Origin of the sequence: Shewanella sp. SM87, from assembly GCF_025653705.1 — a bacterium.
GTDB classification, from domain to species: domain Bacteria; phylum Pseudomonadota; class Gammaproteobacteria; order Enterobacterales; family Shewanellaceae; genus Shewanella; species Shewanella oncorhynchi.
Map to the genome: position 1 here is coordinate 1 of NZ_JAKKSC010000017.1, position 57,671 is coordinate 57,671.

Annotated in this window: 55 protein-coding genes and 2 pseudogenes (1 of these 57 running past the window's edge); 15 read left to right on the forward strand and 42 right to left on the reverse strand. The window is 47.9% G+C overall.

Annotation, left to right across the window (positions count from 1 at the left end):
- From L5M11_RS14185 to L5M11_RS14200, 4 genes and pseudogenes are all read left to right on the forward strand, one after another.
- A pseudogene (locus L5M11_RS14185) lies at positions 1-300 on the forward strand (hypothetical protein); the annotation flags it as partial.
- A gap of 240 nt (positions 301-540) precedes the next feature.
- Positions 541-1,410, forward strand: a complete 870-nt coding sequence (locus tag L5M11_RS14190) for a hypothetical protein (protein WP_263140800.1) — start codon at positions 541-543, stop codon at positions 1,408-1,410.
- Positions 1,411-1,578: 168 nt separating this feature from the next.
- On the forward strand, positions 1,579-2,451 hold the full coding sequence (locus tag L5M11_RS14195) for a hypothetical protein (RefSeq protein ID WP_263140799.1): 873 nt from the start codon (positions 1,579-1,581) through the stop codon (positions 2,449-2,451).
- Between the two features lie 182 nt (positions 2,452-2,633).
- Positions 2,634-3,506 carry a hypothetical protein gene (locus tag L5M11_RS14200; protein ID WP_263140797.1) on the forward strand — a complete coding sequence of 291 codons (873 nt, stop codon included), beginning with the start codon at positions 2,634-2,636 and terminating at the stop codon, positions 3,504-3,506.
- Between the two features lie 326 nt (positions 3,507-3,832).
- On the opposite strand, the gene glnA is transcribed toward L5M11_RS14200, so the two are convergent.
- Positions 3,833-5,242, reverse strand: coding sequence for a glutamate--ammonia ligase (gene glnA, locus L5M11_RS14205; protein ID WP_113941334.1), 1,410 nt, complete (start codon positions 5,240-5,242; stop codon positions 3,833-3,835).
- A 1,009-nt stretch (positions 5,243-6,251) separates the two neighbouring features.
- Between glnA and typA the strand changes: the two genes are divergently transcribed.
- On the forward strand, positions 6,252-8,063 hold the full coding sequence (gene typA / locus L5M11_RS14210) for a translational GTPase TypA (protein ID WP_105251119.1): 1,812 nt from the start codon (positions 6,252-6,254) through the stop codon (positions 8,061-8,063).
- Between the two features lie 115 nt (positions 8,064-8,178).
- On the opposite strand, the gene L5M11_RS14215 is transcribed toward typA, so the two are convergent.
- From L5M11_RS14215 to L5M11_RS14230, 4 genes are all read right to left on the reverse strand, one after another.
- Positions 8,179-9,201 (reverse strand): GGDEF domain-containing protein, encoded by a 1,023-nt coding sequence (locus L5M11_RS14215; protein ID WP_263164366.1) that lies wholly within the window; start codon positions 9,199-9,201, stop codon positions 8,179-8,181.
- 172 nt (positions 9,202-9,373) lie between these two features.
- Positions 9,374-10,588: a 4Fe-4S binding protein gene (locus L5M11_RS14220; RefSeq protein WP_105251123.1), complete on the reverse strand. Its 1,215-nt coding sequence runs from the start codon at positions 10,586-10,588 to the stop codon at positions 9,374-9,376.
- Between the two features lie 266 nt (positions 10,589-10,854).
- Positions 10,855-11,508 carry a DUF2959 domain-containing protein gene (locus tag L5M11_RS14225; RefSeq protein ID WP_173497437.1) on the reverse strand — a complete coding sequence of 218 codons (654 nt, stop codon included), beginning with the start codon at positions 11,506-11,508 and terminating at the stop codon, positions 10,855-10,857.
- A 28-nt stretch (positions 11,509-11,536) separates the two neighbouring features.
- Positions 11,537-11,758, reverse strand: coding sequence for a hypothetical protein (locus L5M11_RS14230; protein ID WP_263192534.1), 222 nt, complete (start codon positions 11,756-11,758; stop codon positions 11,537-11,539).
- 81 nt (positions 11,759-11,839) lie between these two features.
- Here L5M11_RS14230 and L5M11_RS14235 point away from each other — a divergent pair, with 81 nt between their 5' ends.
- From L5M11_RS14235 to azoR, 6 genes are all read left to right on the forward strand, one after another.
- Complete coding sequence (locus L5M11_RS14235; RefSeq protein ID WP_212600263.1) at positions 11,840-12,811, forward strand: virulence factor BrkB family protein; 972 nt, start codon at positions 11,840-11,842, stop codon at positions 12,809-12,811.
- Positions 12,812-12,846: 35 nt separating this feature from the next.
- Positions 12,847-13,800, forward strand: coding sequence for an alpha/beta fold hydrolase (locus L5M11_RS14240; RefSeq protein ID WP_263192535.1), 954 nt, complete (start codon positions 12,847-12,849; stop codon positions 13,798-13,800).
- Complete coding sequence (locus L5M11_RS14245; RefSeq protein WP_263192538.1) at positions 13,797-14,402, forward strand: hypothetical protein; 606 nt, start codon at positions 13,797-13,799, stop codon at positions 14,400-14,402. The genes L5M11_RS14240 and L5M11_RS14245 overlap by 4 nt, the downstream gene beginning before the upstream one ends.
- 16 nt (positions 14,403-14,418) lie before the next feature.
- A complete protein-coding gene (dtd, locus tag L5M11_RS14250; RefSeq protein ID WP_131524019.1) occupies positions 14,419-14,856 on the forward strand; it encodes a D-aminoacyl-tRNA deacylase in 438 nt (145 codons plus the stop codon).
- A 92-nt stretch (positions 14,857-14,948) separates the two neighbouring features.
- Positions 14,949-15,386 carry a thioesterase domain-containing protein gene (locus L5M11_RS14255; protein WP_263192539.1) on the forward strand — a complete coding sequence of 146 codons (438 nt, stop codon included), beginning with the start codon at positions 14,949-14,951 and terminating at the stop codon, positions 15,384-15,386.
- A 181-nt stretch (positions 15,387-15,567) separates the two neighbouring features.
- Positions 15,568-16,164 carry an FMN-dependent NADH-azoreductase gene (gene azoR / locus L5M11_RS14260; RefSeq protein ID WP_105251130.1) on the forward strand — a complete coding sequence of 199 codons (597 nt, stop codon included), beginning with the start codon at positions 15,568-15,570 and terminating at the stop codon, positions 16,162-16,164.
- A gap of 167 nt (positions 16,165-16,331) precedes the next feature.
- Here the strand turns inward: azoR and L5M11_RS14265 are convergent, their stop codons facing one another.
- From L5M11_RS14265 to L5M11_RS14275, 3 genes are all read right to left on the reverse strand, one after another.
- A complete protein-coding gene (locus L5M11_RS14265) occupies positions 16,332-16,517 on the reverse strand; it encodes a hypothetical protein (protein WP_263147802.1) in 186 nt (61 codons plus the stop codon).
- Between the two features lie 75 nt (positions 16,518-16,592).
- On the reverse strand, positions 16,593-16,916 hold the full coding sequence (locus L5M11_RS14270; protein WP_131524018.1) for a rhodanese-like domain-containing protein: 324 nt from the start codon (positions 16,914-16,916) through the stop codon (positions 16,593-16,595).
- A 145-nt stretch (positions 16,917-17,061) separates the two neighbouring features.
- Positions 17,062-17,637: a helix-turn-helix domain-containing protein gene (locus tag L5M11_RS14275; protein WP_263192542.1), complete on the reverse strand. Its 576-nt coding sequence runs from the start codon at positions 17,635-17,637 to the stop codon at positions 17,062-17,064.
- A 163-nt stretch (positions 17,638-17,800) separates the two neighbouring features.
- Here L5M11_RS14275 and L5M11_RS14280 point away from each other — a divergent pair, with 163 nt between their 5' ends.
- Positions 17,801-18,988 (forward strand): benzoate/H(+) symporter BenE family transporter, encoded by a 1,188-nt coding sequence (locus L5M11_RS14280; protein ID WP_263192544.1) that lies wholly within the window; start codon positions 17,801-17,803, stop codon positions 18,986-18,988.
- A gap of 51 nt (positions 18,989-19,039) precedes the next feature.
- On the opposite strand, the gene L5M11_RS14285 is transcribed toward L5M11_RS14280, so the two are convergent.
- The 33 genes and pseudogenes from L5M11_RS14285 to gmk all read right to left on the reverse strand — a co-directional run bounded on the left by L5M11_RS14285 (position 19,040) and on the right by gmk (position 53,299).
- Positions 19,040-19,516, reverse strand: a complete 477-nt coding sequence (locus L5M11_RS14285; protein WP_263192547.1) for a GNAT family N-acetyltransferase — start codon at positions 19,514-19,516, stop codon at positions 19,040-19,042.
- Between the two features lie 531 nt (positions 19,517-20,047).
- Positions 20,048-20,716, reverse strand: coding sequence for a hypothetical protein (locus tag L5M11_RS14290; RefSeq protein ID WP_220777856.1), 669 nt, complete (start codon positions 20,714-20,716; stop codon positions 20,048-20,050).
- 80 nt (positions 20,717-20,796) lie between these two features.
- The gene (locus L5M11_RS14295) at positions 20,797-21,414 is read right to left on the reverse strand and encodes a hypothetical protein (protein WP_263192549.1); all 618 of its coding nucleotides are present in this window, start codon (positions 21,412-21,414) and stop codon (positions 20,797-20,799) included.
- A 671-nt stretch (positions 21,415-22,085) separates the two neighbouring features.
- A complete protein-coding gene (locus tag L5M11_RS14300; RefSeq protein WP_263192551.1) occupies positions 22,086-22,829 on the reverse strand; it encodes a hypothetical protein in 744 nt (247 codons plus the stop codon).
- Between the two features lie 31 nt (positions 22,830-22,860).
- The gene (locus L5M11_RS14305) at positions 22,861-24,120 is read right to left on the reverse strand and encodes a beta-ketoacyl-ACP synthase (RefSeq protein WP_263192552.1); all 1,260 of its coding nucleotides are present in this window, start codon (positions 24,118-24,120) and stop codon (positions 22,861-22,863) included.
- Positions 24,121-24,846 (reverse strand): 3-ketoacyl-ACP reductase FabG2, encoded by a 726-nt coding sequence (locus L5M11_RS14310; RefSeq protein WP_131524011.1) that lies wholly within the window; start codon positions 24,844-24,846, stop codon positions 24,121-24,123.
- A gap of 112 nt (positions 24,847-24,958) precedes the next feature.
- Entirely contained in the window at positions 24,959-25,492 is a 534-nt protein-coding gene (locus tag L5M11_RS14315; protein WP_131524010.1) for a hotdog family protein, read from the reverse strand.
- Between the two features lie 4 nt (positions 25,493-25,496).
- A pseudogene (locus tag L5M11_RS14320) lies at positions 25,497-26,694 on the reverse strand (beta-ketoacyl-[acyl-carrier-protein] synthase family protein).
- Between the two features lie 46 nt (positions 26,695-26,740).
- Positions 26,741-27,505, reverse strand: coding sequence for a DUF3261 domain-containing protein (locus L5M11_RS14325; protein ID WP_131524008.1), 765 nt, complete (start codon positions 27,503-27,505; stop codon positions 26,741-26,743).
- Between the two features lie 4 nt (positions 27,506-27,509).
- The gene (locus tag L5M11_RS14330; protein ID WP_131524007.1) at positions 27,510-28,799 is read right to left on the reverse strand and encodes an NAD(P)/FAD-dependent oxidoreductase; all 1,290 of its coding nucleotides are present in this window, start codon (positions 28,797-28,799) and stop codon (positions 27,510-27,512) included.
- Positions 28,800-28,822: 23 nt separating this feature from the next.
- Complete coding sequence (locus L5M11_RS14335; protein WP_263192561.1) at positions 28,823-31,264, reverse strand: MMPL family transporter; 2,442 nt, start codon at positions 31,262-31,264, stop codon at positions 28,823-28,825.
- A gap of 2 nt (positions 31,265-31,266) precedes the next feature.
- Positions 31,267-32,052 carry an outer membrane lipoprotein carrier protein LolA gene (locus L5M11_RS14340; protein ID WP_263192563.1) on the reverse strand — a complete coding sequence of 262 codons (786 nt, stop codon included), beginning with the start codon at positions 32,050-32,052 and terminating at the stop codon, positions 31,267-31,269.
- Complete coding sequence (locus tag L5M11_RS14345) at positions 32,052-32,483, reverse strand: acyl-CoA thioesterase (RefSeq protein WP_253989355.1); 432 nt, start codon at positions 32,481-32,483, stop codon at positions 32,052-32,054. Before L5M11_RS14345 ends, L5M11_RS14340 begins: the two co-directional genes overlap by 1 nt.
- A complete protein-coding gene (gene hutH / locus L5M11_RS14350; RefSeq protein WP_263192568.1) occupies positions 32,480-34,054 on the reverse strand; it encodes a histidine ammonia-lyase in 1,575 nt (524 codons plus the stop codon). Before hutH ends, L5M11_RS14345 begins: the two co-directional genes overlap by 4 nt.
- Entirely contained in the window at positions 34,051-35,928 is a 1,878-nt protein-coding gene (locus L5M11_RS14355; RefSeq protein WP_263192571.1) for a glycosyltransferase family 2 protein, read from the reverse strand. The genes hutH and L5M11_RS14355 overlap by 4 nt, the downstream gene beginning before the upstream one ends.
- Entirely contained in the window at positions 35,922-36,308 is a 387-nt protein-coding gene (locus L5M11_RS14360; RefSeq protein WP_131524001.1) for a thioester dehydrase, read from the reverse strand. Before L5M11_RS14360 ends, L5M11_RS14355 begins: the two co-directional genes overlap by 7 nt.
- Positions 36,301-37,665 carry an AMP-binding protein gene (locus L5M11_RS14365; protein WP_263192573.1) on the reverse strand — a complete coding sequence of 455 codons (1,365 nt, stop codon included), beginning with the start codon at positions 37,663-37,665 and terminating at the stop codon, positions 36,301-36,303. Before L5M11_RS14365 ends, L5M11_RS14360 begins: the two co-directional genes overlap by 8 nt.
- Positions 37,662-38,210, reverse strand: coding sequence for a hypothetical protein (locus L5M11_RS14370; protein WP_219251361.1), 549 nt, complete (start codon positions 38,208-38,210; stop codon positions 37,662-37,664). The genes L5M11_RS14365 and L5M11_RS14370 overlap by 4 nt, the downstream gene beginning before the upstream one ends.
- Positions 38,210-38,458 carry an acyl carrier protein gene (locus tag L5M11_RS14375; protein WP_011787696.1) on the reverse strand — a complete coding sequence of 83 codons (249 nt, stop codon included), beginning with the start codon at positions 38,456-38,458 and terminating at the stop codon, positions 38,210-38,212. Before L5M11_RS14375 ends, L5M11_RS14370 begins: the two co-directional genes overlap by 1 nt.
- 9 nt (positions 38,459-38,467) lie before the next feature.
- The gene (locus L5M11_RS14380) at positions 38,468-38,722 is read right to left on the reverse strand and encodes a phosphopantetheine-binding protein (protein ID WP_113941114.1); all 255 of its coding nucleotides are present in this window, start codon (positions 38,720-38,722) and stop codon (positions 38,468-38,470) included.
- Entirely contained in the window at positions 38,706-39,581 is an 876-nt protein-coding gene (locus tag L5M11_RS14385) for a lysophospholipid acyltransferase family protein (protein WP_263185222.1), read from the reverse strand. Before L5M11_RS14385 ends, L5M11_RS14380 begins: the two co-directional genes overlap by 17 nt.
- On the reverse strand, positions 39,574-40,311 hold the full coding sequence (locus L5M11_RS14390) for a beta-ketoacyl synthase chain length factor (RefSeq protein WP_263185221.1): 738 nt from the start codon (positions 40,309-40,311) through the stop codon (positions 39,574-39,576). The genes L5M11_RS14385 and L5M11_RS14390 overlap by 8 nt, the downstream gene beginning before the upstream one ends.
- A gap of 337 nt (positions 40,312-40,648) precedes the next feature.
- The gene (locus L5M11_RS14395; protein WP_219255063.1) at positions 40,649-41,545 is read right to left on the reverse strand and encodes a DUF3014 domain-containing protein; all 897 of its coding nucleotides are present in this window, start codon (positions 41,543-41,545) and stop codon (positions 40,649-40,651) included.
- Positions 41,546-41,748: 203 nt separating this feature from the next.
- Complete coding sequence (gene recG / locus L5M11_RS14400) at positions 41,749-43,824, reverse strand: ATP-dependent DNA helicase RecG (protein ID WP_263182101.1); 2,076 nt, start codon at positions 43,822-43,824, stop codon at positions 41,749-41,751.
- 191 nt (positions 43,825-44,015) lie between these two features.
- A complete protein-coding gene (locus L5M11_RS14405) occupies positions 44,016-44,612 on the reverse strand; it encodes a DNA-binding response regulator (RefSeq protein ID WP_113941110.1) in 597 nt (198 codons plus the stop codon).
- Positions 44,612-45,691 (reverse strand): sensor histidine kinase, encoded by a 1,080-nt coding sequence (locus tag L5M11_RS14410; protein WP_263185220.1) that lies wholly within the window; start codon positions 45,689-45,691, stop codon positions 44,612-44,614. The genes L5M11_RS14405 and L5M11_RS14410 overlap by 1 nt, the downstream gene beginning before the upstream one ends.
- 118 nt (positions 45,692-45,809) lie before the next feature.
- Positions 45,810-46,514, reverse strand: a complete 705-nt coding sequence (locus L5M11_RS14415; RefSeq protein ID WP_263185219.1) for a hypothetical protein — start codon at positions 46,512-46,514, stop codon at positions 45,810-45,812.
- Between the two features lie 249 nt (positions 46,515-46,763).
- The gene (locus L5M11_RS14420) at positions 46,764-47,708 is read right to left on the reverse strand and encodes a calcium/sodium antiporter (protein ID WP_105251158.1); all 945 of its coding nucleotides are present in this window, start codon (positions 47,706-47,708) and stop codon (positions 46,764-46,766) included.
- Between the two features lie 181 nt (positions 47,709-47,889).
- The gene (locus L5M11_RS14425; RefSeq protein ID WP_168826527.1) at positions 47,890-49,554 is read right to left on the reverse strand and encodes an AMP-binding protein; all 1,665 of its coding nucleotides are present in this window, start codon (positions 49,552-49,554) and stop codon (positions 47,890-47,892) included.
- A 227-nt stretch (positions 49,555-49,781) separates the two neighbouring features.
- A complete protein-coding gene (locus tag L5M11_RS14430; RefSeq protein ID WP_006079838.1) occupies positions 49,782-50,165 on the reverse strand; it encodes a RidA family protein in 384 nt (127 codons plus the stop codon).
- A 25-nt stretch (positions 50,166-50,190) separates the two neighbouring features.
- On the reverse strand, positions 50,191-52,296 hold the full coding sequence (gene spoT / locus L5M11_RS14435) for a bifunctional GTP diphosphokinase/guanosine-3',5'-bis pyrophosphate 3'-pyrophosphohydrolase (protein WP_105251161.1): 2,106 nt from the start codon (positions 52,294-52,296) through the stop codon (positions 50,191-50,193).
- 42 nt (positions 52,297-52,338) lie between these two features.
- Entirely contained in the window at positions 52,339-52,617 is a 279-nt protein-coding gene (gene rpoZ, locus L5M11_RS14440) for a DNA-directed RNA polymerase subunit omega (protein ID WP_007651394.1), read from the reverse strand.
- 58 nt (positions 52,618-52,675) lie between these two features.
- Positions 52,676-53,299, reverse strand: a complete 624-nt coding sequence (gmk, locus tag L5M11_RS14445; RefSeq protein ID WP_105251162.1) for a guanylate kinase — start codon at positions 53,297-53,299, stop codon at positions 52,676-52,678.
- 252 nt (positions 53,300-53,551) lie between these two features.
- Between gmk and L5M11_RS14450 the strand changes: the two genes are divergently transcribed.
- The 3 genes from L5M11_RS14450 (at position 53,552) to L5M11_RS14460 (ending at position 57,360) form a co-directional block, all read left to right on the forward strand.
- Positions 53,552-55,264: a hypothetical protein gene (locus tag L5M11_RS14450; protein WP_263185218.1), complete on the forward strand. Its 1,713-nt coding sequence runs from the start codon at positions 53,552-53,554 to the stop codon at positions 55,262-55,264.
- 166 nt (positions 55,265-55,430) lie between these two features.
- Positions 55,431-56,303: an NTP transferase domain-containing protein gene (locus L5M11_RS14455; RefSeq protein ID WP_263168710.1), complete on the forward strand. Its 873-nt coding sequence runs from the start codon at positions 55,431-55,433 to the stop codon at positions 56,301-56,303.
- Positions 56,296-57,360, forward strand: coding sequence for a phosphotransferase enzyme family protein (locus tag L5M11_RS14460; protein WP_212600297.1), 1,065 nt, complete (start codon positions 56,296-56,298; stop codon positions 57,358-57,360). The genes L5M11_RS14455 and L5M11_RS14460 overlap by 8 nt, the downstream gene beginning before the upstream one ends.
- A gap of 53 nt (positions 57,361-57,413) precedes the next feature.
- Here L5M11_RS14460 and L5M11_RS14465 read toward each other — a convergent pair whose 3' ends face one another.
- Positions 57,414-57,671, reverse strand: partial view of a sulfotransferase gene (locus L5M11_RS14465; protein WP_263192575.1) — the end only. Its footprint extends 576 nt past the window's final position; only the last 258 of its 834 coding nucleotides appear in the window; the start codon falls outside the window, past its right edge; it ends in the stop codon at positions 57,414-57,416.

The window sequence follows — 57,671 nt, forward strand, 5'->3', positions numbered from 1 at the left end:
ACCACCTCAATAAGTGCTATCAAGCGTGGACACCCCCATATGATAAAAGTGACCCACAAGAGGCCATATATATCGTGTGATACAGACAGGTTTTATTTCGGATATTATTCAAATCTCGACTGTTATTGCCATCCCGAAGATATGCATAAAGTGTTGTCGCTACTGATGAAGCAATTACCGGGGTCGGAACTCTTTTTATTGAAAAATGAACGAATAGTTGGCCTCTCTAAAGTTGGCACCCGTGACGGCAAACTAGCCCAACTATCAGATTTTACCCCTGACAATACCCTGCCCAGTTAACGTTTTTTCTCGCGCCTGTTATTGGCGCGAGATTCGGTGTCCATCAGTGGCAGTTTTACCACCAAGATGCTGACAGGTCTGTTTGTGCTAGGGTGACGCCAATTACGGCCATTATCTGGATATAGGCTAACAGACCTTTAGCGGCGAGGTCGTCAAGAGCGAGAAGACATTAAGTACGAGCCGTGTGGGTAGGTTAACGATGACCATGCAGTACCGTGGGCACAGCAAAGGAATAGCTATATGAATAAGAGATCAGCGCCGCAGCAGTCGGCGTCGACAGAGCATGACACACAACCGTTGAACGACAGCCGGTATGAAGATTTGCCACGCAGTGAGTTCCTGCAATTACCCCAAGAGGAGCAAGACCGGCTCAATAAGCTACGTCAGCAGCGGGTGCGTGAGGCGCCCACCCTCTATGAGTGGGATATTAAGGTAGCGACCGTGTATGCCATGGGGTGGCTCGTTGTCATTATTCCCTGCGGTATAATGGTGCTGATTGGCTTGGTGGCACACTGGTATGAGTCTGACCAATGGTATGGTTTTTTTTTCATGGCATTGATTTTTGCGCCATTTATCCGCTACCTCTGGTTGGCCGACAAACAGTACCATTATCGACTCACCACCGAGGGTTTAGTTACCACCTATCATGATGCGATTCCGGATGCCGCCTACGCGGTAGTGCGGGGGCTGGCTTGGTTTGGGGTAGTGGTTTGTATTGTCGGGGTGGCCTTTTTAGGCCCGGCAGCGCTGGTTGGTGCAGGTGGAATGGCTCTGGGGGCATTTTTCTTTACTGGTTTTAAAAATGTAGAAACCACCTCAATAAGTGCTATCAAGCGTGGACACCCCCATATGATAAAAGTGACCCACAAGAGGCCATATATATCGTGTGATACAGACAGGTTTTATTTCGGATATTATTCAAATCTCGACTGTTATTGTCATCCCGAAGATATGCATAAAGTGTTGTCGCTACTGATGAAGCAATTACCGGGGTCGGAACTCTTTTTATTGAAAAATGAACGAATAGTTGGCCTCTCTAAAGTTGGCACCCGTGACGGCGAACCAGTCCAATTGTCAGATTTTGCCCCTGAGAATCCCCTGCCCAGTTAACGTTTTTTCTCGCGCCTGTTACTGGCGCTAATTACGACCATTATCTGGATGCAGGCTAACAGACCTTTAGCGGCGAGGTCGTCAAGGGTGAGAAGACATTAAGTACGAGCTGTGTGGGTAGGTTAACGATGACCGTGCAGTCGGTGGGCACAGCAAAGGGATAACTAAATGAATAAGAAAGCAACGGTGCAGCCGTCGGCGTCAACAGAACAAGCGCCCCCCCCATTGGACGACAGCCGGTATGAAGACCTGCCGCGCAGTGAGTTCCTGCAATTACCCAAAGAGGAGCAAGACCGGCTCTATCAGTTGCGTCAGCAGCGGGTGCGGGAGGCGCCCACGCTTTATGAGTGGGATATTCAGGTGGCGACTGTGTATGGCATGGGGTGGATCATGGTCCTTATTCCGTGCGGGATTACGGCTCTAGTTGGGTTGGTGACACGCTGGTATGGATTTGAACAATGGTATTATTTTCTCATCATAGTGATGATTTTTGGGCCATTTATGCGCTATCTCTGGTTGGCCGACAAACAGTACCACTATCGGCTCACCACAGAGGGGCTGGTCACCACTTATCATGATGCGATTCCGGATGCAGCCTACGCGGTAGTGCGGGGGCTGGCTTGGTTTGGGGTGGTGGTTTGTATTGTCGGGGTGGCCTTTTTAGGCCCGGCCGTCTTAGTCGGCGCGGGTGGTTTTGCCGTGATGGCATTTTTCTTCACAGGTTTTAAAAATATAGAGACAACTTATGAGAGTCCTATAAAAAATGGGCATCGTCATTTGATTAAGGTAACGCGGAATCGTCCATTTATTGCCTGCCAATCGGATGTACGAACAATGGGCTTACGTGCAAGTATCCGTCTTCATTGCCCATTGGATAAGATGCACATTATCTTGTCATTGCTGATGACGCAGTTACCTGATTCTGAAATCCGTGTATTTAAAAATGAGCGCGTGTTAGATGGCGTACCATTTGCGTCATTTGAGTCAGGCGAACCTGCCCAGCTGGTAGATTTCGCCCCTGAGAATACCCATGCCGTCTAACGCTTTCTTTCGCGCCTGTTATTGGCGTGAGATTCGGTGTCATCAGTGGCAGCTTTGCCACCAAGATGCTAACAGGCCTTATAGCGGCAAGATCGTCAAGAGTGAGAAGACATTAAGTACGAGCTGTGTGGATAGGTTAACGATGACCGTGCAGTCCGTGGGCACAGCAAAGGAATAGCTATATGAATAAGAGAGCAGCGCCGCTGCAGTTGGCGTCGACAGAGCAAGAGACACAACCGTTGGACGACAGTCGGTATGAAGACCTGCCGCGCACTGAGTACCTGCAATTACCCCAAGAGGAGCAAAGCCGGCTCAATAAGCTACGTCAGCAGCGGGTGCGTGAGGCGCCCACGCTTTATGAGTGGGATATTCGGGTGGCGACTGTCTATGGTCTATTTTGGTTAACCTTCCTGATCCCGTGTGGTTGCTTAGCACTTATAGGGTGCTATTTGCTATCTGGCGATACTAGCTTGGGTATAGGGTTAATCATCATGGCTTTAATTATGTGCTTATCTGCTCGTTACCTCTGGTTTGCAGACAAACAGTACCATTATCGGCTCACCACCGAGGGGTTAGTTACCACCTATCATGATGCTATTCCGGATGCAGCCTATGCGGTAGTGCGGGGGCTGGCTTGGTTTGGGGTGGTGGTTTGTATTGTCGGGGTGGCCTTTTTAGGCCCAGCAGCGCTGGTTGGTGTAGGTGGAATGGCTCTGGGGGCATTTTTCTTTACTGGTTTTAAAAATGTAGAGACAACTTACGAGAGTCCTATAAAAAATGGGCATCGCCATTTGATTAAGATAACGCGGAATCGTCCATTTATTGCCTGCCAATCGGATGTACGAACAATGGGCTTACGTGCAAGTATTCGTCTTCATTGCCCATTGGATAAGATGCACATTATCTTGTCATTACTGATGACGCAGTTACCTGATTCTGAAATCCGTGTATTTAAAAATGAGCGCGTGTTAGATGGCGTACCATTTGCGTCATTTGAGTCAGGCGAACCTGCCCAACTGGTAGATTTTGCCCCTGAGAATACCCAGCCTAGTTGAATAAAGCGTGGACACTTAACAATAATGGCGCGGTAGTTAACTTCCGACTATATAGGTGGTTTTTCTGCTGCATCCATGTTTAGTTTAGATCGGTTTTTAACCATCTATCTCTATTGTTGCTGTTGTCGCGGTGTCTGGCGTGCCTTCTCTGAATGATAAAAGAGTGGTTGGCGATGATGCCTATTTAGAGAACAACGCGATGATTGAATCAGAATAAAAGTTGTATATACCTTCAAAATACAAAAAGCCCCGATAGCGTTGCTATCGAGGCTTTTATATTTTCTGTATCAATTACATAAAGCGAGCCGGTTGTATAGCGATAGCCATTACAGGCTGTAGTACATTTCAAACTCAAGTGGGTGAGTTGTACGTGCTACGCGCTCAGCTTCTGCTGTTTTCAGTACGATATAAGATTGGATGAAATCTTCACTGAACACGCCGCCTTTTGTCAGGAACTCATGGTCAGCTTGCAGATTTTCAAGGGCGTTTTCTAATGACGTTGCCACTTGTGGGATTTCAGCCGCTTCTTCTGGAGGCAGATCGTACAGATCTTTGTCCATCGCTTCACCTGGGTGGATCTTGTTTTGGATACCGTCAAGACCCGCCATTAGTAGCGCTGCGAAACCTAAGTATGGGTTTGCATGTGGATCAGGGAAACGTGCTTCGATACGACGGCCTTTAGGGCTTGGTACCACTGGAATACGGATTGATGCAGAGCGGTTACGGGCAGAGTAGGCCAACATAACAGGTGCTTCAAAGTGTGGCACTAAACGCTTGTAAGAGTTAGTGCTTGGGTTAGTGAAAGCGTTCAGCGCGCGAGCGTGCTTGATGATACCACCGATGTAGTACAGAGCCGTTTCACTTAAACCTGCGTATTTGTCGCCAGCGAACAAGTTAACACCGTCTTTCGCCAGAGATTGGTGAACGTGCATGCCGCTACCGTTGTCACCAACGATGGGTTTAGGCATGAAAGTCGCAGTCTTACCGTAAGCGTGTGCCATGTTGTGAACTACGTACTTCAGAATTTGGATTTCATCCGCTTTCTTAGTCAAGGTGTTGAAGCGAGTGGCGATTTCGTTTTGACCTGCAGTCGCCACTTCGTGGTGATGCGCTTCAACCACTTGGCCCATTTCTTCGAGCACTAAACACATAGCGCTACGTAGGTCTTGTGATGAGTCAACCGGTGCAACTGGGAAGTAACCACCTTTAACAAATGGACGGTGACCTGTGTTGCCGCCTTCGTAGCTAGTGCCTGAGTTCCAAGCCGCTTCTTTAGCGTCGATCTTAACGAAACAACCTGACATGTCAGTACCGAAACGGACATCGTCAAATAGGAAGAATTCTGGTTCTGGTCCAATCAATACAGTATCAGCGATACCAGTAGAGATCAGGTAAGCTTCTGCTTTTTTAGCAATTGAACGTGGGTCACGGTCGTAACCTGTCATAGTGCCGGGTTCAAGAATGTCACAACGGATCAGCGCTGTGGTTTCTTCGGTGAAAGGATCCAGTACGAATGTCGTTGGATCTGGCATCAGTACCATGTCTGATTCGTTAATGCCCTTCCAACCTGCGATAGAAGAACCGTCAAACATTTTGCCGTCTTCGAAGAAATCAGCATCTACCTGATGAGAAGGAATAGATACGTGCTGCTCTTTACCTTTAGTGTCGGTAAAACGTAAATCAACGAACTTAACTTCTAATTCTTCAAGTTGCTTTAAAACTGATTCAACTGACATTCTCAAGCCTCCGGTAGGGTAAAGGGATGCCCCTTCTATAATCTTTTAACTCAAGTGATTTATCTTGAGCCAAACTTACGAGCTATATAGCGATATCCATGCCAATAATTTAACTTACTGATTAACATGGTTTAAAATCTTTGCTGCACTTAATTGGATTCGCGTGTGCACCATAATAGTGCTTTTGTCTGTGGCATTTTGGTGCATTACTCCATTTTGGTGCGCACTGAATTGATTCATGCAAACCTTAAGCTGGGATGCACAGCGATAACATGCACCGCTTATATGGCACTGAGATGGCAATAATGCTTTGGCTTTCACTATCTCAGTAAGTACCGCCTCTGTGAAGCTCGCACATACTTGCAGCACTGCACGGGACTATTTACCACCGCATAACCGCCGCATAATTGTCATAAAACCACGCTAGTCTGTCCAACTATGCCACGCATTATCAATCCAATAGTGGTTTATTATCATATTATTAGGAAAGAGTTCGTTCTCATGTGCGAAATGTCTTTGCTGTTCACAGGCCAAGTGAAATCAGTGATGCGTAAAAGGTATCCCGTGACAATGAAGTGAGTCTTAATGCCATCGGGTGTAAACGCCAACATGAACGTTAGATTAAGTGTGCCGCAGAATTTATTGCAGTGTGTTCACGTGGTAATTTCTCTGTGTCTAAGTCGATTTTGCTGATGCTTAAATCGACATTAGCAGTGCTAACATTGAATACGAAAAATAGCAAATTCAGCTGCTTAACTCGGATTTTTCCTATGAATATGGCAATTAAACAGAGCGTTAACTCTGGCTACAGAGGATTTCACTCAGTGGATGATTGGCGGAAATTACCCAAGGATTGGCGGATTGTTTTATAAGTGTTCAAAAATAATCCTGTGCGCCAAGGCCGCTCTGGAGTAGAATGGCACGCTTTTTATTGTGGTAGATCGAGCTAGATCACCATAACGAATTACTGAAATATCCCTATTTTTGTTTGATGGTAAGAGGTTTATCCGTGCTAGAGAATTTACGTAACATCGCCATTATTGCACACGTTGACCATGGCAAAACGACCCTGGTAGACAAGTTGCTGTCACAGTCAGGCACCCTTGCAACCCGAGGAGAAGCCACTGAGCGGGTGATGGACTCCAACGATCTTGAAAAGGAACGTGGGATCACGATTCTGGCAAAGAATACTGCCATCAAGTGGAACGACTACCGTATTAACATCGTTGATACCCCAGGCCACGCCGATTTCGGTGGTGAGGTTGAGCGTGTTCTGTCTATGGTTGACTCAGTATTATTGCTAGTTGATGCCGTTGACGGTCCAATGCCACAAACTCGCTTCGTAACGAAGAAAGCGTTTGCTCAAGGCTTAAAGCCAATCGTTGTTATCAACAAAATTGACCGTCCAGGTGCACGCCCAGATTGGGTTATTGACCAAGTATTCGACCTGTTCGATAACTTAGGTGCAACTGACGAGCAGTTAGATTTCCCGATCGTTTACGCTTCTGCGTTAAACGGTTTTGCAACTTTAGATCCGGATGTAGCGAGCGATGATATGACGCCGCTGTTCCAAACTATCGTTGAAAAAGTATCTTTCCCAGATGCTGACGCCGAAGGCGCGTTCCAGATGCAAATTTCGCAAATCGACTACAACTCATACGTGGGTGTTATCGGTATCGGCCGCATCAAGCGTGGTAGCGTTAAAACTAACCAACAAGTGACTATTATTGGCGCTGATGGCAAAACTCGTAACGGTAAAATGGGCCAAGTATTAGGTTACATGGGTCTAGACCGTACTGAAGTTGAAATTGCTAACGCTGGCGACATCGTTGCTATCACTGGTTTAGGCGAGCTGAAAATTTCTGACACTATCTGTGCCGTTGGTGCAGTAGAAGCTATGCCACCTTTGACTGTTGATGAACCTACTCTGACCATGACTTTCCAAGTTAATACTTCACCTTTTGCAGGTAAAGAAGGTAAGTATGTGACTTCACGTAACATTCTGGAGCGTCTGCAAACAGAATTAGTCCACAACGTGGCACTGCGTGTTGAAGAAACAGAAAGTCCAGATCGCTTCCGTGTATCTGGCCGTGGTGAATTGCATTTATCAATCTTGATTGAAAACATGCGTCGTGAAGGTTACGAGTTAGCCGTATCACGTCCAGAAGTTATTCTGAAAACTATCGACGGTGAACTGTGTGAACCATTTGAAACCTTGACTGTTGACGTTGAAGAAGAAGATCAAGGCACAGTAATCGAGAAATTAGGTACCCGTAAAGCTGAAATGAAAGACATGCAGCTTGATGGTAAAGGTCGTGTACGTATCGACTTCATCATCCCAAGCCGTGGTTTAATCGGTTTCCAAACTGAGTTTATGACTGCGACTTCTGGTACTGGTCTAATTTATCACTCATTCGACCATTACGGTCCACATAAAGGTGGCGATATCGGTCAACGCGCTAACGGCGTATTGATCTCTAACGCAACGGGTAAGGCATTGACCTTCGCACTGTTCGGTCTACAAGATCGCGGTCGTCTCTTTATCGGCCATGCCGCTGAAGTATACGAAGGCCAAGTGGTTGGTATTCACGCTCGCTCAAACGATCTGACAGTTAACTGTTTGAAAGGTAAGCAGCTGACCAACATGCGTGCTTCTGGTACTGACGAAGCCCAAGTGTTGACTACGCCAATCACAATGACACTTGAGCAAGCGCTTGAGTTCATCGATGATGATGAATTAGTTGAAGTAACGCCTAAGAACATTCGTGTTCGTAAGAGACACTTGACTGAAAACGATCGTAAGCGCTTTAACCGCGGTTAATGCCAGCCTGTTAATTCAGGTGACACGCCCTTAAGGTGAGTCAATCGGTTTAAAAAGCCCTGCATAGGAAACTGTGCAGGGCTTTTTGTTGGGATAAATTGAGTAATGGGTATTATTAGTCCTCATCCATCACCCGTATGCAATTGCGCCCTGCGGATTTTGCGCGGTAGAGGGCGGCGTCCGCTTGGCGAACGAGTTCTAAAGCATTTTGTTTGTTAGAGGGTTGCAGATAGGCGACGCCTGCGCTCACTGTTACAATCCCAAGGTCGGTATTTGCATGCGGAATGGCAATGGCTTGGATCAGTTGATGGATGTGCTGTGCTGTCTCAAGTACGGTTTGATTATCGACATTTGGTAATAGAATGACAAATTCTTCGCCGCCGTAGCGAGCGACTAATTCGCCCGCTCTGCGACCGGACTGGGACAGTGTACTCGCTAATTGTTTAAGGCAATCGTCTCCGGCGAGGTGCCCATAGTGATCGTTAAATTGTTTAAAGTGGTCAATATCGAGCATGATGAGGGCCAGTGAGGAATTGCTCCTTTGTCCCCGACTCCACTCCGTTTGTAACATCATGTCAAATAGGCGGCGATTGCCGATATTGGTTAAACCGTCGGTATTGCTGAGTATTTCAAGTTGCCTATTGGCTTCTGCCAGTTCACTAGTTCGAGCTGTGATCATGGATTCAAGTTCGACGTTACGTTCCTCTAATCGCGCAATCGGGTAAATTTCCCCTTTGTGGGCTAAGCCGTAGGGGATGGATATGCCGCTGTGGACAATCATCCAGTCGTTGTTTTCTCGGTGAAATATCAACACTAGCCGTGCTGTCTCGCGGGAAAGCATAGGATTAGGGATCGGTAAGTGGATATGAAAAAAGGCAGTCACAACCACGAGGTTGTCGGCAAGGTCTTGTAAAGAAAGATCTAACATTTCGATGTGGATTCGCTCAGGCACTTGTGCAAAGTCCTGACGAGTGATTAGCACCCATTCTTCTCTGCTGGTGACAAGCTGATCACTGCTCCCTGCATAGCCGCTAAAGTTATCACTAAAGCGACGAGTTAGCCTGTCATCACGGGAGGCATACATCTCAATATATTCGTCAAATAACGAATGGATCAATTGCTGTCGGTCGGGTCGCATAGGTTAGCTCCGTTGGGGAACATAAAACCATTTTCCTAATATCCGTATAGGAATATTATCTGCGATAAAGTCTAGCTGTTGCCTGATTGTAATCAATTTTATGACGTATATATTAAAAATACTGCAGAGAGCGATGTAAGCCATTATCTGCAGTATGCTTTGGGGATATTATCTAGTGCCCAATTCTATTAATCACTTGGATCAATTCCATGCGGATGTTGTCTGGTGTTTGGCTATGCCAGAAACCTGCTAAGTAAGCGCCCAGCGGTAGGATAAATAATGCGATAAGCACTAATGCGAGCAATCCCTTATGACCTAGCCTGTGGCCGGATTTCAGTCCAAGGCCGAGGGCGGCGGATTTAGGGCAAGCCGCGACACAGCGCATGCAGGCTTGGCACTCGTCACTGCGAACCGTGGTTTTAGTGTGCACTATGATGTTTGCTGGGCAAGCGCGGGTGCACTTGTCGCATTTCATCCCTTTTGCTTCGATAAGGCAGTGCTGGGTATTGCGGCGAATTTTTAATGGGCTTGCAAAGCTTAAGATCCCAAGCATAGCACCATAGGGACACAAGTAACGGCAGAATCCCTGACGACGCCATGCCGCTAAAGCGAGGATCAGCGCAAATACCAGTAGCGTGATTAGGCTGGGTGTTAGGAAGAACAATGCCATCTTCAAGTCGGCAATCTTATGATAATTACCTTCAAGATAATGGGGGATGGATTGTGCTGGCATACCAATGACTATGTAGCAAAGTGCTAGGAGTAATAGATATTTCAACATTCGCAGTGGCCAATCTAGCCAAGCGGGTGGTGTAAGCTCTGATTTAATAAAGCGTTTTCTAAAGGAATACAGGTATTCCCCTGCCAAACCTAATGGGCAAGCCCAACCGCAAAATGCCCGCTTGCAGAGTAAACCTGTGAGTAATACCGCCGCTAGCATGACTGCTGCCGCAGGATGGGTTTGATCCCACAAATTGAGGCTGATAATGGCTTTAAGCTCAATGCCACCCGCAATCGGTAAAAAGGCATCGACTACGTCTGGGCGCATTAGCCAAGGCGTGATTCCTTGCTTAAGCAGTACGGTATTGATTGTGTATTGTATGGCAACCAGCAAGAGCGATAGCGCTAAGACATGTTGAGTCCCTTCGCGAAGGGTATTGATTTTAATTTCACCCTTGAGTGCATCAGGCGCAAATTTATGCCCAAGTAGCATCAGTGGTAGTGCAATAAGAAGCCCGAGAGCCAGTGGCCAATAAAGACTCATTGCCACCGCACCGATACTGAGCAACAGTGTGGCGACCGCGCCCCATTTCTGGCCGCTCCAATAGCTGAGGGAGGCGAGATACATGAGTGCCAACATCAGCGTGAGTGATTCGATAAAAGTCATAGTGATGAATACAGCTAATAAGTTACAAGTACAGGCTCTGAGTGGTGAACTGAGGATAAGTTTTTGAGTAATAAGTGAAATTGTGCGTCAGATCTAAGATTCGCGCTATCAATCAATTAAAGCGCGCCATAGCTCACAAAGCTAAGTGTTTTAGTCTTGCACAAATAAAGTATGGCTTGCAGGGACAGCGTGCGAGGTCACACAAAGAATAAAAAGCCCCAGCAATTTATTTTGCTAGGGCTTAGGAGTTCAGTGGGGCATTTGGATTAATTTTTTGATTTTTCGAGTGCTTCGATAAATTTGCTCGATTCGTTAATCGAGGTGTTCATCTCTTTAATCAGGCCAGAAATATCGGTTTGCAGACTCGCAAATTCGCTTTTAATCGCACCAATGGCTTGGGCGTTCAAGTTATGCTTGAGATACAGCATATTGTCTTTCATGGCGGTGAGTATCGGCGGCATTTTTGACTCGGCACGGCGCATACTTTTGATCAATTGTTCATAGGCGCGGCGCGTTTCTTTGAGTTTAGCTTCACTGTTGCGGCGTAGATTAGCTTTACTGATCTCGCTAATTTCATTTTGCCACTCATCGAACAGGGCTTCGGCTACATCTTCGACTTTATTGATGCGGTTGCTGACGTTGTCGGCGGCACTTTGAGCCGATTCGTATTCATCTTTGGCTCTGCTATAGGCTTTTTCTAAGTTGCCATCACTGTAATTGAGCAGCGCTTGCATTTCTTCTAGGGCTGAGCTGAACTCTTTTTGAGCATCCTGTTGGGATTTTTTCGCATCTTTAACTCTGTCGACCATAATATCGCGTTTATGGTAACCGACCTTTTCCATTGCGCCGTAGTAGGCACTCTGGCAACCACTAAGCAGGAGACTTGTGGCAATCAGCCCTGAAGCTATCAGTCTTTTCATTGGGTGTTCCGTCGCTGAATGAAATTAATTAATCGGCTTTAAATCGCGCCGCATCGATAATGCTCCACAGATGAAAGATAGCACCTATTACCGCGGGCACAATCAGCCACCAGAGGGCATAACCCACCACTGTGATAATGAAAAATAACAGTGCGGCCATTATTCTGCCTTGCAATAATTGGCCTAGCCCAGGAAAAAATAGGCTAGCAATAGCGGAAATAACGTTACCTGCAGATCCTTGTTGAGGCATCAATTCACTCCTTAGACTTGTAAATTAAGTGTTTATTGTACGAAGATAACGAGTCTATACCAACAGAATCAAGAGAAACCCGTGACTAAGAAGATAGAACTGGCACAAATTCGCGCCTTATTCCTCGGGATCTGGCACTTCCTGCTGCATTTGAGACGGCGTTTAGTTGAAGATCAAATCAATATCCGCGCCGGACATTTAGCCTATGTCACACTGTTGTCACTCGTGCCTATGGTGGCGGTGACTATGTCTATGCTGTCAGCTTTTCCGGTATTTAAGGGGATACGTGGACAGATAGAAGGTTTCGTTTATCAGAATTTTTTACCCGCCGCTGGCGACACAGTGCAAGTGTATATCAATGAGTTTGTGGCCAATGCCTCTAAGGGGACTGCGGTCGGGATTGCGGCCTTAGTCGTGGTTGCCATTTTGCTGATTTCTGCCATTGATAAATCGCTTAATAACATTTGGCGCACTAAAGAGAAGCGTTCAGTGGTGGTGGCTTTTTCTATGTATTGGATGGTCATCACTTTGGGCCCGGTATTGGTGGGGGCCAGTTTGGTCGCCACTTCCTACGTGGTGTCATTGAAGGTCTTTGACGGTCAGTTGTCGGGTGTGGTGCCTGTGTTTCTTGAGCGTTTACCTATGCTTTTCTCTGTGGCGGCATTTTTGTTGTTGTATATGGTGGTGCCTAATCAAAAAGTGAAGTTTTTACATGCACTATTAGGGGCGATTGTTGCCGCAATCTTGTTTGAGTTAGGCAAAAAAGCCTTTGCTTTGTATGTCACTCAGTTTCCGAGTTATGAAGCGATTTATGGTGCTTTAGCCGTGATCCCCATTATCTTTGTCTGGGTGTATTTATCGTGGATGATAGTATTACTCGGCGCGGAAATTACCGCCGCTATGCCTGAGTATTTAGATTATGAGTCGAGCTCAGATGATGACGAAACCGCTCTGAATGCTAAGCCCCTAGAAAATGCCTCTCAAGATAATTCCGCTGCGGTGTTAACTTCGGCTGAGGTGACGGCACTCAAGGCGGTGGCTAAATCTGAATGACCCCATTAGAGGATTATTAATGGCGATGACACTGAATGCCTGAATCCTTCCCATCTTTTATCCGTCGCGACTGGTTTAACGTTGGCAATGGTCAGCAATTGCATCTGGCGCAATACGGTAATCCACAAGGTATCCCGCTGCTGTATTTGCACGGCGGTCCAGGAGCGGGTTGTGATATCGGTGATTTAGCTTTATTTAATGGCGATCAATATTGGATTTTGCTTTTAGATCAACGCGGTTCTGGACAATCTTTACCCTTTGGCGATTTAGTCAACAACCATCTCACTGGTTTGATTAGCGATATTGAGGCGATTCGCCTCGCATTGGGTATTGAGCGTTGGTGTTTAGCAGGTGGCTCTTTTGGGGCCACATTAGGCTTAATTTACAGCGGATTATTCCCAGAGCGGGTGATTGCACAGGTACTGTGGGCGTTATTTATTCCATCCAAAGAAGGTCTCGACTGGCTCTATGGCGCTGACGGCGCTGCAAAATTGCAACCTGCGGCTTATCGACTCTTCAATGACATTTTTCCGGTTCAGTTATCGCTGATTGAATTACTGGATTCGTACCATCAAGGTTTGGCATCGGCCGATGAAAATGTGCGATACCATTTTGCGCGGCGTTGGGTGCAGTGGGAGTTGCAGCTTGCGGGGGCGAGGTTAGTGTTACCAAGGCTGTTACCCGAATCCGTATTAGCATTAGCCAATATCGAGTTACACTTTGCTCGACATAATTACTTCAATGCCATGAATGTGTTACAGCGCGTGACGCCTAGAGTGAAGGCGCGTAGTGTGTTATTGCAAGGAATGCAGGATGCGATTTGCCCAGCGACGCTATTACGCGATTTTTTGGCTGGGTTGGAGCATGCTATTACAATTCAATCTGTTGTCGATGGCGGACATATGCTCAATAGTGAGTCTCTGTTTTTGGCGGTCACAGCAGAAATCCATGCTATGTGGTCGTGGATACATCAAAGGGAAATACAATGAAAACATTGCTCATCAGTGCCAGTTTACTCGGATTAACCGCCTGTGCCGCTACGGCGCCCTCGCAAACCAGCGCGATTGACCCAGTGGCGACTCAGGAGGTCGTGAGTGCCCCTGTCGCGCCCAAAGTTGTTGAACTCGGTGGGTTGACCAATGAAACTGCCGCTGATCGCTTGTACCAAGCACTGATTAACGCAAATTATCTGGCCACCCAAGTTGCGCCGACTAAAGTTGCTGTGCAGTTTGGCAATAACCAATTCTTGCTTGAGCCGAGTATCAATTCGGCGGGCATTGACCGTATTTTAATGAATCGCTTCTATGCAGTGCATCCGCAATTGCAGGCCAGTCAAGAGTTGCCTGCCGTGATTGGCACCTTGAATCAGAAGCTTAATTTTGCCAAGTTTGTGTTGTTGGACCAAGGCGCAGTGATTCAAGTGCAAGGTACAGTGACCTTTGCCGACCGTATTGAAATAGAAGAGTTACGTCGTTTTATGCTGTGGACTAATGGCGGCTTAGCGCAGGTCGTACAATCTTTGCCTGATGGCGTAGAGCTATATATCCGCCCGCTCCCGCTAATGCCGCAAATGGTTCCCGTTAAGCCTTAATCTAAAAGGAAAAGTTGTGATTGCGTTAATTCAAAGAGTGAGTCGCGCCAGTGTAGTGGTTGATAACCAAACCCTAGGTGAAATCAATAAAGGCTTGTTGGTTCTGCTCGGTGTCGAGCAAGAAGATACCCGCGAGAAGATGGAAAAGTTGGCGACTAAAGTCATGAGTTATCGCGTTTTTTCCGATGAAAATGGCAAAATGAATCTCAATCTAGAACAAGTCGGTGGGTCTTTGTTAGTCGTGTCACAATTTACCTTGGCTGCCGATACGGGTCGTGGCTTGAGGCCGAGTTTTTCAGGGGCGGGTACGCCGGAACAAGCTTTAGGCTTGTATGAAGAGTTTGTCGCATTCTGCCGCGCTAAGGGCGTTCATACAGAAACCGGACAGTTCGGCGCCGATATGCAAGTGTCCTTAGTCAATGATGGCCCAGTGACCTTTAATCTGCAGGTGTAGCTTCTATCGTGATGTTTATCTAGGGGTCTAGGTGATGGGGTGCTAGGCATAATCAATGTCGCTTGTAGCAAGGGAGTATTAAGAGAATACACATGGATCAATTACTCATTAAATTACGCCAGACTTGGCACAGTACGATCCCCGTTAGCGAGTTTATGCAGATAGTGCCACTCGATTACAGCGAGGGAGAATTTCGAGTCACAGCGCCGATGATGCCCAATATTAATCTGCATCAGACCATGTTTGCGGGCAGTATTTATACCTTGATGACCTTAACGGGCTGGGGTGCAGTGTGGCTAAATCAACAGTTGGTGGGCGTGGCGGGTGATATTGTGCTCGCCGATGCCCATATTCGTTATCTTGCTCCTGTGACTTGTGACCCTGTGGTAAAAGTACAATGGCCAGATGTGGATCTCAGCCCGTTACAAAGGGGGCGCAGAGTTAAGGTGAAGCTGGAAGTGCAATTGTATTGTATGAATGCACTGTGTGCGGTTTTTGAGGGCCTGTATGTTAGTACGTCGAAAGCATGAATGCGTCGAAAACAACTTAGTGTATCTGTACGTCGAAGGTGACGTATAACCTTTCTAAAAAATCGAAGCTAATCTCAGATTTTATCCGCTTTATTTCTTTTTTATGGGCTAATACACTAGCGTCATAGAGTTGAGATATTCCATCTGACTCTGAGTCATTTACCTATTTTCGGAGCAGATTATGTCTAAAGTCTTAATTTTAAAATCAAGCATTCTTGGCGGTTATTCACAATCTGCCGTGTTAATTGATCACTTAGCGAGTCACTGGGAAACCCAAGGCGCCGCTATTACAGTGCGTGATTTAGGCGGTAAAGACGTACTGCCTATGGTAGACGGTGAAATCGCTTCTGGGTTACGCGGTGGTGCAGAATTATCGGCACGTCAGCAAGAAATGCTCGCCTTATCAGATACCTTAGTCGCTGAATTAAAAGCGAACGATACGATTGTTATCGCTGCACCTATGTACAACTTTACGATACCGGTTCAACTTAAAAACTGGATCGATTTTGTCGCCCGTGCCGGTGTGACTTTTACTTACACTGAAACAGGTCCAAAAGGATTAGTGGAAGGTAAACGCGCTGTGTTGGTGACGACCCGTGGCGGCGCTCACAAAGATGGCCCAACGGATCATGTTGTACCTTACTTGAAAACGGTTTTAGGCTTTATGGGTATCACTAATGTTGAAGTTGTTTACGCCGAAGCGTTGAACATGGGCCCTGAAGCTCACGACAAAGGCATGGGCGAAGCGAAACACAGTATCGATCAGCTGAAAGCTTAATTGTCCCATTGATTAGCTGAGTCATTTGATTTAGCTGAATAAATAATGCCAGCCCTTAATAGGCTGGCATTTTTGTATGTGCATTTCAGCTATGCACGCTTGGCTTAAGTGGGTAGGTTTGAGCGGCTGGACTCGAGCGGCTAGTTTTAAGTGGCACGCTTAGCTGTTTATTCGCAAAGGCTGCAGCCTTTGGTGAGGGTGCTTGTCTCAACATAACGCACCTTAGTGCTGGCTTGGTCGCGATTACGACTGATGCTAAAGCGTGCATGGCGCTCAGTTTCAAGCGGCTTTTCAGCAGTGTTACCCTGTGTGGCTTCAAACTGTAACGCTTTGGCATGATTTGTTTTATGCATACACCACCTCGCAGATATTTAAGTCATCACAATGTACAGACTGGCCTGATTAGCGCCGTACAACCAAGGCTTAAATTAGCTCGGCTGGCAGCAGACTAAATCTTTAAGCGAACCACCATTCACCACGCAGCTAAAGCCATTGGCCTTGAGAATGTCGCAGCCATTTTGTGCTCGAATCCCTGCGCCACAGTAGAGCACGAATGGATGCTGTTTATTGTCGACTTGGTGTAACCATTGGTCGAGTGTTGGCAGTGGCACATTAATGGCTTGGGGCAAATGACCTGAGGCAAATTCCTCCGGCGAACGCACATCAATCACCCGTGCGCCTTGTTCAATCAATTGCCAACATTTTTCGCCCGAGTGGCTGCCGGATAACTTAGCCAGTAAAGATTGAAACATAGCATTGTCCCTACCATTAGAAAATTTTCAATAAGTTTATTCTAATGAATTGGCGAGTGCAAGCGCTGCAGATTATCGGTAGTAATGGTTTGGTCTTTGGCGTTGTTGGTACTCGAACTCTGCATTACTGGCACTAGACAAATAGTTAGAGGCTAGACACATTAGCTCGTTGATAGTGAATGATGTCGTGGAATACCACGGCTTGCTCGTTTAGATTGCGATAGCCATGGGGTTTGTCGGCCGCAAATCGTACTGCTTCACCTTGGTTGAGTGTTTGCCACTCGCCATCGACTAGCACTTCCATAGTACCGCTCAAGACAATGACATGCTCAGTGACACCCGTTTCATGGGGCTCAGAAAGCCGTTCATAGTGTGGCAGCAGGGTGAGTTCAAACATCTCAAAACCGAAGCGCTCTTCAAAGGGGAAGAGTGAGGCGACTAGCATGCCGTCGGTGGCGGGTTGTTGGCGTAACTCGTCGGGCTTACGGAATACTGCGCCTTGGCTCTGGGGTGTGGGTTCGAGAAAGGTCGACAGCGAGATATTGAATCCACTGGCTATTTTCCATAGCGTCGCAATGGTTGGGCTTGATTCACCGCGCTCGATTTGTCCTATCATGGCCTTACTAACGCCCGTCTCTTGGGCGGCTTTATCTAAACTCCATCCCTTTTGGTTGCGAAGTGCTTTAAGCGTGGTGGCGAGATAGCTGTTTATCGTCTGCACAATGGCCCCATCATTTTTATGAAAATTTAGTTTGTACGTTATAACGCACAGGTGTTATCTTGTCCATCTCGTACGTTATAACGCACAAAGGCTATCTTGTTCATTTTATAAGTTATAGCGCACAAAGTAATGGCGACACTAATTGCAGAAAAAGGGAGTGGATATGTGGCGAGATGCAGGGAGTTTATCAAAAATATCAGCGGGTTTTATTGCGGTATTAGTGGGTTATAGCAGCTCGGCGGTGATCATCTTTCAAGCGGCGGAGGCTGTGGGTGCGACACCAGCACAGATCAGTTCATGGCTGTGGGCTTTAGGTGTGGGCATGGGCGTAACCAGCATAGGGTTATCGCTTTACTACAAGAATCCTATTCTAACGGCTTGGTCGACACCGGGCGCAGCGCTGATGGTGACCAGCCTTGCAGGGTTGAGCGTAAACCAAGCCATAGGCGCTTTTCTGGTGAGTTCAATTCTAATCACCCTTTGCGGTGTTGCGGGCTGGATGGATAAGCTTATCCGTATCATGCCGCAGTCAGTCGCTTCCGCCATGTTGGCGGGGATCTTATTGCAATTTGGGCTAGGGCTATTTCAGGCGATGCAAACCCAGCTGAGTCTGATATTGATCATGCTGTTGGTGTTTGTCATCGTTAAGCCTTTTGCACCACGTTACATCATCTTGCTGACGTTGCTGGTGGGCATAGGCATGAGTTTTCAATTAGATTTGCTCAAGCTAGATGCCGTTCAGTTGCAACTGGCGATGCCCGTGTGGACTACACCTGAGTTTTCGTTGGCGAGTGTGATTGGCGTGGCATTACCGCTGTTTGTGGTGACTATGGCATCGCAAAATATGCCGGGCGTTGCTGCGCTGCACGGTAATGGCTACAGGCCGCCTATTTCGCCTTTGATCACGAGCACAGGATTCATCGGGGTTATTCTCGCCCCCTTTGGCGGTTTTGCCTTTAACTTATCCGCCATCACAGCGGCCATCTGCATGGGTAAAGAGGCCGATCCAAATCCCGCGACCCGTTACTGGGCGGCGGTGTGGGGCGGGGTATTTTACTTTATCACTGGGTTACTCGGTGCCACTGTGGTTGGTCTGTTTTCCGCTTTCCCGAAGGAATTAGTCCTGGCCATCGCCGGATTAGCCCTGCTCGGCACTATCGCCAATAGCCTGACCGCCGCATTAGCTAAAACGGAAGATCGCGAAGTGGCAGTGATCACTTTTTTGGTCACGGCATCAGGTTTTAGTGTGCTGGGCATCGGCAGCGCATTTTGGGGGCTGTTGCTTGGGTTTATTATCCATTGGTGGAACGGGCACAGAACTGCATCAGTAGTTAAGCGAGCGAATACTTAACTGCAGCAAAGCGCCTTAGAGATGAATTTCAAAGACTAAGGCGCATGTGTTTTAGATTCTCTTCGTCATAAACACGCTATTGGGATCGAGTTGATAGGTGTCGAAGGGGCCGCAGCTTTCGAAGCCAAATTTGCTGTAGAGCAGGCGAGCTGGGCTAAAGAAGTCCATCGAACCTGTCTCTAGACTCAGGCGTTTGACACCAGCGCTTTTGGCATCGTTAATCAAGTGCTGCAATATCTTAGACGCTATGCCCTGCTGCTTATAGGGCGCGGCGGTGCGCATGGATTTGATCTCCGCGTGCTCGGTATCTAACCATTTTAGTGCACCACAGCCCGCGAGATTATTACTATCCCACAGGGTCCAAAAGCGAATATTGGGCTGACGCAGGCCGTCAAGATCTAATGCGTGAACGCTTTCAGGCGGTGAGGTTGCCCGCATATCGTTGAGGTGTTCCTGCAGCAAAGCCGCTATCTCTGGCCCTGTAAGGTCATCTAAGGTTATTTTCATGGCTCTTATGGTGGATTTCATGGCAGATCGGGTGCTCCCTATTATTTTGGCTTATCCATAATGGCGTCATCGCGCTTTGTCGTCTGTTTGCCAATGCGCCGTGGTAGATAAGCAAATGCTAGGCCAAGCGTTTTTAGCTTTAGCTAAAGCTAAACGCAGAATCAAAGTCAAAGTCGTGGGGCTTCACCCCACACCCGACCAAAAGGGGAAAAGCGCCTGTTCCCCTTTTGGATATCCCCCGGCGTCCCCAACGGAGTTGAAAGCCCCTTGGGCATTAAGCGTCCTTATGCTATCGCGTCAGACGCTCGTCCCTGATTCGATTGACGCTATCTCGGCATCCATGCCTCGATCACGCAACGAACGCTAATGCCCTGCGGCAACTCCGAGGGGGGAGTGTATTCCTTAGGCTATAGCGTGGTTGGTCAATTGTTAAGGAGTAAAAGGTCTGTCCGATCTTTTGATCTTTTTTAAGAACAGCTAAGCATACGTAGCGAGAAGGTGCCCATGCCACTTATAGAACTAGCCAAGCTTTATTAGTCCGCGTTGATTTTTTTATACGTTTTCTTTTGCAATACTAGACAAGTTATGTCTAATTTGATCAATGAAAGGTCGCATTCTACGATATGCGTTTTTAGATAGCTCTAGTTGGTAATCTAGACTTTTTCTAATTTCTGCATGGATATGAATAGCATTTCTAGCTTCATAGATCTCAATTAACTCATCTTTAAGCCATTCCTCAATTAACCCCAATTGGAAGGCGCATTCAGCTTTTTTATCAAATCGTACCTTCGTGACGTCAGTTTTTCCAATGCCTTCATAGGTCGGTATTATATTTTTTCCATCGTGTTCTAAGGCAGACTTGAGTTGCTCTAATTTACTTTCAGGGATAGAGATTCTTTTTTTTGTACTGAACTCTGTTAATCCAACAACTTCGGTTCGCTTTTTCAGTTCTTCAAAGAGAAGGTGATGTATAACTGCTTCATATATAGAAGCAAAGGATAGTATTTGAATTCGTATTTGAGCCTGAAGTAACCAACCATCAGCTTTCATTCCCTCTAACATTTTGTATATGTATCTTGCAGATATAAATTCATCGGCCAGACGATCACGCAAAGTTGTATCGCTAATAAAATCAAATTCAGATTTATGCCAGTCCCAATCAGCGATATGGTTTGTTATATAATCTTTTATATAATTAATCGTGTTATCTTCAAAAGCCATGTAAGTTCCTTTTCGTTTTGGATATGATTTAAAACCTATCATAACGCTAATTGTCAGCCCTCTTGAGGTGTTTGTTAAGTTTATCTACGTGCCATAGCATGCATAAAACTTGTGACATCTTCAAGCTCGGGAAACTCATCTCCCTGCCGCCCCCAGAATTCACCTATATCGACAAACATAAGGTACAAGTAAGAATGATAGTTTGTGTAGAACTCTGTTAAGTTTAGATTTTTAGTTCGCTCATAAGAAGCGTGGCCAGATAGCTTGTTGCGATATATCCTAAATTCTTGCGCAAACAAGTCAGGTATGGGCAGTAGCTTTTCATAGTAAGAGATGTCATTTTCATAACTCGGAGCTTTTCCGCGCTTAATACGATCAATTCTTGCTTTTACTACACGATATGCGTCCTCACTAATTAAGGAGTCAATGAGCAGATTTCTCTGAGGACCTTTCTTGTCGGTAATATCTTTATTTTCAAAATCTCTTCCGTGGCAAGCTAAGAGAAATTCGTACAGATGGTGTATAAAGTATGAATAGGAATTGTATGTGCGATAAGACTTGTATTTATCATGACCAGTTAGAATTAAATTCTCTGCCGACAGCCGAAATTGTTCAAATGCATCACGACACTTTAAGTATTCATGTTTAATTGCGATACATTGATGGTAATCTGCGTCCGTACCTATCTCTATCTTCATATGCGTAACCCCAAATAAACTCAACATTTGTATAGTGCGCATGCGCATAATTTCACATCAAGCTACAGGAAACATAACTTGTAACACACTGATGTGTATTTTAATTTTTACGATAGCAAAAATCATTTAGGGTAGAAAGTGAATATGTACATGATCTTCGCTTGTATTTGTTTTTAAGTGTCGCCAATAACTATCTGAATATTATATTAAATTGACTAAATCACTTATAGTTATGTTGATAGACAGATGTAACTAATTTTTTTCAGAGTATTAATTTGACTCTAGTCTTTTAAGCCAGCAGATTACGCTGATGCTCGAAAGGCAAACCATGGTGATTGGTGAGACGACCGTCCGCCCCATGGACGGGGCGGTCGAGCATCCAAGGATGGACTTGCTGCGGGTCGTCGAGCCAGTACCATGGTTGGCCTCACTCTGAGCAATATCTATGTTTAATAGCCTCTTCGCCTTTCATAGCTCTCGTTCATAAACTTTGAAACTATTCACAGTGTCGGTGAGTGAATGCCATGGCAAGCCTGTATAGGCGAATATCAGCAAATGCTAAGGAAAATAGCAAATTTTCTTTTAATTTAAAAAGTGATCCAAACGGATATAAAAATGGCCGAGGATAAGCTCGGCCATGATTTACTCGATTAAGCGTAAAGCGGGCAGGTTTAGTAGTACTTCTTCAAATAACTCTCGGCGTAGTTTTTGAGTTTTTTGTTTGAGCTTGCGGTTGCCATATTTTCAATCACATCGCGGTAAGCGGTATTCCCCGAACTAGCTAGCGCTTTTGCCATGTTGGCATAGGTATCGATGGCGAGTTTGTCATCGGCCATTAAGCGTGGTGTTTTCAATTCGTTACTGAGTACGGCCAGGATAAAATCATCGTACTGGCGGTCATCCATGATGCGTTTAGCTGCGAGACGCATTAATTCTAAATCATTGCTGCGTAGGGCATTGGCAAAGGCATTATTTTGCTGACTTTGATCGGCAGTATATTGGCTTTTATCCGCAAGAATCGCATTCCATTTTTTATATATTGTTATGTTTTCTAAAGCTTGACCTGCGTATTTTTTGAGTTTTTTAGGATAATCACCATTAACAATCTTATTGATGGCTTCGCTGTACTTATCATTGCCTGAATAAGCTAAGCCTTTGACTAACCAAGCACTGTAGTCAATGGCATTTTTTTCAGTGGCTTGGGGCAAAGATGCGAGTAGCTTTGCTTCGAGCGCATCAAAAATGGCAGGATCGGATAAACCAGCGATGGTGAGTGATTCAATGGCTTCTTTTTGCTTGAATTGGTTATCACCCTTAAAGATTTCTTGATAGGTTTCAACTGTATATTCCTGAGCCAATAAAGGCGAGCTTAATAAACTGATGCTAAGCAGCATACCTGCAAACAGTGGTTTCATGGTGATGTCCTTATGTGGTTTTTATATGTTGTTATTGGGCCCAGCGTTTAAAAATCAGCGAGGTATTAATGCCGCCAAAGGCGAAATTATTACTCATCACATAATCTGTATCGATTGGGCGTGGCTCGTTGCGGATATAGTCCAAATCGGCGCATTGTGGGTCGATACCCTCAAGATTGAGTGTCGGCGCAAACCACCCCGCATTCATCATCTCAATACTCACCCAAGCTTCTAGTGCACCGCATGCGCCTAAGGTGTGGCCCGTGTAGCTTTTAAGGGATGAAATCGGCATGTTAGTGCCAAATACCGCATGGGTCGCGTGACTCTCGGCAATATCACCACGGTCGGTCGCCGTGCCGTGGGCGTTGACATAACCTATGGCGCTAGGCTCAAGCTGGGCATCTTTGAGCGCCAACCTGATAGCGATTTCCATGGTCTGCGCGTTTGGTTGGGTGACGTGTTGGCCATCTGAATTCGTGCCAAAACCGACTAACTCAGCGTAAATCTTGGCACCGCGCGCCTTGGCGTGTTCTAGCTCTTCGAGCACCAGCGTACAGGCGCCTTCGCCAATCACTAGACCATCACGGCTCGCATCGAAGGGGCGTGGCGTGAGTTCGGGGGTGCTGTTTTTAGTGCTAGTGGCAAACAGGGTATCGAACACGACAGCTTCTGTGGGGCAGAGTTCTTCGCCGCCGCCCGCCAACATTAAGGTTTGATGACCGTATTTGATGGCTTCATAGGCGTAACCTATGCCTTGGCTCCCCGAGGTACAGGCGCTGCTCGTGGTGTGAATTCGGCCTTTTAAGCCGAAAAATACCCCCACATTCACCGCTGTGGTGTGTGCCATCATGCGGATATAACTCGTGGCGGTGACGCCCGACATATCACCGGTCTTCAACATATCGCCAAAGGCGATGATGGCATCGGTACTGCCAGTGGACGAGCCATAGGCGATACCCATTTCACCCGAGGACACGATAGGATCGTCCAATAATCCCGCATCAATAAGAGCAAGCTCGCTGGCGCGGGTCGCCATGATAGAAACCCGACCCATAGAACGAATTTTCTTGCGCGAATAATGGCTTGGCACTTCAAAGTCGGTAATGGGGGCGGCTAAGCGGGTATTGAGGCCATCGTATTTATCCCATTCGCCCATAGTGACAACACAGTTTTTCTGCGCCTTAAGGCTCGCCGCTATCGCCTCCCAATCATGGCCCAGGGCGGTAATGCCGCCAATGCCAGTGACAACCACTCGTTTCCCTAAGCGGGTTTGATTTGTCGCTTCGCTCATTTAGATCATGCCTCCATTGACCGAGATCACTTGGCGAGTGATATAGGCGGCATCGTCAGACATTAAAAATGCGGCTAAGGCGGCGATTTCACTGGGTTTACCCATGCGGCGCATCGGCACTAATTGCTCGACCATATCCTTAGGAATATCGGCCACCATGTCGGTTTCAATCAAGCCGGGAGCGATACAGTTAACGGTAATTTTGCGTTTTGCCAGTTCTAATGACAATGCCTTAGTTGCGCCGATAATACCCGCTTTTGAGGCGCTGTAATTGACTTGGCCACGGTTGCCCGCAATCCCAGAAACCGAAGCTAAGGTGATGATACGTCCGCCCTTGCGGCCTTGTACCATAGGCATCACACAGGGATGGATGACATTATAAAAACCGTCCAAGTTAGTGTGGATCACGCTGTCCCACTCGCTTTCTGTCATGGCGGGAAAGGCGGTGTCGCGGTTGATGCCAGCATTGAGGATCACGCCATAATAGGCACCATTGGCCTCGATATCGGCTTCAATGGCGGCTCTGACGGTTGCGCGGTCGGCGACATCAAATTTCAGCAGGCTCGCATTCACTCCAAGCGCGCGGATTTGCGCTGCAGTGTCATCGGCAGCCGCTTGGTTACTGTGGTAATGCAGGGCGATATCGAAACCCGCAGCGGCGAGTTTTAGGGCGATGGCTTTGCCAATGCCACGGCTCGAACCTGTGACTAATACTCTGTTATTCATCTGTTTTCTCCACCCCATTTTATCGTTATGTGTCGGTATGGGGTTTCATGTATTTATGGTAAAAAGGTCGCTTGTTAAGGCGCTTTAAGGCTTTTTTATCTACATCATTGCTTTAGTGCCCAAGGCTTCTATTTGCCGCGTCTTGATTGCCTGCAAGGTAGGCTTGTGTGTCCTGAGGTTGGAACACATTCACATTGGCTTGGGCCACTAAGCTCTTTTCTAGCTCAGTGCCGGCTTCGGGCAGCAGATAAATTTGGCAATCGAATACTGCTAATCCCGATCCCTCTTGATAGAGGCGGCTGACTTGGGTGCGATAGGTGCGCCCGAGCTCATATTGCTTGGCATACAAGGTTAATTTGCGCGATCCCAATAGAAAGCCCACGCGGATTTTATCATTGCGAAGCTTTGCCTCAACCCCAGCAAGGGCGGCAATACTTTGGGCCATATATTCGATACCCACATAATTGGGTACGGCTCGATGTTTGTCATCGAAATAGGGGCTCTGGGTTGTGATAGTGACTTCGGTCTCTAGGTTATCGCGCTGATAGCCAATGATTTTATCGAGCAAAATCATCGGTGCCCTATGGGGAATAAAATCGGCAATATTCTGTTCGGCAAAGGGTTTATTGATCTTAAGTAACTGCATGGTACTAGGCCTCGTTACGGCAGAAAATCAGGCTGGCATTGCTGCCGCCAAAGGCGAAGGAATTGCTCATCACATAATTAAGCGCGCCCTTAGCGGCAACTTGATGGCGCTCGACCAAGGCAATGGACGGATCCTGTGGATCGATTTGTCCGTCCCATTGATGGGGTGGCAGGGCTTGGCGGTGATTATGTGCTGAAAGTAATAAATAACAGAAGGCGGCTTCAATGGCGCCAGCGGCACCTAAGGTATGGCCGACTAAGGGCTTGGTCGAGCTGCAGGGCGGTACGTTTACACCAAACACTTCAACCACTGCGCGGCTTTCCATCGCATCATTTTTAGGCGTGGCTGTACCGTGTAAGTTTATGTAACCAATGTCTTTTGCTGCAATGTGTGCATCTTGCAACGCCGCGTGCATGGCAGCGATGGCGCCTTCGCCTTCGGGGTGTGGCGCCGACATATGGTGGGCATCGCTCGACTCGCCAATACCCGCTAGCATGACCTCTGACTCGCCCAACGTCAGGACGAAAAGCGCCGCGCCTTCGCCGATATTGATGCCATCACGGTTGATGCTAAAAGGATTGCAGTGGCCTTTCGAGACAGACTCTAAGGCGTGAAAACCATTGACTGTGAGTTGGCATAAACTGTCGACACCGCCGACAATCACAACATCACAGAGATTCGCCTGTAATAGGCGTTTAGCGCTGGCAAAGACTTTTGCGCTGGATGAGCAGGCGGTCGAAATCGTGTAGCAAGGGCCGTCTAGCTCAAAATATTGGCGTAAAAAGTCGCTGGTGCTGCCGAGCTCTTGCTGGAAATAGTGGTAATCCGCCGGAAAGTATCCGTGTTGATTGCGGTAGCTCAGCGCGGCTTCACCTTTTGAAATCCCTGACGTGCTTGTGCCTAGCACAACACCAATACGGGCATGACCAAAATCCCGTTTCGCTTGTTCAACTGTGGTCGCAATTTGCAGTGCGGCGCACAGCAGTAATTGGTTGTTACGGCAATCGAACTGAATGAGTTTTTCGGGAATGGTTGGTAGTGCTGCCGTCACGGGGGCAACTAAGGTTGGGTGCTCGAACAGGAGAGTGTCACTGCGCAGCATCGCACTGGTATCACCGGCGATCAGGCGGTCTAAAACCTGCTGGGGATCGCCCTAGCGGGGTACACAATCCAATCTGTGTAATAGCTACTCTGTTCATCATTGTGTGTCTTTTTACCATGGCACAGTTAAGTGCGGATGCTAACAGATTAAATAGGTTCGATTTCTAGCTCAAATTTAGCTTGTGGCATAGTTAAGCTGATGTGGGCTTGCCAAAGAGCATCGCCGATATTTTGTTGATAACGGATTTGCACCACATGGGTTTGCTGGCCGCTTTTACTGATCAAGGTGTCTTGACTATAGATCTGGCGACAAGGGATTGTATTCACTCGGGTGCCTACAAGTGCATCGCCCTGATTTCCCCCTACCGTATCGCAAAGGCCTGTGACTAAATGACCACCTTCTAAATGGGCGCGAATACTCTGCTCAGGCCAATAGATCAGTTGCATCATCGCCATTAAATACTCAGCTTTAAAACTGTCCCCTAGCAGCACGCTTTGTTCACTACTGAGTGTATTACCATCATAAACTAAGGTAAACAAAGCCTGTCCGAGTGGCGCTAAGCCAACGAGTGTCATGCGCTCATTCTCTAACTCTAATTGAGTGAGCAGCTCGTGGGATTTATCACCCACTTTAATGCTGACCTTTTGGCTAAAGGACTGGGGTGAGGATACGCCCGTTTTGCTCTCGGTTTGCTGGCTGCTAATGTCGGCGGGTTTGGCCGTCGGTTTAATCAGAGGCTTATCGGCTGCGGGGGCAAAATCATGGGGCAGTGGCGCCAAGCAATAACGCATGTCTTTAGCGAGGCCGACACAGGTTTGCCTGAACAGCAGTTCGCTACATCCCGTCAGCCCCAGACTGATGATCAGTAGCGCGGGGAACACTCGCCATTTCGCGCCAAAGTTAAGCGACATGCGGTTACGCCTCTGCAAATTCAGGAATGGCAACTTGGTTTTGGCACAATTCGACCACCATATTCAGGCGGCGCTCCGAGTCTTTAACGAAGGGATTATTGAGGTCCCAAGCGTAGCCCGCCAGAATCGAGCAAATCATTTGCTTGATGCGTGGATTCGGTTCTTCATAGAAGATCACATCCTGAAAGCGGCCATCATACCAAGCTTGCACATAGGTGCGGAAGGTATTCACCCCCTGCATTAAAGGTGCTGAGTAATCGGCTTGCCAGTCAACCGTTTCGCCATTGAGTTGTTTCGTCACACATTTTGCCGCCATCGATGCCGATTGCATAGCGATAGTGACGCCGGAGGAAAATACCGGATCAAGGAACTCGCCAGCATTACCCAGTAGGGCGAACTTGTCGGTCGCAAGGCGTGACACATTGGCTGAATAACCCTTGAGTGTGGCGCATTCTTGCACCACCTTAGCGTTTGCCAGTAGGGCTTTTAGTCCTGGTTCTTCATTGACTATGCTCATCAATTGTTGCTCAAGCGAACCTTGTAAACGCGCAAGTAACTGCGGTTCGGCAACCACGCCGAGTGAGCAACGGCCATTGCTAAAGGGAATGAGCCAATACCAAATGTCTTTATGCTCAGGGTGGACGCTGATTAAAATTTTATTTCGATCAAAGTTAGGATCGCTGATGTTGTCTTCCACATGGGTAAAGATGGCGCTGCGCTGTGGTAGGCAAGATGGACTTTCTAAGTCGAGCAAGCGGGGTAACACGCGGCCAAAACCACTGGCATCAAGCACATATTGGGCGCTGATTTGATAAAGCTCGCCCTGTTCATTGCGCACCATTAAGCATGGATTCTCGGTTAAATCTATCGCCTCGACGGTTTCACCGTAGCGGATGTCGACCCCTTGGCTTTGGGCGGTATCGGCTAACAGTTTATCAAAACTGGCGCGTTGCACTTGGAATGTGGTGCCCGGCCCTGGGGTAAATTTATCGGTAAAATCGAAGGTGGTGTAAGTGCCATTGCGACGAAAGGCGGCGCCATTTTTATGTTGGAATCCGGCGGCATTGAGCGCATCTAGCATGCCGGCTTCTTCGATAAATTGCATGCAGCAGGGCAGTAAACTTTCACCGATGGAAAAACGGGGGAAATGTTGTTTTTCTAACACCAGCACGCGCTTACCTTGTTGGTGTAGCAAACTGGCGGCGATGGCGCCTGAAGGTCCTGCGCCGATAATAGCCACATCGACGGCAAGTGAATTTGGCATAGCCGATAAATCGTGAGTGGGTGTAGGCATGTAAAGTACGTTCCTTGTCGTTATCAGGACTTTTTAGTCGTTAAAATCAGTGGCGAAAGTAAAAAGGTTAAACCTATACCTAGCGACAGGGTTAAACCAAAATAATGAATCGCTTGGGTCTGGCTAAAGGCGAGTAAACCAAAGGCTAATAGGGTCGAGCAGGCGGACATAAATACCGCCATCATCACTGCCTTGCCGTGGTTTTGAGCAGAGGCAAAGAACAAGCTGTAGTCTATCCCAATCCCGAAAACTAAAATGAGCGCGAGTGCATGGAACAGACTCAGCGGCGAGCCCGTTAAGCCTAAGGTTGCAAGCGTTAGCAAGGCCGCAAGGGCTGGAACGGCAACGACAACCGCGGCTTTTTTAATGCCAAAATTCAGGCTAAACAACAAGAGTGCGATACCGAGTGCGAGCGCTAACAGCTTTAGGGTTAAGAGTCGGTAATGGCCCATGACGGCGGAAATATCCGCCACTTTGTCGATTAGCTGTACGCTTTCATCATAGGCAAAGCGCGCCTTGAGGGCGTCGATCTGTTTAATGCCGCCAAGCAAGACAATGGCGCCATGATCCGCGTCATAGCCCTCTATCACACCATAGTCATTTTGGCTGTTAGCCCCATTCGGTGCAAGCCACAGTGGCGCGACTTGTTTACCTGCCTCTAGCGTAAAGAAATCCGCTGGGGCGATATATTGATCTTTGGCCGCTAAGTAGCTTGCTTGCAGCTCTGGCTTTAAGTTCTCATCCAACCCAAGGCCTGTTAGTACAGTATCTATCTGAGTTTGATAGATTTCACCCTGTAAGCGATAAGCCGTGTCTTGCCTTTGATGGCTGGGCAGATACCGGCTGAGGCTGACGTAGTTGCCTAACTCTTGGTTCGCAATAGCGGCATCGAGTAGTGGCGACACTCGCTCAAGCTGTTGTAGTAGTGCTTCTTCATTCGCGGCGCGTACCAGTAAGAATTGATTATCTGTGCCGCCGCTGAGTAGCTGCCTGAGCTTATTTTCAGGTTCAGTCACGCTCGCGGGGCTTTGCTGTAAATGGCGAATATCGTCATCGACGGTTAACTTGGTTACGCCAACCAGACACCACATTACTATCACTAAAGCAAACATGCCCATGCCTAAAGGCGTGGTCAATCTGTTGGATAACTGAGTGAGGTTGGCAAGGTACTTCCCCGCTAACGCTAATGGGCGGGAGCCAGATGGCAAAAGACTTCCCGCTAACAGTGGGTAGGCGAGAATGAGGGTGAGATAAGCCCCGAGCAGCCCCGCGGCGCAGAAAATCGCCACTTGCTGCATTCCTGGAAACGGCGCTAAACCTATGCCCACATAAGCTAACGCACTGGTGATAAAGGCAAGTGTCACTGTGGGGAAGATATACGCGACCGTCGCCTGAGCGCTCCGTTCGGTATCGCTTAAGCGCTCGCAGTAAAAATGAAAGCTGTAGTCGATGGCAATGCCAATCAAGCTAGTACCAAACACTAAGGTGAGTAAATGCAGCTCGCCAAACACGCTTAAGGTAAAAGTTACGGCCAGCAACAGCCCGCTGGAAATGGTAACGATTGCCAACAGTAGCGGCATCACAGAACGAAACGCCAGCCAGACTAAAGCTATTACCCCAAGTAAAGATGCAAGACCGAGGATCGATATTTCACTCTTAGCCGTTTGGGTCGCTGCAATCGCGTGAAACAGGGCACCAGCCTTAAGCAGGGTAATATCGGGATAGCTTTGTTTAACCGCATCCAATCCTAGGTTTAATGCCGTCATCTGCGCCAATTGCGCATTGGGGTTAAAAGCACTTTCTTGGCCCTTTGCTATAACAACCGCAGCGACATTATCGCCTTGATTAGCCAGCAGAATACCTTGGCTGACCCTGACTTTTGAACTCGGCGCGAGGGCGAGTAAATTGGCGGGGAATAACAGTAGTGGATCTTGGGCAAGCAAGTTGCTATTGGCGTAACTAAAGGCGTTGTAAAGCTGCGCTGTGGCCGTCTCAAGCAGATTTCCAATGTCTTTCGTTGCTAACGCCTCAGCTTGTGGCGCTGTCAGTAATTTAAATCTATGGGGGAAATAGTATTGCCCCAACGCTTCGCCGAGCTGCATATCTGCGCTGCGAATCTCTGTGAGTGCAGCATTTTTGCCAGTAGCAACAAGGTCAGTTTCAAGCTTTTGCATCAATAGCTTAGCCGCGGCTATTGCCGTGGTTTCATCCTTGGCGACAAGCGCAATATAGACTTGATCGGCGAGCGTGGCTTCAACTTGGTTAAGGGCGCGCTCTGTGAGTTTGTCCTGCTGTAAATGGGGCAGCATGGCGAGAATATCACTCTGCACCCTTGCGCCGTTTTGCCAGAGTTGCAACGTCCACAGACTGGCAGACAGCATCAATAGCAACCAAATGGCGAGGCGCCATTTAGGGGATGATTGTATTAGCGCTTGATTGGCGCGCGCGGTGAAATTGGCGGCCATGGTTAAGGTTTATTCGCCTCTATCGCCACAGCATACTGCGTCAATTCGGTTTCGCTGAGTTTACCTTGGGAAAGCGCACTAAAGTCGATGCGGGTCATATCCTGTTGTGCCACACTCGGCGCCGCGCTCAGCAGCACTAAGGATTGCAACACATCGCTCCCCTCTAACACCATATTGGCGATGGCTTTTTTCATTAAGGGATCTTTGGGCGTTAGGCCTAATTGCCATTGGCCGTCTGTGCTCAACCTGTCTGCGATGAGGAAATGCAGTTCGAAGTTCTCACTTAAACCGGAAATATCACCGCCGAGCATAGCGCGCACTAGGCTGGGTAATAAATCGCCTATCGCGGCAGCGCTCGCCGAGGCATCGGCTTTGCTGACTTGGACTCGACCTTGGCTATCGCGCTGAATAAGCTGCTTATCTTTTAAAATCAGCAGGGATTCGAAGGGCTTTATCTGCTGCCAAATCAGCCCTTGGGTCTGATCGAAGATAAACTGACCTTGGCTGATTAACGGCTTTTTGAGCACCTTTAGTTGCCGAGATTGTACAAACTGGCCTCGCACCGTTTCGCCCAAGTTAAGCTTTTGGCTTAAGGCCACAAGCTGCGCGGTATCCGCACTTTGGCTAAAGAGTGTTTGATAAACACCGGGCTCAGCTAAGGTTTCTGCTTTGAGTGGCAGGGTTATCAAAGCACAAGCCAAACCGCAAGTAAGGCTGAGGAATAATGCACACTTCGCCAGCACAGGATTCTTCGTCAGCGCAGAGCTCTTGGCGAATACTGAGTTCATTAGTCTTCCACCTTAGCGAGCAGGGTGGCGATTTTGTCACGGAATACGTCTGGGGTAACAAAGCACAATTCTTGAGTGCTCATATCGACCGCTGCTTGAATGGTATAACCCTTAGTGATACGCGCACCGGTTTCGACATCGCGAATTTGATAATTGATCTTTAAGCGGTTTTCCCACTCGACTAACTCGGCGCGCACTGTGATTTTTTGCTCGAATGTGCTGGCTTTAACGTACTTAATCTGCAAATCGACAATCGGCCAGGCATAGTTAGATGCCTGCATCTGTCGATAGTTATAGCCCAGCTCATCGAGCAGTTTGCAGCGAGCTATCTCGAAATAACGTAGGTAATTACCATGCCAAGTGATCCCCATAGAATCCACATCGTGGAAGGGGATTTGCATTTCCATATCGATAGTGAGCAATGATTTCATCGGCACACTTCCCATTCACCCGCTTGGATTTTCGCTATGGTTTGGCGTAGCACGGCTTCGAGCGGCCTATCTTCAATTAAGGTTTCAAAATCGGTGCGTACTTGGGCGAGGGTTTTCGCTAATGAGGGTGTGAGCGAGGCTTCGTCCAGCTCATTTTGGGCGATACGCAGGCCAATGCCTTGGGTCATGGCGAGTAATGCAGCCGCCGCGACTTGTTCGGTCAATTGCAGCACACGCATACAGTCACGGGCGGCGATAGTGCCCATGCTGACCTTGTCTTGGTTGTGGCATTCGGTCGAGCGTGAGAACACGCTGGCGGGCATAGTGTGCTTGAGCGCTTCTGCTGTCCACGCAGATACGCCAATTTGCACCGCTTTAAAGCCATGATTAATCGCGCGGCGCGTGCCGGTTGAGCCGGATAAGTTAGCGGGTAAGCCATTATTAAACTTAGGGTCCATCACTAGCGCCATTTGGCGATCGATAAGATCGGCTAAGTTAGCCACAGTATTTTTCAGCGAATCCATCGCAAAGGCGATATGGCCGCCGTAAAAATGGCCACCGTGGAGAATATGCTCGCCTTCGCCGTCGACAATCGGGTTGTCGTTGGCGCTGTTGACTTCGGTTTCGATAAACTGACGCATAAACGGCAGCGCATCCTGCAACACGCCGATAATGTGCGGCGCGCAGCGGATGGAATATCTGTCCTGCAGCCTGTCCGAATTGCGCGGATGTTCGTGGTGATTTAAATCTTCCCGTATCCACGTGGCGATTTGGTTTTGTCCCGGATGCGGTTTGGCGGCAAATAAGATTTCATCAAAATGGTTCGAGTTGCCCTTCAGCGTTAACGAAGCCATAGCGGTAATGCGGCTACTTAATCGGGCAAGATATTGGGCGCGATCGAAGGCTAAACAGGCCAAGGCCGTCATTACAGCCGTGCCGTTCATCAGGGCTAAGCCTTCTTTTGGCCGCAGTACGTGCGGGGTGATGTTGAGCTTAGCGTAGACATCTTGAGTCGCTTGGCGTTCACCTTGGTAGATTACTTCGCGCTCACCGACTAACACGGCGGCTAAATACGACAGCGGCGTTAAATCACCGCTGGCACCGACCGAACCTTCTTCTGGGATTACAGGGACTATGTTGAGATTGAGCAAAGTTTCGATGCGCTTTAATAGCTCATAGGTCACGCCAGATTTGCCAATGGCTAAGGAGTTTAAACGGCAAGCCATCACAGCGCGGGCCTGCATTATGTTTAAGGTCTCGCCTAAACCGCAGCCGTGGAAGCGGGTTAAATGCAGTGGCAATTCGTGGACCAGATCTAAGCTCACATTGACTGTGCAAGAGTCGCCATAACCAGTTGTTACACCATAAACCACGCCTTCTTCGTGCAGCAGGCTATCGATAAAGCGCGCACCTTTTTGAATGTATTCTTGATAATCCGCATCGTCACAGAGCTTGACTGGTGCGCCCTTGGCGACGGCAACCACTTGTTCTAAGGTAAGAAATTGACGGCCGAACTCAACAGTCTTTAAGTCTGATTGATTCTTTGAGTCGGCGGCTTGGGTGTGGCTCATGAATGACTAGTCCTGTCTGTCTTATGATCCTGTTCTGGGATCTGCGGTGATGTTGACTCTGCTGTTACAGCATCGGCTTGTACTGAATTGGCTGATGCGCGTTCTAACTCGCTGTCTTTACGCCAGAAATCGAAGAAGTTAAACCATTGCAAAGGCTCGCGTCTGGCAAAGTATTCTAAACGTTCGCTGTAGCGGTTCACGGCCTGCTGTAATCTGTCCATTCTGCCCGCTCGCGGGCCTTTTAGTGTTTCGGCGAAGTGCTCTAAATGCACCCGATAACGGCCCTGTTCCCGCAGGCAAAACATTAAAAACACAGGGCAATCGAGTAAGCCTGCTAAAATAAACGGCCCTTGGGGAAACGCCGCGTCTTGCCCCATAAAGGGCGCGTACATGACGCGACCTTGGGTATTCGGCGAGGTTCTATCGCCCGCGATCACCACCAGTTCACCAGCTTCTATCTTTTGCTGCAACAGCATAGACGTCGCGGGGTTAAGCTCGGTCACTTGAATAAGATTAAGCGTGCTATCAGGGTTTAACTGCTTGAGTACCTTATTGAAATTTTCAGCATGGCTCGTTAACACCATGACGTTTACTTTGACTTTGCGCTGGTGGATTGAAATGGCGCGGCAGAGTTCTAAATTGCCAAGGTGAGACACCAATAACACGGCGCCTTTACCGCTTTCGAGTTGGTCGGCCAGCACTTGGCGATCGGGGAAATCCACTTGGCTCAATTGAATGCGATCGCACCAGGCATCGATTCTATCGAGTGCGGCATTTCCAAAGGCTAAAAAGTGATTCAGGCTATCGCGCCAGCCTACGGGCTGATTGAGCTTAGGATGTTGCGGCTCAAGCATTTGCACGCGGCGCAGGAAATCTAACGAGGCTTCGCGGGTGACTTTGCCCGTGAGAAAGAAATAACAAATCACAGGATACATAATGGCGCGGCACAACCAATGGCCGCCAATACGATAGCTCTCGGCTAACAGTTTGATGCCCCAGTAACTGCCGCGCTCCTTCATGCCCGACCAATGGGTGGCTGAAGTTGATGATGTTGCTGAAGTCGATAGTGTTGCTGACGAGCAATGGGAGTTTTGCGCGGCTTGTTGCTGTGATTTACGCTTCAATAGCCAAGGCAGGCGTTTGAGCATGCCGAAAAACAACTTGGTATGCAGTTTAGTGATGCGCACATTGTCGGCCACACCTTGAAAGTGACTAACACCACCTTCGGGATAAATCACCTTAGTCGGCTGGAATAAAATTTCCACCCCTTGCCAGTAGAGTTTGACGAGGATTTCAATATCAAAATCCATTCGCTCCGTTAATGCTTGCTGGCACAGTAATCGCTCGGTGGCGGCGAGGGGATAAACGCGAAAGCCACACATAGAATCTTTAATATCAAAGCTTAATGTTTCGACCCACACCCAAAAATGGGTGATATAACGGCCATAGAGCCTGCCCTTAGGCACGGATTCATCGTACTCGGGTTTGCCTGAAATCAGTGCATCGGGTTTAGCCTGCGCCCTTGCTACCATAGCTGGAATATCGGCTAGATTGTGTTGACCATCGGCATCGACCTGCAGTGCATGACTAAAGCCATCGCGGTAGGCTCGGCGTAGGCCCGTCATCACAGCAGCGCCTTTACCACGGTTGTAAGGATGCAGCAGCAAAGTCACCCAAGGATAGGTTTGGGCTAAGGATTGCAGTAGATAACGGGTTTCATCATTGCTGCCATCATCAATCAAATAACAGGGTAGATTAAATTGGGCGAGTTCGGCCAAGGTCTGGGCAATTGCGGCACTGTGATTGTAATTGGGGATCACTAAGGCGAGCTTGATGGGCGCCGACTCAACTAAGTCGCTGGGAGGTGTTAGCACTGGCTCGCCCCATCGCTGCTGTTAACTGGCGAGATATCGAAGGCGATACGACCTGACGCGTAGCGGTTTTCACCATCGCTATAGGCGAAGGTGAGTTTCCCCTTAGCCGCATTGTTGCTAATGCTTAAGGTGACTTCTTGCCCCGGCAGTATGAGTTGCTGAAACTTAAGCACTTCTAAGTTGGCTACGGCTTCGTAATAGCCGAAATATTGGCAGCCTAAACGCACCGCCCAATCTAATTGCGTCACGCCTGGCAGTACGGCTTGCTCGGGAAAATGTCCCTTAAAAGATTCAAGGTCGGCCGCCACTAACAGACGTAATTCAATATTATCCATGCCGATATTGGAATGCAGGATCGGCGGTAAACTCGATTTAATCATGATCAAATAACTCGACTAACTGGGCAGTGACACGCTTACCCTGAGTGTTAAGCGGCAAAATATCGGGATAACGCCAGCGGCGTGGCAGGGTGACTCGCTCAAATTGCGTCAGTAAATGTGCTTTTAACGCATTGTTGATACTGAGTTTCCCCTGCTCTTGGTGCACGCTGCGGCCAAGTGCTGAGAGAGTTATCACAGCGCCCAGTTGGGATTTAAACTGCGGCAATACGACAAGTGCGGCTTGCTCAACATAGGCGTGGCTGCCTAACAGCGTTTCCATTTGTGCCAGTGATAGACGTTTTTCCTCTATCTTAACGATGCGATCGAGTCGGCCCTTGAGTCTAAACTGGCCATTTTCGGTCGGTTCGATTTTATCTTCGCAGCGTAACCATTCATCGTCGGCCAAATAGGGCGATTTAAGTAGCAAGGCTCCGTCGTTAGGATCTTGATCTATCGATATTCTGTCAAACACTTGCCAAGGTTCATCGGCCTCATGCTGACGGCGATAGGCGATGCCGCCCGTTTCTGTGCTACCAAAAATTTCGATGGGCAGATGGCCATAGCATTGGCTGATCCCTTGAGCTGCCGCAAAACTTAAGGGCCCGCCGGAGCTAAACACTAAGCTCGGTGAGCGCAGTTGCCGCTCGTGCTCTAAGGCCTTAGGTAAACGCGATAACTGGGCAGGGCTACTGATCAAACACAGGTTTGGCAGTAAGGCGGTGTAATAGCTTAAGGTTTCTGGGTATTCAATCTGCTCACTTAAAAACGGCCGACTGGCGGCGAGTGGCCACAAAATCTTGAATAACAGGCCATAGATATGCTGGTGGGAAACCGTTGAAACAACACTGCAATGGGGTAAATGTTCGGCAAAGGTATGTTCGAGCACTGAGACTTCAACGTCTAATTGCTGAAGTGTTTTACGGATCGCCTTAGGTTCGCCACTGCTGCCGGAGGTAAATAGCACAAGTTCACCGATAGCCTCGCTCGTCGGCCAAGGCTTGCTCGGCAGGCTCAGCTCTTTTCTCAGTAGAATAAAGGCCTGACTTTCACACAATGGCTTGTCCGACAATATGCCTTCAAACTGGTGGGTTAACTCGCTCAGCGTGCCCGTTTGGGTGTTGGCTGGTAAGATAATTTCCTTGCCGGCTAACAGCGCCGCACACAAACCCACAGCAAACAGATCGCTGGTATCACTCGCGAGCAGCCATTTTTTCTCTGGCGCGGCCAGCAGTTGTTCATAAAAATACGCCACCTGATTGGTAAATAATGCACCTGTGACTATGTCGTGGTGATTAAAGCTGATCAGTTGTTGGGCAAAGGGCCCTTGGGTTAACCAGTTTTTGAGTAGCTGTGTCATGTTTTCTTCAACCAAAAGCTGCGATATAACCATTCCCCACCGAGGAGCAGTCCCATGAGTACGTATGCAATCAAACCGTTATACAAGGTCCAGGTTGCTAAGCTAGTAAAGCCAGCGGTGTAAGCCGCCATAGTGCCATTGAAGATAAATAAGCCGCACCAAAGTAGCGTGACTTTTTTAAGATACCCAGTGGCTTCATCCGGTAAATCGGGTTCTTTCAAACGGGCTAAACGTTCGATCATGCTAGGGCCAGTGTGCAGTGAATAACTGAACAGCGCCAGCATAGTGAGATTTATCACTACTGGGTAATACAGCAGCCAATCACTGCGCTTGGCAAGATAACTGCCTGCCGTGAGCATAATCCCCACCAATAGTGGTAAAACTAATGTCTTAACCTTTTGCTTTTGTAGCATTAGCCGCATTATCAGCAATAAACACAGCACGAGCGCTATGGTGCCAGCAGGTAAGTAATTGAGCCCTAAATACACGGCAACGGGGTAGGCCAGCAAAGTTAGGGCGGTTAAGACCTGTAGCAAGGCTCGCATTAGGTTTTAACTAAACCTTCGATAGCATTAATCACATCATTGATTGTGCGAACTGATTTAAATTCATCGGGTTGGATCTTTTTACCTGTCAGTTGCTGCAGTTTTATCACTAAGTCGACGGCATCAATGCTGTCGAGATCGAGCTCTTCATACAGGTTAGCCTCAGGCGTAATCGCCTCGGCATCAATTTCGAATTCGTCCACTAAAATAGTGGTCAGCATAGCGAGGATTTGTTCACGATTTTGCATATTCCTCTCCTATGGACGCTGTGATTCGATAAAGCGAGCTAAGCTGGCAACACTGTGAAAATGGGCCTTAGTGGCATCCGAATTGGCTTCGATTTTGACATCAAATTTTTTCTTGATGGCTAAGCCGAGCTCGAGGGCGTCGATAGAATCTAAGCCTAAACCTTCGCCAAATAGCGGCGCATCGGTTTGGATATCATCAATGCTGACGTCTTCTAGATCGAGACAGTCGATGATTAACTGCTTTATTTCATTGTTTAAGTTCATAATTATTTTCGAGTTGTTGTTTATAGTAATGTTCAAGATCCCGCGTCAGCTGCCGGGCCATTTTTGCATGCTCACCTAAAGCCGCTTGGTACTTCTGGTAAGAAACGATTGTGCCGATTTCAACGGCCATTCCCATGGTTTGCCTTGGGATTTCATACCAAGGTTGCTCCTTTGTCAAACCACGCACATTGGTACGTAGCACCACAGGTAAAATATCCGCTTCGGCCCTTAAGGCGATATTGGCGGCGCCACGGGCAAAGTGGTTAATGGTCGTACCGACCACCGTACGCGTGCCCTCGGGGAAGATAATTAAATTGGTGCCTCTTGCGAGCACTTCGCGGCAATCCTCTAGCATGAGTTCGGCGCCGCGATTGGGAATATAACCTGCGCAGGACACCACACCACGCAAAAATGGATTCCGCCACAAAGCTTGTTTGACTATACAGCCCGCATTGGGCATGAGACTTATCAATACCACCACATCCACTAAACTGGGGTGATTGGCAATGACGATAACGCCTCTGGCATCATGTAATTTTTGGGCATCGTGGCTGCTGACCTTAATCACACCTGCCCAAGTGAGCATGGCGACAAAGCCTTTGAACATTAAATGCACGGCCTTTTGTACCCGAATAATCCGCGCCTCTGGTGTGCCTGGCCAAAAACGCAGCAAAGGCAAAATGGTCAAGGAGCTTAATAAGCCGCCTAAGCCAAAGGCGATATAACAACTTACACCGCCTAGCCAACGTGGCACATAATTCAGCCCTTCGCGGCGAGTTTCCGGCAAGGTATAAGCGGCATTGAGCATTGAATCTTCATGGCCCTTAGCGGCGTCATGGCTGTGGGCTGCATCAAACATGCTCAAGTCTCCAATGCCATTGGGATAAGCAGCCTGAAATATTTTGCGCCGTCGCTAGGGCGTGGATAAATGCACCATAGGTCAGTGGATTTAAAGCTGTTGCCTTAGAAATGCGGCTCACCGTGAGCTTGGCCGAAGCGGGTGTATCGAAGGGCGCGAGTTGTAGTCCTAGGGCCAAAGGTAATTCAAATTCTTGGGTAAACTCATCGTACACAGGAGGCACTGGATCATCACCGAAGACTAATAACAATGGTTCTGGCGATTGATGTAATTGGGCGAAGGCTTCTACCATAGCTTGGGACAGGGTTTCTGTGCCCGCCGCAACAGAGGTTGAAGGCGCGGTATTGGCCGCCAATATGCCAAAAATGCCGCTGGCGGTGTTGTGCACCGACTGACTAAAACCTAAGGGCGATAAGGGCTGTTTGGCGATAATGTCTTCGAGCAGGCCAATGGTGCGCTGTAACTCTCCATGGCGCGAGGCAAAAATAGAGCGACAATTTGCAGGTATTTCGCACTGAAAACTCACCTCTAACATCATCTTAGTCAAGCGACTAAAACGGCGGCGCTGCATGGCGGGAATTTGTTTGAGTACGGGAGCTGTGGTATCCGACTGTGGTGGCGTATCGAGATTGAGCTCAGCCGAACTCTCGCACCAAGTTTGCCAACTTTGATGGTGCTGATATTGGGGGGCCCAAGCGCCCCAAGAGAGAATGCTGAATGTTAGTTGCACTACTTTGCCTCGACACTAAATTTAAGCTGTCTTAGTTATCCCTAACTAAGTTAGAACATTAATGGATTGTCATACCATAGTGAGGAGTATACGCGTTAGAAGAATGACGCTCGAAATGCCCTCTACAGCGTGGTCATTCTACACTATGCTCTTTCTTTTTATGAAGCCATTTGCATTGTGCGGGTTAACGGAATGGGATCAAGTGCTGTGATTTACAGCACTTATTCGACATTGAGTAACAAACATCGCAGTGGCTATCTGATTTCGCAGACGCTTTAACTTACAGGTTAAAATGAAAAAAGGCGCACTGAGCGCCTTTTGGCATGAGCTTGATAACCTATTGCGACAATTGATTCTCGATTTTACGCAGCGCTACTTTCAACTTGCGAGTATTTTCTGGACCCATACGGATCAACAGTTTTTGGGCACTGGGTAGTGCCTCTAAGTTAGGGTCAACGAATTGATAGTTAACGCTAATTGAATTCAGCTCAATCGGATCTTCAATAATAGGTGCTGCGAGTAACATTTTAATCGCTTGCAGCATTCTGTCGTTAAATTTGGCGTTGCTGTAGCCGAGTTCGGTAAAGGCTTCCTCTAGGAGCGGTGTCAGTTGCTTGTAAGTTGTGATTAAGCTCTGTTCGTCCATTTTGGCAATCGAGTCAACATAGGCGTCGTATCTGTGGAAACCCTCAGGATTTAAATACACTTTGTTGGTGATTTCTGAGACTGAGAACAGCTTCTCTGGTCCTTTAAGTGGGCTTACTTTACGGGTTAATTCACCCTGAGCTAGGTTATCCACGAATACCACAAATTGACGGACGAGATCTTGCTGTACTAACGAAGAACTCAGCACATTGTTATTGATCATGGCGAGGGCTTTTTGTTGCACAAATGCATCACTTTCAGCCAGCACAGGCACAGGTTCTACGACAACTTCAGGCTCTGCCACTGCAGTGGTTTCAGTGCTATTGGTGTTCGTTTCTGTAACGGCAGGTGTCGTCTCAGTGGTTTCTGGCTCTGGCGCACTTTCGAGCGTCATAGGTTCAGATGGCGGTGTTTCTGGCAATACAATAGGGGCGTTAGGGATGAGTTTAGGTGAGTCAGAATCACCGCTGTAGTAATAATATCCTCCGGCAGAAAGTAGCACGACGAGCACTATCGCAAAAAGCGCAAAGCGATTGCTGCTAGAAGAAGTCTCTTGAGGTGTTATTCTATCATCTTGATTAACTTGCATTTTACATCCTTCGCTTGAGTGTCAAGGTAACTTGGTGAATACATGCAGCTAACATTAAAGTGCAAGAGCGGGCTATTTGAAGGCCGCAGGTTCATTTTGCAAGTTTCCATGCGCTTGTCTATAGCGCTTAGCTGAACATAAACAATTTATTTCGAGTAAAGGCAGATGTTACGCCTCGTTCTTTACCCTTTAATATTTACGGCTTAAGCCTGCACATAGTGCTGCCTGTGCCCGAGCCAACGTAAAATAATTGCATCGACCTTTTCGGGAGCTTGCGCCATTACATGGCTCGCTAATTTCTGAATGTGTGGGATCAAAGCTTGATCGCGCACCAGATCGGCAATTTTGAGCTCAGCCAGTCCCGTTTGCTTAGTGCCAAGCACTTCACCCGGGCCACGAATTTCTAAATCTTTCTGCGCTATGATGAAACCATCATTGCTTTGTCTGAGTACGCTCAGTCTTTGGGTGGCGGTATGGCTCAACGGCGCCTTGTAGAGTAACACACAATGGCTTGCGATGGCGCCTCGACCGACTCGTCCGCGCAGTTGATGTAGTTGTGCTAGACCTAAACGTTCAGGGTTTTCAATGATCATCAGGCTGGCATTGGGCACGTCGACGCCCACTTCAATCACGGTTGTCGCTACCAGTAGATGAATAATGCCTGCCTTAAAGTCGGCCATGATTTGCTGTTTCTCGGCGCTCTTTAATCTGCCATGCACTAGGCCAATATTGAGCTCGGGCAGGGCGAGGCGCAGTTCTTCGGCTGTGTCTTCGGCGGCTTGGCATTCGAGCACTTCGGATTCTTCAATCAGAGTACACACCCAATAGGCCTGACGTTGGTCGCTGATGACAGCGTTGCGGACCCGTTCAAGCACTTCGTTACGGCGTGAATCAGCAATCGCCACTGTGGTTACTGGAGTTCGCCCCGGCGGCAGTTCATCGATAATGGACGTGTCGAGATCTGCATAGGCCGTCATCGCCAGCGTGCGGGGAATGGGTGTGGCTGTCATGATCAATTGATGCGGGTGGAAACCTTGGTTCACGCCCTTTTTCCGCAGGCCTAAGCGTTGGTGTACGCCGAATCTGTGTTGCTCATCGATAATAATTAACGCGAGTTTGCTAAAGACCACATGCTGCTGGAAGATGGCATGGGTCCCAATCACCATCTGGGCTGCGCCAGATTCAATATCCGCAAGGGATTGGGTTCTGGCCTTGCCTTTAAGTTTTCCCGCCAGCCAACCTACCTTAAGTCCGAGTGGCTCAAACCAAGCGGCAAAGTTAGTTGCATGTTGCTCGGCCAATAACTCGGTCGGTGCCATCATGGCAACTTGATAACCGTTTTCAATCGCTTGTAATGCCGCCATCGCCGCGACTAAGGTTTTGCCAGAGCCAACATCCCCTTGCACTAAGCGCATCATAGGGTGCGGTTTTTCTAAATCTTTGCCTATATCAGCCACGACTCTTTGCTGGGCGCCAGTCGGCTTAAAGGGCAAAGCCGCGAGGAAGGGATTGAGCAACTGCCCCGTGGCCTGCATGGTGACAGCGGCATCTAAATTACTGCGCTGCCTTAGGCGTAACATGCTGAGATTGTGGGCGAGTAATTCTTCCTGCACGAGTCGTTGCTGGGCTGGGTGTTGACCTAGCTCTAAATCGAACTGAGAGATCCCCGCAGGAGGGCGATGTAGCGTCTGTAGCGCTTGTTTAAGGCTGATGTTATTAGGTTGCAATTGTGGTGGCAGAAGTTCAGTTAAGCCACCCTCTTCTAGCAATACCAAGGCTTGCTCGGTCAGCTTTAGCCAACTCGCCTGTTTTAAGCCCTCAGTCGTGGGATAAATCGGCGTTAGGGTATCACTCAGATGAACATCTTCACCGGGATAGACGACTTTATATTCTGGATGCACTATCTCAGCTTGATGACTACCACGGCGCACTTCACCATAGGCGCGGATCATCAAACCATTTTGCATGGCATTACGCTGAGCAACGGAAAAGTTAAAGAAGCGCAGACTTAAGCTGCCCGTATCGTCGCGCACATTGCAGACCAGCATGCGCTTGCGGCCTTGGATGATTTGTGTCGATTGGATTTCAGCTTCTATAGTGCCATAACCGCCTAGGCTGAGGGCGGCAATGGGATAGATTTGGGTTCTATCTTCGTAGCGCAGGGGTAAGTGAAACAGCAGATCTTGTACTGTTGTGATGCCGAGCTTTGCGAGTTTCTCCGCGACCTTTTTGGCGACGCCTTTGAGGTCGGTGATCGGAACAAGATCCAATTGCTGCAAGTCGTTAGCACTCAATCACTGTGAATTTATACATATATTAACAGAGAATAAGCGTAAGGCAATCTCAAGGGGAATTAGGGTGTTATCAAATTTTGTTTGGAAGCATAGCTAATATCCTTCTGTGGCCTTAAGACCACAAAATTGTTGATAAGATATCGTTAGGCTGAAAGCGTGGTTAACTGTGAGTGTTATTACAACCAGCCTTTTTGCTTGGCAATGCGGGCTGCATCGATTCGATTACTGGCATTGAGCTTGGCTATGGCTTCTGAGAGGTAGTTGCGAACAGTCCCTTCGGCGATAAAAAGAGTTTCGGCGATGTCGGAGGTGGATTTGCCTTCGCTAGCGAGGCGAAGAGCGCGGCGTTCTTTGTCGTTGAGCGGGTCGACATCGCCAATCGCCATCATGGCAAGTTCAGGATCGATCACTCGTTTTCCCGCCATCACTTGTTGAATCGCGTTGACTAAGGTTTCCGAGGGCGCATCTTTAAGCAAAAAGCCGCCCACACCCGCTTCGATGGCACGTTTTATATAGCCTGCACGGCCGAAGGTGGTAATGACCACTATCTTGGTTTGGCTATGTTGCTCCTTTAACCATGTAGCCAGCTCTAAGCCTGTGCGGCCGGGCATTTCGATATCCGTTAGCAAGAGATCAAAGCTTTGCTGTTTGAGTAAGCTTAGAGCTTCGTCGCCGTCACTCGCTTGGGTGATACTAAAACCCCCTGCAAGCGTAAGGAGTGCGGCGAGTGCTCCTCGCACCATAGCTTGATCTTCCGCCAATAAAATCTTCATTAATGTGTTGCTCCCTGCAAAGGTAAACTGACGGTAAATCTATATCCCTGTTCGAGATTATAGCTCAAGCTGCCGCCTAAACTGTCGAGACGCTCGCGTATACCAGTGAGGCCATTACCTTCTATAAAAGGTTTGGCCGCGGCATTGTCTTTGACTTCGAGCAGCAGGCGGTCTGATTGCTTAGAAAAGTGGATAGAGCATTCACTTGCACCGCTATGGCGAAGAATATTATTAATGAGTTCGGTGAGGATCAAACTCAGTTGGCTTTCTGTGCTTGCACCTAGCTTGGGTAGCTCACCACTGAGCTCGACACTTAAGCCTTTATCCCTTAAGGATTTACAAAGCTGCGTCACGCAACTCTCTAGGCCCTTGTGTTTGTAGTCTGACACTGTGTGGCGGATCTGGCTTAAACTTTCCCTCGCAATTTGTCCTAGCTCAATCAGTTGGGTTGATGCGAGTTCATATTCTTGTTTTGCGATAAGTTTTTCGGCTAGCTCAGCCTTAAGGGCGATGGAAGATAGGCTATGCCCCATAATGTCGTGTAGATCCCGCGCGATACGTTCACGCTCAAGCATAGTGGCCAAGGTGGCAATTTCTTGGGCACTTTGCTGTTCTTTCAATTTATGCCGATAACGTCTGCGTTCGGCGACACCAAACATGCCCACGCCGAGCACTAATCCCGAGCCGTAAAGCGGAAAGTAGTAACTGTTAAAGTGGTAAATCTCATTGAGGGCAAACAGCAGGCTGATGAGGGCTGCAATAGCCAACAGACAGGTCCGGAGAGGATAAAAAAAGCCAATGAAGAAGGCGGCAAAGGTAAATAGCGAGATAGAGCCTGGGTTGATTGGTGTGATCGCTATTGCTATTGCCACCATAATGAGAATGGGCAGATAGGCGCTACGGCTATTGCACTTATAGGTCCAAAAATAACTGGCAATAAAAGGGATTAACACGGCAAAACTGAGGGCGATTTTCCAGCTTGGATAGGGATTTATGGCAAGTGGGATCAGATAAAACACTAAGTTTATCAAATACACCCAAGCAAGTTTTCGTTCGAGCTGAAGGGGAGTGCTTATCATGATGCCTCTGTGTCACTGAGTTGGTTGTTGAATGCCCACCGATGGCATCTGTTTTAATTTATTCTTTTTAGGGATTGGCGCTATCGTCAGCGCCATAGATCCCCGTTAACAACTTTGTCTATTTTGCACTTAATTGCTGATTTTGTTGAAGCAAAAATTTTGCCCAACCATAATCTGCTTGTACTTTGGTCGCTTGTTGCCAATCTTCAATCGCGCCTTGGCTATCGCCTAATTCCTGTTTAGCGAGCCCGCGCCACGTGTAGGCTTCGGCTTCACCCCAGCAAATGTTGTCGCAAGGCTGGGCGAATCTTTCTATGGCCGTAGTGGCTAAGGTCTTAGCATTTTGCATGCTGCCGCCAAATATGGCTGGCGTGTTATAGGCTGCGATGGCTTTAACAAGTGCTACCCGTGGATTTTGTGGTTCTAATTGTTCGGCACTGGTAATCGCCTTGGCGGATTTCATACTGAGCGTTGCACCTTTGCTATTGTCTAAGGCGATTTGCATGCCATAAACCGACGATAACAGCGCGAGGGATTCTGCATTCGCTTGGCTGGTTTCGAGTGCTTCTAATGTGGTTTGCGCTGTAGTCAGTGCGCTGCTAGCGAGCGTTTTCTGCCCCATTACATTGGCACTGATGGCTAAGCGATAGTTCGCATAGGCTTTATCATAATCTTGAGTGCTACCGCTCAGTTGTTGTAATTGCGTTAGATTCATCGCATTCGAGGCCGCGTCTACATTGGTGATGTTAGTGTTTGATGGTGTTGCTGCAAACGAGTGAGTACTGATAAGCAAAAAGCTGGAGGCGAGGAGTAATGTTTTCATGGTATTTCCTTATTGAGTGAGTTTCCCAATGTTTGGGTACGGGCTCATTATCAGAAATTCGATAGAAGAAGTGCAGACACAAAGGTCATGGCTTTGGCATGACAAATGTCATCAGTTGAGTTGTGTGCTTATATTTTTTATGAGGTGTGCTTTAAAGAAGGTGCGTGATGAATAAAGGACTGCAATACCTAGAGAGCAAAACACCGGAGAGGCTCCGGTGTTTTTTTATCGTAAATGAGCAGCTAAGTGTTATACCACAGCTTGAGTGCTCGCTTGGTTTATTAGGTAGCCCAAGTAACCTAAGTAGCACAGTAGTAATACTGAACCTTCGCGGCGGCCAATACGAAATCCTGTCCAAGCGAAAGGTAAAATCATGATGGCAAATGCCAACATCACGATGAAATCAAAGGGTTGGAAGCCAAGTGATGATACTGGCTGTACTATTGCAGTAATACCTAAAATACCCAAAATATTGAATATGTTAGAACCGACAACGTTACCTATGGCTATGTCACTCTGACCTTTCAGTGCCGCGAGAACAGAAGTTACTAACTCTGGCATACTGGTACCAATCGCCACGATCGTTAAGCCGATAATGACTTCACTGATACCGAAGGTCTTGGCTAAATCTACTGCGCCGTTGACAAACAAAATACCGCCACCGACTAACATACCAATACCGACTAAGATAAATAGGGCTGAAAGTAGCGGATTATTTGGACCTGCTTCAATCTCTTCCTCTTCATTACCATTTTTCGAGCTGATGTAACTAAAGGCTAAATAACCGAACAGTAGTGACAGCAATATCACACCGTCAATTAGGCTGAGCTCGCCATCTAACAAGAGTGCCCAGAACAACATAGAAGCCAATATCATCAAAGGGATATCACGCTTTACGACTTGAGATTGCACTTGAATAGGGCGGATAAGTGCGGTGATGGCTAAAATCAAACCTATGTTAGCAATGTTAGAGCCAATAACGTTACCTAAGGCGATACCGCTGTTTCCTGCTAGAGCAGACTTTACACTCACAGCCAGTTCTGGTGCGCTAGTACCAAAGGCTACAATAGTTAAGCCTATGATAAGTGGCGTAATACCTAAACGTAGAGCGATTGAACTCGCGCCACGAACTAGGGCTTCAGCGCCTAAGGTTAAAATAATAAAACCGCCAATAATCGATAGTGTAATTAGCATCGTTAGACTCTGTTAAACCTAATATTGAATGGAAAAGTACAAGGGAATTGCCCCTTGGCCGACTGGCGTACATGATACGTGGTTTTATCGGATTTTGACAGAATATGTCATAAAAAAGCACACCCTAGGCGTGCTTAGTTTTAGCTGATGACCATACTCGCCAACAGATTGTTTGGCCTAGTTATTTTTGAGTTAATTCATCTTCCCAGCGGACTTGGGCGCCACGAATGCCGTCAACTCGTTCGCTAAAGGCTTTTTCAAGCACATGGCGTTTGATTTTGAGGGTAGGCGTGAGCGCATCATTCTCAATCGTCCAAGGATCACTGACCACGACAATCGCATCGACATGTTCGTGTGACTCTAAGTGCGGATTAACGCTATCGAGTGTCGCTTTGAGTGAGGTGCGGACTTCTTCACGGGCTTGTAGATTGGCCCCTTCGGATAACTGCACTAGTGCGACGGGATGTGGCAGACCAGAGCCAATCACACAAATCAGTTCAACATGGGGATCCTGCGCCAATTTACGTTCGATAGGCACGGGTGCTACATATTTGCCCTTGGCGGTTTTAAAGTTGTCTTTCACTCGGCCAGTAATAGTGACACAACCATCGGCATCAATTGAGCACAGATCGCCTGTGTGGAAGAAACCATCGGCGTCGAAGGCTGCTGCAGTAGCTTCAGGCTGCAGATAATAAGCTGTCATTAATCCCGGACTCTTGAGCAGTAGCTCACCATCCTCGCCTTGGCGGATCTGGCAATCCTCAACTGGGCGGCCAACAGTACCAATTTTACGCGCATCAAAAGGATAGTTGATGATCGAATAGGCACAGTTTTCTGTCATACCCCAAGCTTCGCAGATATTAAGACCAATACTGTGATACCAGTGGATCAGTGATGGCGGAATAGGCGCCGAGCCAGAGCCGAGTAGACGACAATGGTTCAAGCCTAAACCCTTATGGATTTTGTATTTCACAAAGCTGCTAAGCAGTGGGATTTTCAGCAATAGATTAAGTTTACTGACCCCAATTTTGTCGATAATGTTTTTCTGAAACAGGCTCCATAACCGTGGTACCGAGAAGAATACCGTTGGTTTTGCCCGTTGAACATCGACAACGAAGGAGTCGAGACTTTCAACGAAAGCCACCACACTACCTGAGTAGAAGGATGAGCCTTCAATCGCAACGCGCTCTGTGATGTGGGCTAAGGGTAAATAGGATAAAAGTCTATCGTCGCCATCGGTGCGCAGGTCACGGACGACCGCTTGGCAAGTCCAGCCATAGCTGGCGAAGGTTTGAATCGCGCCCTTAGGTTGGCCAGTCGAGCCAGAGGTATAGATGAGTGTCATCACTTGATCTGGAGTCGGCAGCGGGGCATTAATTAAGGGGTAGCCTAGCTTAAGTAATTGTTCCCATTGATATTGTGCTGGCATCGTATCATAGGGCATGGCAAGGCGTAGTAGCTCGCCGCCGACACCGGCTTCTTGGTCAGCCCAATGGTCAAGCTTGCCGAGAAAAATGGCTTTTGCGCCACTGTGTTGCAGCACATAGCGAATAGTATCTGTGTTGGCGGTAGGGTAAATAGGTACGCTGACATAGCCGCCGTGCATCAACGCGAGGTCGGTGATAAACCATTCGGCACAGTTTTTAGAGAGAACGGCAATTTTATCACCACGCTCTAAGCCTAAGTGATGTAAGGCTCCGGCAAGTTGTTGAACTTTTTCTTGAACTTCAGCCCAAGTAAAATCAAGGAATTGACCCTTGATCGGTTGGCGTAAATAGACTTGGTCCCCCTGAGTATTAGCCCAGTGCGCCAGCATTTCAATTGGCGTCTTAATCGCTGTATCCATTGGCAATTCCCTGTTATTTATTGTTCTTTTGGCTGTACCCAGTATGGCGAGTTTTGTGAGCTCGCGCAAATAGTTTACAAGATTGTAAAATATGAGAATGGAGCGCAAAGCCTACAAGTTGAGTGTGAAAGCAAGATGAAGAGAGTGGCGAGCGGGGGGTTGGATTGTGTTGGCAACAAAAAGGCGCCGTAGCGCCTTTTCGTTTATAGAAGGTGAAATGCTAGCGCTTACAGCTCCATCACGCCGTCCATTTCAACTTGAGAATCCTTCGGCAATTGCTTCACGCCGATAGCAGCACGGGCTGGGTATGGCTGGCTGAAGTAACGGCTCATGATTTCATTCACTTTAGCGAAGTGGCTTAAATCAATCAGGAAGATGTTGAGCTTAACGATATCGTTGATTGAACCACCCGCAGCAGTACAAACTGCCGTCAGGTTTTCAAATACTTGCACGACTTGCGCTTCAAAATCATCGCTGACAATTTGCATTGTGCTTGGCACGAGCGGGATCTGGCCAGATAAATACACTGTGCTGCCGACTTTAACCGCTTGTGAATACGTGCCTATTGCCGCTGGGGCGTTTTCGGTCGCTATGATGATTTTTTCTGCCATGACGCTCTCTCTAGTGTTGAGTTAATTAACGATTACGGGATGTGCGCAGTACTTCGGGCAGTACCCTAATTCGGCGCATCACGTTGGCTAAATGGATCCTATCTTTCACCGAAATCCGCAGGTTGATCAAATACACGCGACCATCACGTTCTTCAGTGCTGAGGTTGTGAATGTTTGAACCTTCGGCGGCAATGATCGAGGTGATCTTCGCCAGTGCACCTTGGTGGTTAACGATTTCGACCCGCAGATTGGCTTGGTAATCAACGCCTTCAACATTATCCCATTGTACGGGAATATACTTGTCTGGCTCGCCTTGATAACCACGAATATTGGCGCAGTTTTCCATGTGTACCACTAAGCCCTTACCTTGGCTCACGTGGGCAATCACGGCATCACCTGGGATAGGGCGGCAACAGTTCGCGAAGGTAACGAGCATGCCTTCGGCGCCACGAATTGGCATCATGTGGCCGTCGCGGCTTTCTTGATTCTCAAGATTATCGCCAATCAAACGCTGGGCGATAACAATACTCATGGCATTGCCAAGACCGATATCGGCGAGCAGCGAATCGAGCGTCGTATGTTTAGTATCGCGGATCACTTTTTCAATCTGCTCAGGCGCAATGCTGTCGAGTTTAGTTTTGCCTAGCGCATGGTTGAGCAGGCGGCGACCGAGTGCAATCGCATCATCACCTTTAAGGCTTTTCAGCACTTGGCGGATTTTAGCGCGAGCTTTACCGGTTACCACAAAGTTCAGCCAAGCGGCATTAGGACGGGCGCCTTTAGCGGTAATGATTTCAACGGTTTGGCCTGAAATTAACGGCTGGCTAAGCGGATACGCTTGGCGATTAACACGGGCGCCGACGCAAGTATTACCTACGTCCGTATGCACTTCGTAGGCAAAGTCTACCGCGGTGGCATTCACGGGTAATTCCAGAATGCGACCTTCAGGGGTGAACACATAAATCTCTTCAGGGAAGAGTTCAGTCTTCACGTTTTCAACGAATTCGAATGAGGTGCTAGCGCTTTGTTGTAGCTCCAACAAGCTTTGCATCCACTTACGGGCACGCACTTGAGTCGTCGTGCCTTGGCCTGTTTGCGCACCGCCTTTGTAGGCCCAGTGTGCGGCAACCCCTTTGTCGGCCATCTGATCCATATCTTCGGTACGAATTTGGATCTCAACGGGCACGCCGTGTGGACCAAATAAAGAGGTATGGAGTGACTGATAACCGTTGGCTTTAGGGATGGCGATATAATCTTTGAAACGACCGGGACGAGGTTTGTACAGTCCGTGCATGGCGCCGAGTACGCGATAACAAGTGTCGATGGAATCGACTATCACCCTAAAGGCGTAAATATCCATGACTTCTTGGAATTGCAGCTCTTTACTCTGCATCTTGTTATAGATGGAGTAGAGGTTTTTCTCGCGACCTTTAACTTTCCCTGGAATACCTGCATCGTTTAAGCGCGTATACACAGCGGCTTCGATGCCTTGGATCAATTCTTTGCGATTGCCACGGGCGGCTTTAACGACTTCTTTAAGCACCCGATATCGCATTGGATAATAAGCTTGGAAACCTAAGTCTTCTAACTCTGTCTTGATGTTATGTATACCAAGACGGTTAGCGATAGGTGCGTAGATTTCTAAGGTTTCGCGGGCGATACGGCGACGTTTGTCGGGACGCAGTGCACCTAAGGTACGCATGTTGTGGGTTCTATCGGCAAGCTTGATGAGGATAACGCGGATATCCTGCGTCATCGCCATCATCATTTTACGGAAGTTTTCAGCCTGAGCTTCTTTCTTGTCGCGAAATTTAAGCTTATCGAGTTTTGACACGCCTTCGACGAGTTCGGCCACCGCGACACCGAATAGTTCGGCTAAATCGTCTTTGGTGACATGGGTATCTTCGATGGTGTCGTGGAGCAGTGCTGCCATCAGCGTCTCATGATCAAGACGCATGTCAGCAAGGATGCGGGCAACCGCAACCGGATGAGTAATATAAGGTTCGCCACTCGTGCGCATTTGCCCTTCGTGGGCATCGCGCGCAATCTGGTACGCCTGCTTGAGCAATTCTACCTGTTCAGGTTCTAAGTAACCGGAAGCAGACTCCTTTAGACCTTCAAACAGATACAAGTGGCAGCTCTCCTTTTACCTAAATAGGTTTTTACTCAAAAACTATAATGAACGACCTTCAGCAATGGCTGCAACCGCTGCAATTTCAGCGGCTTCACGTTCACGTACCGTTTGACGCTCATCGGCATCTAAGGTGTGAGCATTAACTAAACCTAGTTCGATTTCACGCAGGGCGATAACCGTGGGTTTGTCGTTCATCTCTTCAACCATAGGGTCTTTACCCTGCACGGCGATTTGGCGAGCACGACGCGCCGCAACCAAGATCATATCAAAACGGTTGCCGATTTGTTCTACGGCGTCTTCTACAGTTACGCGAGCCATGTGTTGAAACTCCAGTTTATCTAGGGAAAAAATGACGCAAAATTGTACACTATGACAGCTATCCTGCCAACAGATCGTGAAGCATATCATTTTGCGCGTGGATCTGACTAGCACCTGTTAAGCGCTGACTGCGAATGATGGCACGCAAATCGGCTAAGGCAGTGTCAAAATCGTCGTTGACGATAATAAAATCATATTCTTTATAGTGGGACATTTCCGATACGGCTTGTGCCATACGGCTGGCGATAACATCGCTACTGTCTTGTCCGCGACCAGTGAGGCGGCGTTCTAGCTCGGCTTTAGAGGGTGGTAGAATAAACACACCAACGGCTTCTGGCATCACGGCTTTAACTTGTTCGGCACCTTGCCAGTCGATATCGAGGAAAACATCGATACCTTGGGTGAGCGTATGCTCGATCACATGGCGCGAGGTACCATAATAATTGCCAAACACTTCTGCCCATTCAAAAAAGGCATTTTCAGCAATTAAGGCTTTGAATTGCTCAACATTAACGAAGTGATAGTGTTGACCATCAACTTCACCTGGGCGTGGTGCGCGGGTGGTATGAGATACCGAAACCTGCATGTCGGCTGGCTTGTCTTTAAGCAAGGCTGAAATCAACGAGGATTTACCTGCGCCACTTGGCGCCGACACAATAAATAAATTTCCGCGTGCGGTCATGAGCTAAATATCCAATGGGTTAACGCAAGAAGGGCCCAGAAAGCCGAGTATTATACCGATTTTGACCATAGAAATACTAGGGCTTGTTGGCTGGCAATTTAAGCCTATTTTAGATTTACTTCGATATTATGTGCATTTTTATCCGACTTGGGTCGTAGGCACTGACAATTGCGGGTAAATTGGTTACGCTCGTGCGAATAAGGCAATGAGTGTCTTTTTGTATCTCGTTTTTACAACAATAAAGGAAGGGTCGTGCTGTTAAAATCTCTTTTCTGCCTTCACGGGCGTGATTCTCGTCCCCGTTTTGTCGCAATCAGTGTTGGCGTTTACGTCTGTATTGCATTTGCAGCCGCTGCTTTTGGGGCTAATTTTCTGATGTATTTGCTGGCATTGTTGGGTCTACCTTTATTAGGGCTCACCAGTTTGCGTCGTTTGGCCGATGCCGATAAGTCAAAAGGCTTGATTGGCGTATTTCTATTGCCGTTAATAATTTTTATCGGCCTGTTAGCGGCCGGTGTGCATATTGCCTTAATTGGATTGAGTTTAGTGTTAGCCGCGGGACTGACATTTTGGGGCTGGCGCTTTCCTGCACCAACGATAGTGGATTATCGCTACGGTTATTTCGGTCCTGAGCTGGATGCACCAACATCACAGGCCATGCCTAGGCGCCGTGTGGAACCGACTATCGTTCCTAAAACCATCGCACCTAAAACCATAGATCCTAAAATCGTAGATCCTAAAACTATAGACCCTAAAGCCATGGCATCTAAAACTGCCATAGATCCTAACATCATTGACCCTAAACCTATTGTTGATCAAGACGTTGCCGTAAGACAATCGGCAAAATCTACCTCTCATATTCAAGCACAACCTCAAGCTGAAAGGCATGAGCCGCATGTTGAGCAGCTTCATGCCCAAACCATTAGCGCTGAGACTGTGTCTGAGCCAGAGGTCGATTTATCGAACCATGTTGAATCTGTTTTAACATCGGCGAGGGTTGAGCCGAGTGTTAGCGCGGCGGAGGCAGAGCGAGAGGCGTTGCGTCAAGATGAGCTGCGCTTTGATGCGTTAACTCGAATGACGCAGAATCCTGCCGATTTTGTGATACCAGACAGCCATGCAGATTTCCGTCCTGCTAATACTAGCCGCGTTGAACAGACCCACATTGAGTTGGTCGATGTCGATGTGGACAATGTTAATTTGAAACATGTCGACTTTACTGCGGCGCAATTAGATCCTGCCGAGCGTAGTACTGAACCCGGTTGGCGTTTTACCGCCGAAGAAGATGACGAGCCTGACAGCTTTAACGATAGAGATCATGCCGAAGAAGTGCGTCAGCGCCGCGCCGAAGCAAAAGATTCTGGTTCGATGACTGAGCTATTTCGCGGTTTATTTGAGTTTTTGGCGCCACTAAAGCGTTTCTTGGTGTTGCCTAAGATTAAACTGCCGAAAGTGGAACGCCGTTATTGGCGCCCAGCAGGAATTGGCTGTGGCGTGGTGCTCTTGATTGCCTTGGTGTGGGGCCTTTGGCCAAATGGCGACTCTGAGACAGGTGATGGTGCAGAAGTTGTCACGGTTAACGCGATTGCGCCCTATGCGGGTGAGCGGGTGACGCTCGCGTTACCGGACGGTTTTTCTGTGGCGCTGGAGGATGACATCTTGATCATGCGTTGGCTCGGTGAGAAAGGTAAAGCACAAAATCTGTGGTCCTTAGCGACGGCAAAGGGAGATAAAACTTGCAGCGTCTTATCCTTTAACAATGGCACTGACTATCGCCCTGTGACTGTGGATCTGAAAGCGGATTCCGCTTCAGAGGCGCGATTCTCACCACTCGATACTCAGGCCATCATTATTGATCTCGCCCGTCGAGGTAATATTAGCCTGTGTGGTTATAAGTTCAGTCTTAAGGGCAGCCAAGCGATATTGGAACAAAATCGCACCTTTGGCGATTATATTGCTCGTTAAAAAAGTCTGCAGCTAAGTCGATAAAAATTCTGCTTAAATGCTAGTCACAATTAGAGGGGTAGATTACACTTTTGCTCCTCTTTTTCTCAAACCGTACTTTAGGTTGTTTAGGTCGCTGCGGTTTGGGGAAACACCTTTAAATTTGAACTGAATATATCAATCCAGCATGAATACAGAATTGACCTTAGTCATTATGGCTGCGGGGCTAGGTAGTCGTTTCGGCGGCGATAAGCAATTGGCGGCACTCGGCCCCGCGGGTGAACCCATGTTGGTGCTATCAATCATGTCGGCCATTCGCAGTGGTTTTCAGCGTGCTGTGCTGGTGATCCGCCCAGAATTAGAAAGTGAATTAACTGAGATCCTGACACGATTTTTGCCAGCCGATTTTGAATATCATTTTTGCTATCAAGTCTTAACGGATTTACCCGAAGCGGCGCAGTTGGCGGATCTTAGCCACAGGCTTAAACCTTGGGGCACGGCCCATGCACTCTGGAGTGCGCGCCATCTCGTTAAAGGGCCAATGGCCGTTATCAATGCCGATGATTTTTATGGTGATAGCGCTTTTGCTTCCTTAGCCAAAGGCTTAAGCACTAGGCCAACTGAGTGGATGATGGTGGCCTATCCCATAGAACTCACGTTGTCGGAACACGGTGGCGTTAATCGTGGTTTGTGTCAGGTTGAAAATGGTCAGCTTAAATCGGTCGCCGAATGGCTCAATATCGCCGAGCAAGCTGGCCACTTAATGGGTGATGGCCCGCAGGGTCATGCTAATTTGCCGGCGCACTCCTTGGTCTCTATGACATGCTGGGGCTTCTCCCCAAACATATTTGATGTTATTAAACGTGAATTAACCGAATTTATCGGGCAACAGGGGCAACAACCTAAGTCTGAATGCTATTTACCCGCCATAGTACAAGCGGGAATTGAGCAAGGTTTGCCTGTGTATGTCGATGTTGCCTGTGAGCCATGGCTTGGCGTGACTTATCCGCAGGACACTGTCTGGGTAAAACAAAAATTAACGGAGTTATTGAGTGATTAAACTCATCAGGCAGTCAGTGTTGCCTCATTTTGGTATTGAATCTGCCGAGGCGAAAATTTCTGCCCTCGGTAATGGCCACATCAATGACACCCTTTTAGTGCGTTGGCCTGCGGGCGAATTGGTATTGCAGCGAATTAACACTGAGGTATTTAAAACACCCAACGCTTTGGTCTGCAATGCCGATAAAATTAGCCATCATTTATGCGCTAAGTCATTGCAGCAACAATACGGCCTTAAAGTCGTTAGCCCATGTTTAACCCAAGAGGGTGAGCTGGCTATCGATTTAGGCGAGCAAGGATTTTGGCGCGCGATCAGTTACTTGCCCCATAGTCTTAGTATTGAAGTGGTTAAGTCGGAACAAGAAGCTGAAATGGCGGCTAAGGCCTTTGGGCATTTTGCCTCAGCCTTGAGTGATTTTGATGCGACAGAGCTTGAAGATGTGATCCCTCAATTTCACCATTTACCGGGACGCATGGCCTTACTAAAGCAGGCCGCTGAACTCGATAGTCAACATCGTTTAGCGCTCTGCCGTCATTGGGTCGATTACGCGTTATCTCAGCAGGCGTTGCTTGATGAACTTGCAGAAATATCGCCAAAGCTGCCGCTACGAATTTGTCATAACGACACTAAAATCAATAACATGCTTTTTGATAAACGCGACATGTCCAGCATGGCGATTATCGATTTAGATACCTGTATGAAAGGTCATCTTATGTATGACTTCGGCGACATGGTACGCACTTTCTGCTCGCCAGAGGAGGAAGACTCTACGGCCTTGGATAAAGTCCAAGTGCGCCAAGATATCTTCGCCGCGATTTGCCGTGGCTACTTGAGCGAGTTGGGTGACGTCTTAACGGAAGATGAAAAACGCAGTCTATGGCTCGGTGCGCGGGTGATCTGTTTGATGATAGGCGTGCGTTTTTTAACGGATTATCTTAACGGTGATGTGTATTTCCATATCCACCGTGAAGGCCATAATTTAGACCGCGCCGCCAACCAGTTTACCTTGTACCAAAGCTTGCTCGACCAAGAGACTGTGCTTAAAGCTAATTTCTAATTCAGCGCTTGGATATCTGTGTATTGGTATTTGTGTACTGATCCAATGCATTGTTAAAGCGTGTAGTCGAAAAACTTACGGCTTTGTGGGCCTGCGCTATTGGTGTTGACCTTGTTGGGGTGTTTATATTCACCCCAACTTGCCACGTTGCGGCCCACGTTAAGTTTAGGGAAACTCAGCGGCTCGCTTAAACCTAATGCGACATCGCTATTCTCCGCGTTTGCTTCCATTCCCAAAAATTGCAGTAACTGACTTAAGCTTCCTGCATGGCTAACATCGATTGAAATAAAGTCTTCCCGCCCATTAAAGTA

What these genes read in the sequence shown, in the direction of transcription:
- L5M11_RS14190 (WP_263140800.1), top strand. Translation starts at nt 541, where the DNA reads ATGAATAAGAGATCAGCGCCGCAGCAGTCGGCGTCGACAGAGCATGAC.
- L5M11_RS14195 (WP_263140799.1), top strand. Translation starts at nt 1,579, where the DNA reads ATGAATAAGAAAGCAACGGTGCAGCCGTCGGCGTCAACAGAACAAGCG.
- L5M11_RS14200 (WP_263140797.1), top strand. Translation starts at nt 2,634, where the DNA reads ATGAATAAGAGAGCAGCGCCGCTGCAGTTGGCGTCGACAGAGCAAGAG.
- glnA (WP_113941334.1), bottom strand. Translation starts at nt 5,242, where the DNA reads ATGTCAGTTGAATCAGTTTTAAAGCAACTTGAAGAATTAGAAGTTAAG.
- L5M11_RS14215 (WP_263164366.1), bottom strand. Translation starts at nt 9,201, where the DNA reads ATGCGACCCGACCGACAGCAATTGATCCATTCGTTATTTGACGAATAT.
- L5M11_RS14220 (WP_105251123.1), bottom strand. Translation starts at nt 10,588, where the DNA reads ATGACTTTTATCGAATCACTCACGCTGATGTTGGCACTCATGTATCTC.
- L5M11_RS14225 (WP_173497437.1), bottom strand. Translation starts at nt 11,508, where the DNA reads ATGAAAAGACTGATAGCTTCAGGGCTGATTGCCACAAGTCTCCTGCTT.
- L5M11_RS14230 (WP_263192534.1), bottom strand. Translation starts at nt 11,758, where the DNA reads ATGCCTCAACAAGGATCTGCAGGTAACGTTATTTCCGCTATTGCTAGC.
- L5M11_RS14240 (WP_263192535.1), top strand. Translation starts at nt 12,847, where the DNA reads ATGCCTGAATCCTTCCCATCTTTTATCCGTCGCGACTGGTTTAACGTT.
- L5M11_RS14245 (WP_263192538.1), top strand. Translation starts at nt 13,797, where the DNA reads ATGAAAACATTGCTCATCAGTGCCAGTTTACTCGGATTAACCGCCTGT.
- L5M11_RS14255 (WP_263192539.1), top strand. Translation starts at nt 14,949, where the DNA reads ATGGATCAATTACTCATTAAATTACGCCAGACTTGGCACAGTACGATC.
- azoR (WP_105251130.1), top strand. Translation starts at nt 15,568, where the DNA reads ATGTCTAAAGTCTTAATTTTAAAATCAAGCATTCTTGGCGGTTATTCA.
- L5M11_RS14265 (WP_263147802.1), bottom strand. Translation starts at nt 16,517, where the DNA reads ATGCATAAAACAAATCATGCCAAAGCGTTACAGTTTGAAGCCACACAG.
- L5M11_RS14270 (WP_131524018.1), bottom strand. Translation starts at nt 16,916, where the DNA reads ATGTTTCAATCTTTACTGGCTAAGTTATCCGGCAGCCACTCGGGCGAA.
- L5M11_RS14280 (WP_263192544.1), top strand. Translation starts at nt 17,801, where the DNA reads ATGTGGCGAGATGCAGGGAGTTTATCAAAAATATCAGCGGGTTTTATT.
- L5M11_RS14285 (WP_263192547.1), bottom strand. Translation starts at nt 19,516, where the DNA reads ATGAAATCCACCATAAGAGCCATGAAAATAACCTTAGATGACCTTACA.
- L5M11_RS14290 (WP_220777856.1), bottom strand. Translation starts at nt 20,716, where the DNA reads ATGGCTTTTGAAGATAACACGATTAATTATATAAAAGATTATATAACA.
- L5M11_RS14295 (WP_263192549.1), bottom strand. Translation starts at nt 21,414, where the DNA reads ATGAAGATAGAGATAGGTACGGACGCAGATTACCATCAATGTATCGCA.
- L5M11_RS14300 (WP_263192551.1), bottom strand. Translation starts at nt 22,829, where the DNA reads ATGAAACCACTGTTTGCAGGTATGCTGCTTAGCATCAGTTTATTAAGC.
- L5M11_RS14305 (WP_263192552.1), bottom strand. Translation starts at nt 24,120, where the DNA reads ATGAGCGAAGCGACAAATCAAACCCGCTTAGGGAAACGAGTGGTTGTC.
- L5M11_RS14310 (WP_131524011.1), bottom strand. Translation starts at nt 24,846, where the DNA reads ATGAATAACAGAGTATTAGTCACAGGTTCGAGCCGTGGCATTGGCAAA.
- L5M11_RS14315 (WP_131524010.1), bottom strand. Translation starts at nt 25,492, where the DNA reads ATGCAGTTACTTAAGATCAATAAACCCTTTGCCGAACAGAATATTGCC.
- L5M11_RS14325 (WP_131524008.1), bottom strand. Translation starts at nt 27,505, where the DNA reads ATGTCGCTTAACTTTGGCGCGAAATGGCGAGTGTTCCCCGCGCTACTG.
- L5M11_RS14330 (WP_131524007.1), bottom strand. Translation starts at nt 28,799, where the DNA reads ATGCCTACACCCACTCACGATTTATCGGCTATGCCAAATTCACTTGCC.
- L5M11_RS14335 (WP_263192561.1), bottom strand. Translation starts at nt 31,264, where the DNA reads ATGGCCGCCAATTTCACCGCGCGCGCCAATCAAGCGCTAATACAATCA.
- L5M11_RS14340 (WP_263192563.1), bottom strand. Translation starts at nt 32,052, where the DNA reads ATGAACTCAGTATTCGCCAAGAGCTCTGCGCTGACGAAGAATCCTGTG.
- L5M11_RS14345 (WP_253989355.1), bottom strand. Translation starts at nt 32,483, where the DNA reads ATGAAATCATTGCTCACTATCGATATGGAAATGCAAATCCCCTTCCAC.
- hutH (WP_263192568.1), bottom strand. Translation starts at nt 34,054, where the DNA reads ATGAGCCACACCCAAGCCGCCGACTCAAAGAATCAATCAGACTTAAAG.
- L5M11_RS14360 (WP_131524001.1), bottom strand. Translation starts at nt 36,308, where the DNA reads ATGATTAAATCGAGTTTACCGCCGATCCTGCATTCCAATATCGGCATG.
- L5M11_RS14365 (WP_263192573.1), bottom strand. Translation starts at nt 37,665, where the DNA reads ATGACACAGCTACTCAAAAACTGGTTAACCCAAGGGCCCTTTGCCCAA.
- L5M11_RS14370 (WP_219251361.1), bottom strand. Translation starts at nt 38,210, where the DNA reads ATGCGAGCCTTGCTACAGGTCTTAACCGCCCTAACTTTGCTGGCCTAC.
- L5M11_RS14375 (WP_011787696.1), bottom strand. Translation starts at nt 38,458, where the DNA reads ATGCAAAATCGTGAACAAATCCTCGCTATGCTGACCACTATTTTAGTG.
- L5M11_RS14380 (WP_113941114.1), bottom strand. Translation starts at nt 38,722, where the DNA reads ATGAACTTAAACAATGAAATAAAGCAGTTAATCATCGACTGTCTCGAT.
- L5M11_RS14385 (WP_263185222.1), bottom strand. Translation starts at nt 39,581, where the DNA reads ATGTTTGATGCAGCCCACAGCCATGACGCCGCTAAGGGCCATGAAGAT.
- L5M11_RS14395 (WP_219255063.1), bottom strand. Translation starts at nt 41,545, where the DNA reads ATGCAAGTTAATCAAGATGATAGAATAACACCTCAAGAGACTTCTTCT.
- L5M11_RS14405 (WP_113941110.1), bottom strand. Translation starts at nt 44,612, where the DNA reads ATGAAGATTTTATTGGCGGAAGATCAAGCTATGGTGCGAGGAGCACTC.
- L5M11_RS14410 (WP_263185220.1), bottom strand. Translation starts at nt 45,691, where the DNA reads ATGATAAGCACTCCCCTTCAGCTCGAACGAAAACTTGCTTGGGTGTAT.
- L5M11_RS14415 (WP_263185219.1), bottom strand. Translation starts at nt 46,514, where the DNA reads ATGAAAACATTACTCCTCGCCTCCAGCTTTTTGCTTATCAGTACTCAC.
- L5M11_RS14420 (WP_105251158.1), bottom strand. Translation starts at nt 47,708, where the DNA reads ATGCTAATTACACTATCGATTATTGGCGGTTTTATTATTTTAACCTTA.
- L5M11_RS14425 (WP_168826527.1), bottom strand. Translation starts at nt 49,554, where the DNA reads ATGGATACAGCGATTAAGACGCCAATTGAAATGCTGGCGCACTGGGCT.
- L5M11_RS14430 (WP_006079838.1), bottom strand. Translation starts at nt 50,165, where the DNA reads ATGGCAGAAAAAATCATCATAGCGACCGAAAACGCCCCAGCGGCAATA.
- rpoZ (WP_007651394.1), bottom strand. Translation starts at nt 52,617, where the DNA reads ATGGCTCGCGTAACTGTAGAAGACGCCGTAGAACAAATCGGCAACCGT.
- gmk (WP_105251162.1), bottom strand. Translation starts at nt 53,299, where the DNA reads ATGACCGCACGCGGAAATTTATTTATTGTGTCGGCGCCAAGTGGCGCA.
- L5M11_RS14455 (WP_263168710.1), top strand. Translation starts at nt 55,431, where the DNA reads ATGAATACAGAATTGACCTTAGTCATTATGGCTGCGGGGCTAGGTAGT.